Annotated in this window: 45 protein-coding genes and 2 pseudogenes; 29 read left to right on the forward strand and 18 right to left on the reverse strand. The window is 71.9% G+C overall.

What is annotated here, in order from left to right; all coding sequences use genetic code 11:
- Positions 1 to 441 precede the first annotated feature (441 nt).
- Positions 442 to 1086: pseudogene (locus tag ACFV9O_RS29335) on the reverse strand (nitroreductase); the annotation flags it as partial.
- Between the two features lie 445 nt (positions 1087 to 1531).
- On the opposite strand from ACFV9O_RS29335, the gene ACFV9O_RS29340 reads away from it, so the two are divergent.
- Positions 1532 to 2761 (forward strand): carboxypeptidase regulatory-like domain-containing protein, encoded by a 1230-nt coding sequence (locus ACFV9O_RS29340; RefSeq protein WP_385423030.1) that lies wholly within the window; start codon positions 1532 to 1534, stop codon positions 2759 to 2761.
- 209 nt (positions 2762 to 2970) lie between these two features.
- Here ACFV9O_RS29340 and ACFV9O_RS29345 read toward each other — a convergent pair whose 3' ends face one another.
- Positions 2971 to 3495, reverse strand: coding sequence for a hypothetical protein (locus ACFV9O_RS29345; RefSeq protein ID WP_385423032.1), 525 nt, complete (start codon positions 3493 to 3495; stop codon positions 2971 to 2973).
- An 837-nt stretch (positions 3496 to 4332) separates the two neighbouring features.
- Here ACFV9O_RS29345 and ACFV9O_RS29350 point away from each other — a divergent pair.
- The 6 genes from ACFV9O_RS29350 (at position 4333) to ACFV9O_RS29375 (ending at position 7165) form a co-directional block, all read left to right on the forward strand.
- Positions 4333 to 4674 carry a hypothetical protein gene (locus ACFV9O_RS29350; protein WP_385423034.1) on the forward strand — a complete coding sequence of 114 codons (342 nt, stop codon included), beginning with the start codon at positions 4333 to 4335 and terminating at the stop codon, positions 4672 to 4674.
- Positions 4675 to 4762: 88 nt separating this feature from the next.
- Positions 4763 to 5155 carry a DUF6233 domain-containing protein gene (locus tag ACFV9O_RS29355; RefSeq protein WP_385423113.1) on the forward strand — a complete coding sequence of 131 codons (393 nt, stop codon included), beginning with the start codon at positions 4763 to 4765 and terminating at the stop codon, positions 5153 to 5155.
- Between the two features lie 90 nt (positions 5156 to 5245).
- Positions 5246 to 5764, forward strand: a complete 519-nt coding sequence (locus ACFV9O_RS29360) for a hypothetical protein (protein WP_385423036.1) — start codon at positions 5246 to 5248, stop codon at positions 5762 to 5764.
- Between the two features lie 233 nt (positions 5765 to 5997).
- Positions 5998 to 6486 carry an aromatic amino acid lyase gene (locus ACFV9O_RS29365; protein ID WP_385423038.1) on the forward strand — a complete coding sequence of 163 codons (489 nt, stop codon included), beginning with the start codon at positions 5998 to 6000 and terminating at the stop codon, positions 6484 to 6486.
- A 5-nt stretch (positions 6487 to 6491) separates the two neighbouring features.
- Positions 6492 to 6755 carry a CopG family transcriptional regulator gene (locus ACFV9O_RS29370; protein WP_385423040.1) on the forward strand — a complete coding sequence of 88 codons (264 nt, stop codon included), beginning with the start codon at positions 6492 to 6494 and terminating at the stop codon, positions 6753 to 6755.
- A complete protein-coding gene (locus ACFV9O_RS29375) occupies positions 6752 to 7165 on the forward strand; it encodes a DNA-binding protein (protein WP_385423042.1) in 414 nt (137 codons plus the stop codon). The genes ACFV9O_RS29370 and ACFV9O_RS29375 overlap by 4 nt, the downstream gene beginning before the upstream one ends.
- 18 nt (positions 7166 to 7183) lie before the next feature.
- Here the strand turns inward: ACFV9O_RS29375 and ACFV9O_RS29380 are convergent, their stop codons facing one another.
- Positions 7184 to 7780: a hypothetical protein gene (locus tag ACFV9O_RS29380; protein ID WP_385423044.1), complete on the reverse strand. Its 597-nt coding sequence runs from the start codon at positions 7778 to 7780 to the stop codon at positions 7184 to 7186.
- An 876-nt stretch (positions 7781 to 8656) separates the two neighbouring features.
- On the opposite strand from ACFV9O_RS29380, the gene ACFV9O_RS29385 reads away from it, so the two are divergent.
- Positions 8657 to 9469 (forward strand): hypothetical protein, encoded by an 813-nt coding sequence (locus ACFV9O_RS29385; RefSeq protein WP_385423046.1) that lies wholly within the window; start codon positions 8657 to 8659, stop codon positions 9467 to 9469.
- Positions 9470 to 9505: 36 nt separating this feature from the next.
- On the opposite strand, the gene ACFV9O_RS29390 is transcribed toward ACFV9O_RS29385, so the two are convergent.
- From ACFV9O_RS29390 to ACFV9O_RS29400, 3 genes are all read right to left on the reverse strand, one after another.
- Entirely contained in the window at positions 9506 to 10315 is an 810-nt protein-coding gene (locus ACFV9O_RS29390; RefSeq protein ID WP_385423048.1) for an amidohydrolase family protein, read from the reverse strand.
- The gene (locus ACFV9O_RS29395; protein ID WP_385423050.1) at positions 10312 to 11127 is read right to left on the reverse strand and encodes an amidohydrolase family protein; all 816 of its coding nucleotides are present in this window, start codon (positions 11125 to 11127) and stop codon (positions 10312 to 10314) included. The genes ACFV9O_RS29390 and ACFV9O_RS29395 overlap by 4 nt, the downstream gene beginning before the upstream one ends.
- Before the next feature lie 84 nt (positions 11128 to 11211).
- On the reverse strand, positions 11212 to 12141 hold the full coding sequence (locus ACFV9O_RS29400) for a DUF2867 domain-containing protein (protein ID WP_385423053.1): 930 nt from the start codon (positions 12139 to 12141) through the stop codon (positions 11212 to 11214).
- Between the two features lie 57 nt (positions 12142 to 12198).
- Here ACFV9O_RS29400 and ACFV9O_RS29405 point away from each other — a divergent pair, with 57 nt between their 5' ends.
- On the forward strand, positions 12199 to 12756 hold the full coding sequence (locus tag ACFV9O_RS29405; protein ID WP_385423055.1) for a TetR/AcrR family transcriptional regulator: 558 nt from the start codon (positions 12199 to 12201) through the stop codon (positions 12754 to 12756).
- A 325-nt stretch (positions 12757 to 13081) separates the two neighbouring features.
- Here the strand turns inward: ACFV9O_RS29405 and ACFV9O_RS29410 are convergent, their stop codons facing one another.
- Positions 13082 to 14101, reverse strand: a complete 1020-nt coding sequence (locus ACFV9O_RS29410) for a Ku protein (RefSeq protein ID WP_385423057.1) — start codon at positions 14099 to 14101, stop codon at positions 13082 to 13084.
- Positions 14102 to 14151: 50 nt separating this feature from the next.
- On the opposite strand from ACFV9O_RS29410, the gene ligD reads away from it, so the two are divergent.
- From ligD to ACFV9O_RS29425, 3 genes are all read left to right on the forward strand, one after another.
- On the forward strand, positions 14152 to 15036 hold the full coding sequence (gene ligD / locus ACFV9O_RS29415) for a non-homologous end-joining DNA ligase (RefSeq protein WP_385423059.1): 885 nt from the start codon (positions 14152 to 14154) through the stop codon (positions 15034 to 15036).
- The gene (locus ACFV9O_RS29420) at positions 15033 to 15962 is read left to right on the forward strand and encodes an ATP-dependent DNA ligase (protein WP_385423060.1); all 930 of its coding nucleotides are present in this window, start codon (positions 15033 to 15035) and stop codon (positions 15960 to 15962) included. Before ligD ends, ACFV9O_RS29420 begins: the two co-directional genes overlap by 4 nt.
- Positions 15963 to 16036: 74 nt before the next feature.
- Positions 16037 to 16468: a nuclear transport factor 2 family protein gene (locus tag ACFV9O_RS29425; RefSeq protein ID WP_385423115.1), complete on the forward strand. Its 432-nt coding sequence runs from the start codon at positions 16037 to 16039 to the stop codon at positions 16466 to 16468.
- A 38-nt stretch (positions 16469 to 16506) separates the two neighbouring features.
- Here ACFV9O_RS29425 and ACFV9O_RS29430 read toward each other — a convergent pair whose 3' ends face one another.
- A complete protein-coding gene (locus ACFV9O_RS29430) occupies positions 16507 to 17307 on the reverse strand; it encodes a nuclease-related domain-containing protein (RefSeq protein ID WP_385423062.1) in 801 nt (266 codons plus the stop codon).
- 252 nt (positions 17308 to 17559) lie between these two features.
- On the opposite strand from ACFV9O_RS29430, the gene ACFV9O_RS29435 reads away from it, so the two are divergent.
- From ACFV9O_RS29435 to ACFV9O_RS29460, 6 genes are all read left to right on the forward strand, one after another.
- Positions 17560 to 19563, forward strand: coding sequence for a HEAT repeat domain-containing protein (locus ACFV9O_RS29435; protein ID WP_385423064.1), 2004 nt, complete (start codon positions 17560 to 17562; stop codon positions 19561 to 19563).
- Between the two features lie 296 nt (positions 19564 to 19859).
- The gene (locus ACFV9O_RS29440; RefSeq protein ID WP_385423066.1) at positions 19860 to 20567 is read left to right on the forward strand and encodes a hypothetical protein; all 708 of its coding nucleotides are present in this window, start codon (positions 19860 to 19862) and stop codon (positions 20565 to 20567) included.
- Positions 20564 to 21997, forward strand: coding sequence for an ATP-binding protein (locus tag ACFV9O_RS29445; RefSeq protein WP_385423068.1), 1434 nt, complete (start codon positions 20564 to 20566; stop codon positions 21995 to 21997). The genes ACFV9O_RS29440 and ACFV9O_RS29445 overlap by 4 nt, the downstream gene beginning before the upstream one ends.
- 26 nt (positions 21998 to 22023) lie before the next feature.
- Positions 22024 to 23424, forward strand: coding sequence for an FtsW/RodA/SpoVE family cell cycle protein (locus ACFV9O_RS29450; RefSeq protein ID WP_385423070.1), 1401 nt, complete (start codon positions 22024 to 22026; stop codon positions 23422 to 23424).
- A complete protein-coding gene (locus tag ACFV9O_RS29455; RefSeq protein WP_385423072.1) occupies positions 23421 to 24887 on the forward strand; it encodes a penicillin-binding transpeptidase domain-containing protein in 1467 nt (488 codons plus the stop codon). Before ACFV9O_RS29450 ends, ACFV9O_RS29455 begins: the two co-directional genes overlap by 4 nt.
- A 94-nt stretch (positions 24888 to 24981) precedes the next feature.
- On the forward strand, positions 24982 to 25458 hold the full coding sequence (locus tag ACFV9O_RS29460; protein ID WP_385423074.1) for a DUF3291 domain-containing protein: 477 nt from the start codon (positions 24982 to 24984) through the stop codon (positions 25456 to 25458).
- Here the strand turns inward: ACFV9O_RS29460 and ACFV9O_RS29465 are convergent.
- Positions 25409 to 26314 carry an ADP-ribosylglycohydrolase family protein gene (locus tag ACFV9O_RS29465; RefSeq protein ID WP_385423076.1) on the reverse strand — a complete coding sequence of 302 codons (906 nt, stop codon included), beginning with the start codon at positions 26312 to 26314 and terminating at the stop codon, positions 25409 to 25411. The genes ACFV9O_RS29460 and ACFV9O_RS29465 overlap by 50 nt on opposite strands.
- A gap of 46 nt (positions 26315 to 26360) precedes the next feature.
- Positions 26361 to 27467 (reverse strand): ferritin-like domain-containing protein, encoded by a 1107-nt coding sequence (locus ACFV9O_RS29470; RefSeq protein ID WP_385423078.1) that lies wholly within the window; start codon positions 27465 to 27467, stop codon positions 26361 to 26363.
- A gap of 146 nt (positions 27468 to 27613) precedes the next feature.
- On the opposite strand from ACFV9O_RS29470, the gene ACFV9O_RS29475 reads away from it, so the two are divergent.
- The 5 genes from ACFV9O_RS29475 (at position 27614) to ACFV9O_RS29495 (ending at position 34015) form a co-directional block, all read left to right on the forward strand.
- Positions 27614 to 28549 (forward strand): diiron oxygenase, encoded by a 936-nt coding sequence (locus tag ACFV9O_RS29475; protein WP_385423079.1) that lies wholly within the window; start codon positions 27614 to 27616, stop codon positions 28547 to 28549.
- Positions 28550 to 28664: 115 nt separating this feature from the next.
- Positions 28665 to 29396, forward strand: a complete 732-nt coding sequence (locus ACFV9O_RS29480; protein ID WP_385423081.1) for a TetR/AcrR family transcriptional regulator — start codon at positions 28665 to 28667, stop codon at positions 29394 to 29396.
- 70 nt (positions 29397 to 29466) lie between these two features.
- A complete protein-coding gene (locus ACFV9O_RS29485) occupies positions 29467 to 29745 on the forward strand; it encodes a hypothetical protein (protein ID WP_385423083.1) in 279 nt (92 codons plus the stop codon).
- Between the two features lie 46 nt (positions 29746 to 29791).
- Positions 29792 to 32203, forward strand: coding sequence for a PQQ-binding-like beta-propeller repeat protein (locus tag ACFV9O_RS29490; RefSeq protein ID WP_385423085.1), 2412 nt, complete (start codon positions 29792 to 29794; stop codon positions 32201 to 32203).
- Positions 32204 to 32824: 621 nt separating this feature from the next.
- The gene (locus ACFV9O_RS29495) at positions 32825 to 34015 is read left to right on the forward strand and encodes an NlpC/P60 family protein (protein ID WP_385423087.1); all 1191 of its coding nucleotides are present in this window, start codon (positions 32825 to 32827) and stop codon (positions 34013 to 34015) included.
- 286 nt (positions 34016 to 34301) lie between these two features.
- On the opposite strand, the gene ACFV9O_RS29500 is transcribed toward ACFV9O_RS29495, so the two are convergent.
- The 5 genes from ACFV9O_RS29500 to ACFV9O_RS29520 are packed head-to-tail and all read right to left on the reverse strand — an operon-like array spanning position 34302 to position 39952.
- Positions 34302 to 35555: a styrene monooxygenase/indole monooxygenase family protein gene (locus ACFV9O_RS29500; RefSeq protein WP_385423089.1), complete on the reverse strand. Its 1254-nt coding sequence runs from the start codon at positions 35553 to 35555 to the stop codon at positions 34302 to 34304.
- Between the two features lie 15 nt (positions 35556 to 35570).
- The gene (locus tag ACFV9O_RS29505) at positions 35571 to 36218 is read right to left on the reverse strand and encodes an ATP/GTP-binding protein (RefSeq protein ID WP_385423091.1); all 648 of its coding nucleotides are present in this window, start codon (positions 36216 to 36218) and stop codon (positions 35571 to 35573) included.
- Positions 36199 to 36615 (reverse strand): DUF742 domain-containing protein, encoded by a 417-nt coding sequence (locus ACFV9O_RS29510; RefSeq protein WP_385423093.1) that lies wholly within the window; start codon positions 36613 to 36615, stop codon positions 36199 to 36201. Before ACFV9O_RS29510 ends, ACFV9O_RS29505 begins: the two co-directional genes overlap by 20 nt.
- Positions 36612 to 37100, reverse strand: a complete 489-nt coding sequence (locus ACFV9O_RS29515; protein ID WP_385423095.1) for a roadblock/LC7 domain-containing protein — start codon at positions 37098 to 37100, stop codon at positions 36612 to 36614. The genes ACFV9O_RS29510 and ACFV9O_RS29515 overlap by 4 nt, the downstream gene beginning before the upstream one ends.
- Positions 37097 to 39952 carry a nitrate- and nitrite sensing domain-containing protein gene (locus ACFV9O_RS29520; protein WP_385423117.1) on the reverse strand — a complete coding sequence of 952 codons (2856 nt, stop codon included), beginning with the start codon at positions 39950 to 39952 and terminating at the stop codon, positions 37097 to 37099. Before ACFV9O_RS29520 ends, ACFV9O_RS29515 begins: the two co-directional genes overlap by 4 nt.
- 376 nt (positions 39953 to 40328) lie before the next feature.
- Between ACFV9O_RS29520 and ACFV9O_RS29525 the strand changes: the two genes are divergently transcribed.
- Entirely contained in the window at positions 40329 to 41120 is a 792-nt protein-coding gene (locus ACFV9O_RS29525) for a protein phosphatase 2C domain-containing protein (RefSeq protein WP_385423097.1), read from the forward strand.
- Between the two features lie 46 nt (positions 41121 to 41166).
- Here the strand turns inward: ACFV9O_RS29525 and ACFV9O_RS29530 are convergent, their stop codons facing one another.
- Both ACFV9O_RS29530 and lon read right to left on the reverse strand, forming a co-directional pair.
- On the reverse strand, positions 41167 to 41661 hold the full coding sequence (locus ACFV9O_RS29530; RefSeq protein WP_385423099.1) for a MarR family winged helix-turn-helix transcriptional regulator: 495 nt from the start codon (positions 41659 to 41661) through the stop codon (positions 41167 to 41169).
- A gap of 574 nt (positions 41662 to 42235) precedes the next feature.
- Positions 42236 to 44638: an endopeptidase La gene (gene lon, locus ACFV9O_RS29535; RefSeq protein WP_385423101.1), complete on the reverse strand. Its 2403-nt coding sequence runs from the start codon at positions 44636 to 44638 to the stop codon at positions 42236 to 42238.
- Positions 44639 to 44769: 131 nt separating this feature from the next.
- On the opposite strand from lon, the gene ACFV9O_RS29540 reads away from it, so the two are divergent.
- On the forward strand, positions 44770 to 45423 hold the full coding sequence (locus ACFV9O_RS29540) for a GNAT family N-acetyltransferase (RefSeq protein ID WP_385423103.1): 654 nt from the start codon (positions 44770 to 44772) through the stop codon (positions 45421 to 45423).
- A gap of 120 nt (positions 45424 to 45543) precedes the next feature.
- Here ACFV9O_RS29540 and ACFV9O_RS29545 read toward each other — a convergent pair whose 3' ends face one another.
- A complete protein-coding gene (locus tag ACFV9O_RS29545; protein WP_385423105.1) occupies positions 45544 to 46323 on the reverse strand; it encodes a rhomboid-like protein in 780 nt (259 codons plus the stop codon).
- A gap of 309 nt (positions 46324 to 46632) precedes the next feature.
- Here ACFV9O_RS29545 and ACFV9O_RS29550 point away from each other — a divergent pair, with 309 nt between their 5' ends.
- The 4 genes and pseudogenes from ACFV9O_RS29550 to kgd all read left to right on the forward strand — a co-directional run.
- The gene (locus tag ACFV9O_RS29550; protein WP_385423107.1) at positions 46633 to 47358 is read left to right on the forward strand and encodes a spermidine synthase; all 726 of its coding nucleotides are present in this window, start codon (positions 46633 to 46635) and stop codon (positions 47356 to 47358) included.
- Between the two features lie 84 nt (positions 47359 to 47442).
- Positions 47443 to 48186, forward strand: a complete 744-nt coding sequence (locus ACFV9O_RS29555) for a response regulator transcription factor (protein ID WP_385423109.1) — start codon at positions 47443 to 47445, stop codon at positions 48184 to 48186.
- A complete protein-coding gene (locus ACFV9O_RS29560; protein ID WP_385423111.1) occupies positions 48183 to 49274 on the forward strand; it encodes an ATP-binding protein in 1092 nt (363 codons plus the stop codon). The genes ACFV9O_RS29555 and ACFV9O_RS29560 overlap by 4 nt, the downstream gene beginning before the upstream one ends.
- 258 nt (positions 49275 to 49532) lie before the next feature.
- Positions 49533 to 49939, forward strand: a pseudogene (gene kgd, locus ACFV9O_RS29565) (multifunctional oxoglutarate decarboxylase/oxoglutarate dehydrogenase thiamine pyrophosphate-binding subunit/dihydrolipoyllysine-residue succinyltransferase subunit); the annotation flags it as partial.

A 49939-nucleotide genomic window follows, 5' to 3' on the forward strand; every position in this document is an offset into this window, starting at 1 on the left:
GCGGCCAGTACTTCATCGAACGCACCGGCCGGGCCAGGCAGACCCGACGCCTGGTGAGCCAGCTCAACCAACTCGGCTACCAAGTCACCCTCCAAGCAGAAGGAGCTGCCTGACCAGCGGCTACGGAAAACAGGACGGGGGATTTTCGAATCAGGCGTCAGCGCCTGTGCGCGACCAGTGCGGCCAGGTCGTCGTCGCGGGTGCCGGCGAGGTAGGCGCGGAGATCCTGCCGGAGGTGCTCAAGGAAATCGGGCAACGGGGCAGAACGCCATCGGCGGACATGCTGGGCCAGGACGAGGCGGTACGGCGGTTCTGGGCGCGGACGGTGACCCGGGCGCTGCTGCAGCGCCGGGACGAGCCTGCACTGAGCCAGGAGTCGGCGTGAAGCCCGGCCAGTTCCTGAAGGACGGGCCGGCGGCGGCTATCCCGCGACAACATGAAGGTCTCGTCGAGCGGCGCCCGGGCCGTACGGGCGTAGTCCACCGTGACGTCCTCGGACCCGACCGACATCCCGCAGAAAAGGACGAGTTCGTCCTGGGGCGACAGGAGCTCCGCGACGGTCTTGTGGTACTTCGCCCACGCCATTTGCGGGCAGCTGTGGAGCCCTTCGGCACGGAGCAGCAGCATGACCGTCTGCAGATACATGCCGACATCAGACCATTGGGCTGGGCCCATGTCACGGTCGATGTGGCAGAACAAGGCGGCGGATGCGCCGAAGCAGTCCCAGTTCGCAGACGCGGCCCTCTGGCGTGCGTCCAAGTCTTCGCGCGGAATGCCGAGTGCGCCGTAGCCCTGCTCACCGAAGGCGGATCGGCGTTCGCGGTAGGGGGACTTCAGCGCGGGCGAGTACTGCTCGCACTCCGGCTCGTCCCAGGGGTCGCCCGAGGCCAGGCTCTCGCCGGCGCGCTTCTTGAGCTCGGCCAGCGGCCCTTCCGTCAGCACATAGGCGTCCCACGGCTGAAGGTTCGATGCGGACGGCGCCCAGGCTGCGGCGGACAGTACGCGCTCCAGCGCCTCTCTCGGTACTGGGCAGTCGGTGAATCCGCGCACTGCCCGTCGGCTCGTGGCTGCTTCGTAGACGTTCAAGATCGCCTACCTCCCAGGCGCTTCGAGCCCAGCATGGCCAAAATCATATCATTCGATACCGTCTCGTGTGTAACGATACTGGTGCAGCGAAGACGTCGCTGATGTGCCGATCGGTACATCAGGAGCACTGCAGTGGCGACGACCAGATACGAGGAACGGAGACGGGCGCCATGGAACCGACTGGACCGCGAGTGACGATCGCAGAACGTGTGGAACGCAGGGTCGGGGGCATTGGCCCCAAAGCTCACCGTGGCGCCCGAGGGGTGGGGCTGTGACACACCGGCACCGGCGCCCTCATGGCATACCCCTGGCCCGAACTCTGGCCGAGACCGTGATGTTCCCGACGGTGCTCTTCCTCGGGCTCCTGTTCTGCCTGGGCCCGGCCCTGCATGCGCCCCAACCGCACCACGCAAAGGTCGTGGTCGCTCCCCGCGCAATGGGACGCATGGCCGACATCGCTCTGCAGGGGCAGCGTCCCGGCGGGTTCGATGTCACCGCCGCGGCAGACGCCGGAGAAGCCCGCCGGGCGGTGCTGGACCGGGACGCCGTGGCGGGCTACGTCGCCGATCGCCGGCACAGTGTGCTGTATGTGGCCCAGGCCAACGGGATGTCCCTCGAGCAGGCGCTGACCAAGGGCTTCACCGCGCTCGCGGCGCGCAACCACCAGAAGCTCACGGTCACCGAGGTAGCGCCCACCGTGAGCAAGGACCAGAACGGCACGATCCTGGTCTACTTCGGAGTCGCCTGGAGCATCCCGGGCTACATCCTCGCGACTACCCTCCTGCGGGCGGTGACCTTCAACCGCCGCAGGAAACTGTTGACGATCGTGGGCGTCGCCGCCTTCTTCAGCATCGTGGGCTTCTACGCCGGCGTGTGGCTGGACTACCTCCCCAACGACCCCTCGGCCCTGGCGATCGCCTTCTTGCTCACCACGGCGGTGGCCGCGTTCGCCTCCGGCGTGGCGCCCTTCACCAAGCAGTTCTTCCCCCTGGTGGGTATGGGCCTGTACATCGTGCTGAGCATCCCTAGCAGCGGTGTGTCTCCCGTCCCCTTGCTGCCAACCTTCTTCCAGTACCTGCACGCCGTCATGCCGCTGGGCAACGCGGTGGACGCCCTGAAGGGAATCCTCTACTTCGACGGTGCGGGCGTGCTCAGACCGGTCCTCGTGCTCAGCGCGTGGATCACGGCGGGTATGGCCCTGCTCGGCCTCGATGCGTGGCGGCACCACCGCAAAGCCGCACGACGCGGTGCGGAGGACGAGCAGGAGGACATTGAGGAGCCGCCGGTGGAGGACTCGTCCGTCGAGACACCCACGCCGACCGCGCTCCCGGTCCACCGCCACCACTTCGGCGAACCGTTGCCGATGCTGGAGGGCACCGTCCGCGACGGCGAGCAGCAGCCCGTCCGTCATGCCGCGGTGACCGTCATGGATACCAGTGGCCGACAGTTGGTGCGGACCAGGACGAACGCGCACGGCGAGTACGCCGTGACCGGTCTACCCGAGGGATACATCAGCGTCGTGGTCTCATGCCCCGGCCGAAATCCGGTGGTGCACCAGAAGCTGCTGCAGTCCGGTGTGGCCGTCCGGGCCGACTTGACCATGCGTGACCAGCCCAAGGGGGCGTCACCTCGGGTGCTGTCCAACGGGATTCACACGACAACGATGCGTGGGTGAGTCGGTCGGGCCAGGCTGAGGCATCGAATGTCGCGTCGGATCAGGCCGCAGCGTCTGATGCCGTGCATCGCAAGACGGAGGATCGTCCTCGTACTGGGCGTACATGGACGAATCCAACAACGCGGCGAGGTGCGGTGCCGGGCGTCTCGGGCCCGGCAGGACATTCGACCCCGGCATCCATTGTCGCGGCGTGACATCAGCGCCTGACATCAACCAGCTGTCGAATCACCGCCGTTCGTGTCCCCTTCCGACTGCTGGTCGTGTCCCCCTTCAGGAGGGCTCACAGGCTCTTCCGCGGGCTCCTCAGCAGGCTCTTCCTCAGGCTCTTCCTCCTGAGGCTCACTTTGCCGCCGCTCCTCCTCCTCTTCCGCTTGCCTGCCCAACTCCTCCGTCATTTTGAAGGGGTTGGTGACGACTCCCGCGTTGTACCCGGTGATAAAGCCGTTGTACCTACCGTGTTGGAGTCGGGTGGTGCCGAACGAATAGGGCGACAACTTGCGGGGGTCTTTCCGCCCCTCGTCGGCATCTTGTTGGCCTACCTTGTAGCCGAGGCGGAAGCCCTCACGAAACCCTTGCTCATAGGCCTGCTGGCTATCAGGGTCGATGGCCACTGCTGCCATTGGCGCCTGCGCCGCGGCCGCGGCGGCTGAGGTCTGCGTGGCCAGGGCCGGTGAGAGCGCGAGGGACGCGAAGAGCCCTGGGCCGAGCATCATGATGCATCGCCTGACATGCACGACGGTCTCCTTCCGAACGTGTGTCCGTCGGAGGTGGTGCGTCGAGCCAGGGCTCAAACGTCGCCGTGCGGCGCTAGATGATTCTCTGTGGCCTGTGTGGTGATGCGAGCAGCACACCGCCACACGGTGTTACGCACCGCCGAGCCGCTGCTCAGTACCACCAGCTGCCCGGTTAGTTCCACCAGCTCATGAGGAGACTGCCTTCCTGTCCAGCCTCGCGCGCGGCAAAGCCCGGCGCAAGAAAGGAGCAGTCCGACAAATACGCCTCTCCCGATTCCTTCCTGCAGGCAATAGCGGCCTCTTTGCTCCTACGTGAAGAAGAAGAAGTGACGCGCTGGGTTGGTGGCGGGGTGGGTACGCGCATCAGTGGGACGCAGCGTGACCCGGACGGGCCGGCATCGTCTGCGCGATAGGGAAGCGGTCTCGAACCGTGCTTGATCCACGACTGTCCGTCGGTGTCTGCCCCGATCCGATCCCCCTCTGACCAGCGGCGCGAGGCGCTTCCCGGCGGACATCCCCGGATCAAGATCGGACAGCTCGTAATGCGTAGGCCTTGGGTCGAATCTCGAGGTCGGCTCCGCTGAAGCCCAGCTCAGACTCGTCTGGGCTGGGCCTTTTCGTTCAGCAGATACGACGGGTCGGCAGGAACCGCCGCCTCGATCGGGCGAGAGGCTCAGCCTTTCCTGGCCGGTTGGCCCACATCGGCCAGAAGCGCCCGTTCGGGCCGACTGAAGCGCTCGGCTCAGGTGCTGTGGTCGGGCCAGCCGGATCACAGCGCGGGAGGTCGAGCGGCGCGTCTACGTCCCCCGAAATTCGAACAGACGTATCATTCTGACCATGGCCGATACCTTCCTTCCCGAGCTGATCGACGCCCAGCGGCGCCTCCACCAGGCCAATGCCGAGTACAAGGCCCTGCCCTGGTCGGTCGAGCCCTTGCAGGGCTGGTCCGGCGAAGAGCACCCCCACACCGGCGTCGTCACCGGCGGCCGGTCGGACAGCCCCGGCTACACCGACGAGCAGAAGGTGGAGGAGGCCCTTCTCTGGGCCCTGGTGCGGGAGCTGTCGATCGAGGTCTCGACCCACCCGTACTGGGCGACCCTCGATGGTGAGGCGCGGGTGAAGGCCCGGATGGCGCTCAAGCACCACCTCGTGCCGGCGGCGGTCGAGTCTGCGCCCTAGGGACAGGGGAGGACGTCGTGATGGATCACCTGAGCCCGAGGCAGGAGGCAGTGCTGGCCTGTATCCGGGAGTGGATCGCCGCGAACCGGTGAGGGGCCCACCCTCCGGGAGATCGGACGATGAGCGGCACGCAGACCGCACGAAGGCGATCACCCGGGAGCAGGCGGTGCGGGCGCCGGGCGCGGGGGTCGAGGCCTGTCGCTTCTGCCGCCCGGACTCGGCACTGGGACTACTGGGCTTGGCCGCCGTCGGCTCGCCGCGCCCTCGCGTCAGCGTCTCGCGCACATTCCAGCATCCAATCCCACGCATCTGTCAGCGACGACTGGGACTCCACCATGCCCCGAGTCTGGACGATCCCGTGGACCCGGGTAACCCCCGGCACCGCTCTCCCACAACCCATCAGCGAGCCCTGCCGACGGCCAGGCGGCAGCTGGAGCAGCACTCTGCGACCGTGTTGTTACGTCCCAGGAGGCACAGCTGATCCTGCGGGGGTCCCACCCGTGATCCGCTCCTGCGGTAGGCACACGCCGAGTGAGGCCCGACCTGCCGCACCGGAATGACGGAGGCCCATATGACCATACGGAGGCAGAAGCCCACCCGTCTCGCGGCCGTCGCCGCGGCCACTCCCCTGCTGATCGTCCTGGCCGGTGGGCCGGCGCAGGCCGACACCGCACCCTGGCTGACCTGCGCCAAGGGGAACAGCCCTGTCTACGGGCACTCATACGCGACGGTCACCCTGACCAACGGCGAGCTCCGATTCCAGGCGTGCAGGACGCCGGGTGGCTCCCTGGAGAGGGTCAAGCTCTCCTACGTCAAGAGGCAGGGGCCGCCTGTCGACGTCGCCCTCGGCTGGGAATGGGTGACTCACGACCGGAAGCAGAGCTTCATCCCACCGGAGCCCAGCGGCGGGGACCATTTTTTCGTGACACTCTCCGCCGGGCAGACCCACACCAGCGACTTCTCGTTCGTCGCGGCGGGCGTCGACGGCAGCAGACCGGCTCCCCGCTTCGCCTGCATCGAGGGCATCCTCCAAGTCGGCCCTCCCGACACACCGGCGAAGACCTACCTGACAGCGAAGGGCTGCTTCTGAGGTTCGCGCCCGGGCGGCGGGGGCATCACGACCGCTGCGCACGCCCTGTAGACCGCGCCGCAGCCGACCGAGCCCGGTTCCCCTGCCCCGGCGAGAAGGTTGGTCCACGGGCTTCCCGGCCGCCGCAAGCACGTCGTCTACCCGATGTGGGCGAAGGACCGGAGCTGTGGGACCTGGAACCGGGACGAGCCCGACCCGAGCCACTGGCACGGCCCCGACCTCTACTGCAATTCATGTCTGCCTATCTGACACTGGCGTCCGCCGAGGCGCGCGAACTCGCCTGGTGCGCCGAACTGTGCACGGCGCTGGCTGCCGAGGTACGCAAGAGCAGCAGGGACCAGTTCACCGCGTTCCCGCACATCAACAAACCGCACCCGGGCCAGATCACCAGCGCGCAGAACATCCGGCAGATCCTTGAAGGATCCACTCTGATCGGCGCCGACGCCGACCTCCGGGGAGACGGCATGGGTGAGGGCATGAGCTACCTGGAACTCGAACGCGGCATCCAGGACCCCTACTCCATCCGCTGCGCCCCCCACGTGATCGGCGTACTGCGCGACACCCTGCAGTGGACCGAGCAGTGGATCATCAACGAGATCAACTCTTCCAACGACAACCCACTCTTCGACGCGGAGTCGTCCGTCGTACACAACAGCGGCGCCGGATTCCACGAGGATGCGCTCCTTGACGCCGAGGCGACAGGGGCATCAGAGGTAGGATAGGTAGCATGAGTGAGCCTACCGGCAAGTACTCGATCACCATGCCGCGCGACATCGCGGAAGCCGCTCGTGCACGAAGCGGTCCCTCCGGGCTGTCCGCCTATGTCGCCGCCGCGGTCGCTCGCCAGATCGAGCGCGACAACCTCAATGAGCTCATCTCAGTCGCCGAAGCCGAGCACGGGCCCATCACCGATGAGGAGATCCAAGCCCTGCGCGATCAGCTCATGCAAGCGCGCCGTCAGCAGACGCACGGTGGAGCGGACGCCGCATGACCCGCTCCCCCGCCATCCCTGGCGGCACCCTCGTCCTCGACAGTGAAGGGCTGGCCAAGGCCGTGCTGCGCGACCGGGCGGTCACCGGATGGCTTGCCCTGGCTCGCGCCGACGACATGCGAGTGATCACCAGCGCGGCCGCCCTCGTGGAAGTGGTCCACCCTCGGATCAAGCGTCCGGCCCTGGAATGGACCTTGTCACGCATCGTCGTCGAGCCGGTCGGCGAGCAGATCGCCCGCCACGCCGCGGCCCTGCTGGCCGACGCCGGCCTGCACGGGCACAAGTACGCCATCGACGCCATGGTCAGCGCCACCGCCCTCGCGGCCCCCGGGCCCGTCACCGTGCTCACCTCGGACCCCGAGGACCTCATCGCCTTGTGCGGCGGCCGCGTCACCGTCATCAAGGTCTGAGCCGCGGCGTCGGCAGAGCTACCGGGCCGGGCAGGCCTCCGGGCCGTCCCTCGCGAATTTGGCCTTCGTGCAGTAGGTCACGGTCGGGTAGTACGAGCCCATGACCTGCGCCGGGTCCTCGCCCGGCTGGACGTTCTGGATCGCGTTCGGGAAGTCGGACGCCGGGAGCATGTTGCGGAAGATCAGGACGCCGGGGACGCCGGTGCGGCCCCAGGGGAGCCAGGTCACGCCGTTGTCCGCGGTCGCGTTGGCGGGGCGGTCCTCGGGGGTGGAGACGACGTAGGTGTAGCGGTCGTTCTCGTCGACGGTCGTCTGGAAGTCCGCGTGGCAGGACCTCACCGGGTAGGGGAGGCGCCACTGGTTCTGGCAGAGGGACCAGTACCTCAGCTGGGTCTTGGTGAGGACCGACTGGCCTTCAGTGGTGTTCGGGAAGGTGGGGGCCTGGCCGCGGATGACAGCGATACGACCCGGTTCGTAGGTGATCGGGGTGCACAGGTACTTGTTGTACGGGTTGGGGAACAGCCCGCCGACCTTGTTGGGCAGGGCGAGCTTCGGGGCGTCCGGCGTGGAGGTGCCGCAGCCCTCGAATCCGCCGGGCACGGACTGGGTGGCCACCAGGTGCTCGAGGTCATCCGCCAGCGGGGCGTCGGGGCCACGGCGGGATCCGGCGTCGGGCAGGTCGGCAGGGGGCGAGCCTGGCCGTCCGACTTCTGGACGGACAGGGAGGGAAGGGGCACACCGCCGGTGAAGGACGCCTTGTCGATCGGTACGTAGATGCGCAGTGCCAGGTAGCCCGAACCGGACGTGGCGCTGCCCGCGGTCGCGGCCAGGGCGTTGGTCCCGGAGCCGACCGCCACCCCCGTCTGTACGGTGACGCGATAGCGGCGCTGAGTGGGGTTCGTGCTCGCGTCCGGGTCCGTAGCGGGGTTCGTACTGCCGGAGTCCGGGGCGATCTGCTTGTCCGAGAGGGAGTCGACGTCCGTTCCCGTCGCGTTGTACGTCGTCAGCGACGAGAAGCGGGCGAAGGGATAGGTGCCCTCCACCACGAGCCGGTCCCCCTCGTCCAGTTCATATGGCATGACCCAGTAGGTGGCGTTCGTCTCGGGAAACGCGAAGTTCAGACGGGTGGGACTGACCACGGCCGGCCAGGCGCACGAGACGGGCGGGGCCTGGTCCACTCCCCCGGCCGCGACGGCCGGGGACGGTGTTGCGGACATCGTCAGGACGGCGAGCAGGGCCGTCGCGGAAGCTTGGAGAGTTCGCCACAAGGAGTGGCATGAGGCCCCCGCCGGCTGGTGAGTTCGGGATTGGCACGAGGAGGACGGCACCCACGCCGGCCGTCGGTGCGGCCCGTGAGCGTCTCGGCGTCCCGTGCTCCTGTGCGGGAAGACCCGGTCAAAAGTCTCGCCCCAATCCCGGGGTGCCGCAACAGAGACGCATGTGACCTGCGAAGATGCCGTCCGTACACCTCCGTGGGCGAAAGGGTGGGACATGGGGCGCGTGCTGTACGTGACGGACCTGGCGTACCAGGCGCGCGGGCGGCGCTACTGCGACGAGGACATCCGGCTGACGGCACGGCTGCGCGAGGAGTTTCCGCTCGCGCTGTGCCATCCGCGGGACGCCGAGGCGCTCATGGGCGCGTTCGACCTGGTCGTCGTGCGCAACAGCGGACCGGTGATGAATTACCAGGAGGCGTACGACGCGTTCCGCGCGCGGGCGCGCGCCGAGGGCGTACGGGTCTACAACCCTCTGACCGGCAAGGGGGACATGGCCGGCAAGGGCTATCTGACCGAGTTGTTCGGCGCCGGGTACCCCGTGATCCCTACCGCCGACCGGGCCGCTGACCTCGGGCGGCTGCCGGAGGCGGACGAGTACGTCGTGAAGCCCGTGCTCGGAGCGGACTCGGCAGGGCTGGAGTTCGTGCTGCGGGACGGTCTGGCGGGTGTGGAGTTCGGGCAGGTGCTCGTCCAGCCGCGGGTGCGGTTCCGGTACGAGGTGTCGTTCTACTTCGTCGACCGTACGTTCCAGTACGCGCTGTACGCGCCGCGGCCGGAGCGGCGCTGGGAGCTGGAGCGGTACGAGGCGAGCGAGGCGGATCTGGAGTTCGCGCGGGCGTTCGTGGAGTGGAACGGGCTCGAGTACGGCATCCAGCGGGTGGACGCGTGCCGGGACGAGGACGGACGGCTGCTACTGGTCGAGCTGGAGGACCTGAATCCGTACCTCTCGCTCGATCTGGTCGACGCGGAGAGCCGCGAGAGGTTCGAGCGGGCTTTCGTGGAGTCGGTGCGCTCGGCGATGGGGTGAGGAGAGGGTGCGGGACGCCGGATGGTCCGTGCTCTCTCAGTCCGCCCCGGTGGCTCCCTTCAGCAGGCGGTCCATCGTGCCGTGCAGGATCTGCTCCTTGTCCTTGTCGGTGAGGTCGGCGAGCAGCACGCGGCCGAGACCGATCCGCAGGTCGAGGAAGACGGCGTCGGAGCCGAAGGCGATGCGGTCCGCGCCGACCTCCGCCACGAACCACGCCACATGACGTGCCGTCATCCGGGAGCTGCAGGTCTCCAGAATCAGATTGGGGCAGAGGCCGGCGGCGTCGGCGGCCGGGCCGTAGCCGTGGGGCGTGAATCCCGAGTGGCCCATGAGCAGCGGAACGGTGGGATGGCGCGGGGCGACGGCGACGAAGTGGCGGGCGTCGTTCCAGGCGCTGCGGTGCTGGCTGTGGGCGAGCATGATACGGCCGCGTTCGGCGGCCGCTTCGAAGGCCGGGGTGTAGGCGGGGTCGTCCAGGGCGATTTCGTGGACGTCGGGGTGGATCTTGACGCCGATGACGCCGGGGGCATCGAGCAGGTCGCGCAGGCGAGGGGCGGCTTCGGGGTCGTGCGGGTTGTAGACGGCGTAGCCGTGGAGGCGGCCGGGGTGGGCGTCGAGCGCCTCCAGGAGGAGGGCGTTCCCGGCCCGGGCGTCGGGGCCCACGGCCAGCAGGTGCGAGACGCACGAGGTGGCCACGCCGCACCGGTCCATCATCGCGACGAGGCTGTCGGTGGAGCCGTCGGGGATGGCGAAGGCGTGCCAGCGGCCCAGGTGGCCGTGTGCGTCGATGATTCCCTCGAGAGCGTTGTCTGTCGGGGCCGCGTGGGCCCTCGGGACCGTGTTCATGCCTCACCGCCCAGCAGTCGCAGCGCGTTGCCCCCGGCGATCAGGGCCACGTCGCCGTCCGGCAGGTCCAGGGTGTCGAGCAGATGGCGCGGGCCCGCGTCGTCCGTGATCGGGGCTCCGGTGCCGAAGAGGACGCGGTGGGCGCCGTGGCGTTCGGCGAACCACTCCACCTGGCGGTGGCCGCAGAGCGTGGAGGTGTCGACGTACAACAGCGGGTGGGTATCGAGCAGTTCGGTGAGGTCGCGCAGGCTGCGGTAGCCGGTGCCGGTGAGGACGATCCGCAGTCCGGGACCGGCGGCGGCGAGCCGGTGCACCTCGGCGGGGGTGACGGCTTCCCAGGCGAGCAGCACGGCGCTGCCTGCCCGGGCGAGGGCGGCGGTCAGGGCAAGAGCGTGCGGTCCGGTGATGCCCCAGCCGTGCCGGTCGGGGCAGAGGCGTACGAGCGCGGCGGCACCGTCCACGGACCGGTCGGGGTCGGCCACGGACCGGTCGGCGTCGGCGTCGGCGTACCGGTCGTCGGTGCCGGCGTACCGGTCGTCGGTGCCGAGCGGGCCCGGGACGAGTACCGGTACGGGTCGCAGCCGCCGGTCGTCGATGAGGTCCAGCTGTCCGTTGCCGTCGCGCGGGTCGCCGTACAGGGCGTGCGAGTGGACGACGCACGCCGTGTCGATCCCCAGCCGGTCGAGCTCCCGGGTCAGGCCGGTCTCGTCCCGGCTGGGGACGTCGTCATGGGGCAGGGGGCCGAGGATCCGGTTGATGTCGACGACGGGGGCGGCCGTCTCGTGCGGCCGTCTGTCCTGATCGGTCGTCACGTTCCGCCCTCCGCCGTCCAGTACCGCAGCGCCGACCCCGACCGCGCTGAGTTCGCCGAGCGTGCCGGGCCTCCCGGCGGCACGTTACGGCACGGGCGGGTTCACGTCGCGCGTACGCTCCAGCGCGCCGCTCCCCCGCCACCGCTCGGCGGCGGACGGTGCGGCGAGGGCGAGCGCGTGGTGCGTACTGCGCAGCCGCATCCGCGCCATGACCGGGTGTACGTGCCGGATCAGCGCGAAGGCGAGCCTGCCGCGGCGGTTGTGGATACGGACGACGGTCGTGAGCGTCACGTCCTCATCGCCGACGAGGAGCGAGGCACGGAAGTCGAGGTGGGACGCGTCCTCGCCGAGCAGCAGCTCATCGCCCTCGACCGCCTTGACGGCGAAGGGCAGTACGCCGCGCCAGGCGCGCGGGTCGCGGTCCATGCCGGGCGCCAGCGGAAGCTGCCAGGCGTCCCGGAAGTCGACGCGGCCGGACGGGAACGCGGTGCGGGCGAGCCGGGCGCCCTCGGGAACGCTCACCGCCTTCGGCCGGTCCTGGACGAGCCTCCGCATCAGCCGGACCCAGGGGGACCAGCGGACCGGGGTGTCGAGGGAGCCGGTGGCGGCGCGCTCGACGTTGTCGAAGAGCTCTTCGATGACGACGTCGTGCATGGGCCGTATGACGAGCGACCAGAGCAGCGCCTCCTTGAGGTTCTGCCGCTCATCCAGGACGTGGACCACGCGGCAGCGGGCCGGGCCGAGGGGCTCGATGTCCATGCGGTGGTGGCCGTTGCCCGGCGGGGCGAAGTCGAAGCGGACGCTGCGGCCCGGCTCGTACGCGCCGACCGTGTACCTGACGAAGCCGTGGCCGCCGTCCGCGCCGACGCCGAGGGGGCGGTCGAAGCGCATCGGGGGCCAGGCGGGGGTGGGGAAGAGGGGGTCGTCGTCGGCCGACAGCCGGTCCATCAGGGCACCGACGGTGTCGGCCGGGGCCTCGACGACACGCTCGTGGACGTTCCGTACCGTGCGCATGACGCACCTCCATACGGGAGCGTATGTTTTTCCATACGGTACCGTATGGTGGATTTCATGGCGCGACTCACCGCACAGGACTGGGCCGACGCGGCACTGGCGGCGATCGGCGAACGCGGCCTCGCCGCGGTCGCGGTGGAGCCTCTGGCGGCGCGGCTGGGGACCACCAAGGGCAGCTTCTACTGGCACTTCGCCAACCGTGAGGCGCTGATCGAAGCGGCGCTGGCGCGGTGGGAGGCGCTCTGCACGGAGGAGATCATCACGGCGGTCGAGCGGGAGCCGGATCCGGAGGAGCGGCTGCGGCTGCTGTTCGCGGAGGTGACGGCCTTGGCGGCGGAGGATCCGCTGGAGCTCTCCCTCCTGGCCACCGCGGACCATCCGCACGTTGCCGCGGTGCTGGGGCGGGTGACCGAGCGGCGCATCTCGTACGTGGCGGCGCTGTTCGAGGAGCTCGGCTTCGCTCCGGCGGAGGCGCGCCGGCGGGGCCTCCTCGCCTACACCAGCTACCTGGGGCACACGCAGCTCGCGCATGCGGTGCCGGATGCGCTGCCGCGGGGGGAGGAGCGGGGGGCGTACTTGGCTTCGGCGCTGGATGCGTTGCTGCGGCGGGAGTAGGGGGTTCGGTGGCGGGCAGCGGGCGCGGGTGAGCGCCTGCGGCGGGCCTCCTCCCCGCCCCCCGCCCCGCCCCTTCCCGAACCGGGGCTCCGCCCCGGACCCCGTTCCCGGACCGGACCGGACCGTGCCCGGTAGCGCGCGGCCGACCCTTGTGTCCGTCCTCAAACGCCGGACGGGCTTCAAAAGCGCCCGCCGCAGGCGCGCCGCCCGTGCCCGACACGTCCCAACCCGGTCCGGCGGCCAACTCCCCTGCCCAGCGGGGGCACCTGCACGGCGCCCGCAGCGCATGCCGCCCGCGCAGGTGCACGGGGGCGGCGAGCCCGGTTCAGGCCGAGGCGCGTTTGCGCGGGGGTGTCTTCTTGGCCGCTGCCTTCTTCGTCGTGGACTTGGCCGTGGACTTGGCAGCCGCCGCCGTCTTCTTCGCCGCCGAGGTGGACTTCTTCCCGCCCGTCTCCTTGGGAGCCGCCTTGGCCGCCGTCTTCTTGGCCGCCGCCTTCGTCGCCCGCTTGCGGGGCTTGAGCTCCGTGACCTGCGCCGCCTCCGCCGCCTCCGCGCCGGCCTCGTCGCCGCGGGCCTCCTTCGCCGCCTTCACGCTGCTCTCCAGCGCGGCCATGAGGTCGATGACCTTGCCGCCGGCCGCGGCCGGAGCGCGCTCCGGCTCCAGTTCGACGCCCTGGGCCTTCGCGGCGATCAGTTCCTCGACCGCCGCCCTGTAGTCGTCGTGCAGCGACTCGATGTCGACCTCGCCGAGCGTGTCCATCAGGGCGTCCGCGAGGTCGAGTTCGGCGTCGCGGATCGTGACCTCGGTCTCCGGGGCGACGCCCTCCGGCCGCCGGATCTCGTCCGGCCAGAGCAGCCCGTGCATGGCGATGACGTCGTCGACGACCCGCAGCATCCCGAGCCGCTCGCGCCCGCGGAGCGCGAATTTCGCGATGGCGACCTTCTTGCTCCGTTTGAGCGCCTCGCGCAGCAGCGTGTACGGCTTGGCGGCCGGCACTCCGTTCGCGGAGAGGTAGTACGCCGCGTCCATCTGGAGCGGATCGATCTCCGCGGCCGGTACGAACGCCACGATCTCGATCGTCTTCGCCGTCGGCAACGGCAGCGAGGAGAGGTCCTCGTCCGTGATCGGGATCATCGTCCCGTCCGCGTCCTCGTACGCCTTGCCGATCTCCGCCGTCGCGACCTCCTTGTCGTCCAGCTCGCAGACCTTGCGGTAGCGGATCCGCCCGCCGTCCTCCGTGTGGATCTGGCGGAAGGAGATCGACCGGCTCTCCGTGGCGTTCACGAGCTTGATCGGGATACTGACCAGCCCGAAGGAGATCGCGCCGTTCCAGATGGATCGCACGTTTCATCCCTTTCATCCGAGTTCATAGGGATTCATGGGATTCTCATCGTATGACGCCCATCACAGAGGTGGAGGGGCGGCGCCTGGCGCTCAGCAACCTGGAAAAGGTCCTCTACCCCGCGACCGGCACCACCAAGGGCGAGGTGCTGCACTACTACGCCCTCACCGCCGCTCCCCTCCTCGCGCACCTCCACGACCGGCCCCTGTCCTTCCTCCGCTATCCGGACGGCCCCGACGGCCAGCTGTTCTTCACCAAGAACCCGCCCCCCGGCACCCCCTCCTGGGTGCGTGTCGCCGAGGTGCCGCGATCGTCGCGCGAGACCGGCGAACAGGTCGTCGTGCAGGATCTGCCGTCCCTGATGTGGGCGGCGAACCTGGTCGTGGAGTTCCACACCCCGCAGTGGCAGGTGGACCGGCCGGCCAGGGCCGACCGGATGGTCTTCGACCTCGATCCCGGGCCGCCCGCCACCGTCGTGGAGTGCTGCGCGGTGGCCGTGTGGCTGCGCGAGCGGCTCGCCGCCGACGGTCTGGAGGCGTACGCCAAGACGTCCGGCTCCAAGGGGCTGCATCTGCTGGTGCCGCTGGAGCCGACGCCGTCGGCGGACGTCTCGGCGTACGCGAAGTCCCTGGCCGTCGAGGCCGAGGCCGAGCTCGCGGGGCTCGTGGTGCACCGGATGGCCCGGGCGCTGCGCCCCGGCAAGGTCTTCGTCGACCACAGCCAGAACGCGGCCGCCAAGACCACCGCGACGCCCTACACATTGCGCGCCCGCGAGGAGCCGACCGTGTCCGCTCCCGTGACCTGGGAGGAGGTCGAGGACTGCGACTCCCCTGCGGACCTGGTGTTCCGGCTCGGGGACATCGCCGGACGGCTCGGGCGGTACGGGGATCTCCTCGCACCGCTCTTCGACCCGGCCCACGCGGGCAGCCTGCCGTGAGCGCGTCGCGGACGGGGCGGGCGCTGCGGCCGCCGCTGAAGGTGGCGCTCGCCGAGTCCGTGGCCAGGCTGCCGCGCGGGGAGGGGCTGGCGTACGAGCCGAAGTTCGACGGCCACCGGATCCTGATCTTCACGGTGGACGGAAAGGCCGTGCTGCAGGCCCGCTCGGGGCGGATCGTGACCCCGGCCTTCCCCGACCTGGCCGAGGCCGCGCTGGCGCTGCCGGACGGCACGGTCCTCGACGGCGAGGCGGTGATCTGGACCGGTGGCCGGATCGACTTCGCCGCCGTCCAGCGCCGGGCGGCCGCCACCGCGGCGCGGGCCGCGATCCTCGCGCGCCGGATGCCCGCCTCGTACGCCGCCTTCGATCTGCTCGCCGAGGGGGGCGAGGATCTGCGCTCCGCGCCGTACGCGCGCCGCCGCGAGCGGCTGGTCGGTCTGCTCGGCCCGCTGGGGCCGCCGCTTCAGCCGGTGCCGATGACGACGGACCCCGAGCTCGCGGCCACCTGGTACGAGACCCTCACCGCGACCGGCGTCGAGGGCCTGGTGATCAAGCGGCTCGGCGGGCCGTACCGGGCGGGCGCCCGGGACTGGCGCAAGTTGCGGCACACGGACGTCCGGGACGCGGCGGTGGTCGGCTTCACCGGGCCCCCGGACCGGCCCGCCGCCCTGGTGCTGGTGCTGCCCGACGACGACACGCCGGTCGTGTCCAGCCCGCTGCCGCCGGCCCTGCGCACAAATGCGGCGACCACCCTCGCCGGGCGCGGGACGGGGGCGGCCGACGGCCTGGCGATGGCGATCGGGGTGGGCGAGGTGCCGTACCGCGGCGTGACGCCGGGGCTCGTGGCCGAGGTCGAGCGGGGGACGACACGACACACGGTGGCGACCGTGCTGAGGATCCGGGACGATTTGATTAATCAAGTTTGACTAGTTGCGGGAGCGGGGATTACTGTCGGAGCAACCAGTAGTCAAGTTTGATGAGATGAGGAGAGCGCGTGACCGTGCCCCACCTGCCCGACACCGGCTACACCCCGACCCCCGGCGAGCTCGCGAGCATCGAGGAGTGGTTCGCCGAGTACGACGCGGCGAGCGGCCGGCGTGACATCGAGCGGATGGCCGACATGGCGGTCTTCCCGCTCAATCTGGTGAGCGACGACTCGGCGGGCGACGGAGCGTCCGCGCAGTGGGACCGCGAGCAGTTCGTCGCCACCATGACCCACGTGATGGGCGACGGCGCGGACGACATCACCTTCGAGTCGACGCGCACGCCCGTGTTCCTCACCTCGGCCATGGTCGTGGTCTTCACCGACTCGGTCATGACCATGGGGGACACCGAGCAGCGGCTGCGGTACGCGGACGTCCTGATCAAGCGGGACGGGAAGTGGGCGTTCCAGACGATGCTGCAGGGCGGCTGGGGGGACAACCTGCGATAAGCCCCTGGGGCAACCCGCGGGTGCCCTCGCCGCCGGGGTCAGGCGCGCAGCCAGGTCCTGCGGTCGCGGGCGCGCCCGTACAGCGCCTCGACGTCCGCCGGTTTCAGGACGCCGCCGAGCCGGGAGAGCGCCGCCACCTCGGTGTCGGCGAGGATCCGTACGTCCCTCGGCACGGGCGGCACGTCGAGCCGCGCAGCCCCGACCACCGCGAGCACGGGACGGACGGCCACGGCCAGCGCGAGCGAGGCCCGCTGGGCTCCCCTGCGAGCCCAGCGCAGCTCGGGCCGGGGCTCGGCGCGGCCCGTCGCGACCAGAGGGTCGAAGACCCTGACGCGGCGGCCACGGGCCGCGAGGGTACGTACCGCGAACACGCCCGCGGGGCCGATCGCCAGATGGTCGATACGGTCGGTGCCGGGCAGCGGCACGGAGTGCAGCACCCGCCAGCCGGTGCCTTCCAGCCGGTCGAGCTCGGCGCCGAGCCGCTGCTGGGCGTCGAGCTCGGCGAGCCGCGGATCGGCCCGCAGATGCCGCCTGCCCAGCGCGGCGTCCAGTGCGAGGTGCAGGGCCTCGCCGGGGCGGTTGGGGGCGAGGTCGTCGTCGGGGTGGAGCGCGAGCCGGACGAGCTCGTCGGCGGTCGGGACGGGCGGGGGCCCGACCGTGAAGTCGCCGGTCAGGTACGGCGCGAGGGCGGCGAGTACCTCGTCGCGGAGCTCGCCGAGAACGAGGCTGACACGGTTGGTGTCGCGGTCGTACCAGGCGGCGTTGCGTCCGCCCGGGAGGCTGACGTACAGCCGTGAACGGCCGTACCTCACCGTTGGTGTGACACGCAGTCCGGTCATTCCCATCGCTTCCTCACCCCCACCGCCCATGGGAGCAGGCGGCGTGCCGGAGGGGCAATATCCCGGACGGGGGACCGGGGCCGTACGGCGTGGCGGTTTTCGAAGTCCTCGATGTCGCGGTCCTGGTGCACACTCTCCTCTAGGCCTTGTCCGGTCGATCAGCCCGGCACGATCGGCCGGACAGGGCCCGGGCGCTGATCCGGCCCGGTCGGCCGGACGCGGCCCGGCACCTGGCTCGCGGGAGGGAACGGCGTGTTCACGGGGATCGACGAGGTCGACTGGGCTTCGCTGGGCCATGCGTACGGTCCGGCGGACGATGTCCCGGGCCTGCTGCGCGGACTCGCGTCGCCCGATCCGGTCGAGCGGGAGGCCGCGCTGGACGCGATGTACGCCGCAGTGCACCACCAGGGCGATGTGTACGACTCGACGCTGGCCTGCATCCCGTTCCTGCTGGAGCTCGTCGCCAGCCCCGAGGTCCAGGACCGGGGCGCGGTCCTGGAGTTGCTGACCAGCATCGGGGGCATCGAGCTCGACGGGGACGACGAACCCGACCCGGACGAGGAGGAGTTCGAGGAGGCCGCCAACTACGCGATGGCGGCGGCGGCCGTCGCCGCCGGAGCGGACGTGTTCGTCGGGCTGCTCTCGGACGACGACCCCGGGGTGCGGCTCGCCGCGCCGTGCGCACTGGCGATGCTGCACGGGGAGCCCGCGCGGGTGCTGGCGCTGCTGCGGGACCGGCTGGAGGCCGAACCGGACACGGAGGTGCGGCTCGCGCTCGTCGAGGCGGTGGGGCGGATCGCCCTGCGGCATGCCGGCCTGCGCGCGGAGGCGGTGCACTGGCTGACCGGACTGCTGGCCCCGGTGCACCCGCCCTGCCTGCGTCTGTCCGCCCTGACCCAGCTGGCCCGGTGCGGGCCGGAGAGCCTCCCGGCCGATGTCGCGGCGACCGCGACGGCACTGCTGCGCGAGGCGGACGAGCCGGGGAGCGCCGGCGAGGGCTGCGGCACGGACGATCTGCTGCGGACGCTGCACTCGGCGCTGGGCGACCGGGTCGACGAGCGGATCGCGCTGCTCGTCGGACGGCTGAGCAGCGGGGACCCTGCGCAGCGGACGGACGCCGTGTGGATGTGCCACGCCCTGATGCGGACCTGGCGGGGACCGTACGAGGAGCTGGTGCGGTGCGTGGGGGCGCAGCTCGGCGATCCGGAGCCACGGCTGCGGGCGGCGGCGGCGAGCCTGCTGGAGAGCCTCTTCGGGCTGGCGCTGCCCGCGGCGGACGCGCTCGCGGCGCGGATCGCGGGGGTGAACGGGAGCCGGGGCGGTCGCCGGGGCGGGGGCCTGGACGTCGGCCGGAACGGGGATGCGGACGTCGCCGCACGGGACGAGCGCGTACTGATCGCGCTGGCCAGGCTCGGCGATCCGCGAGCGGTGCCTGCGCTGGCCGTGGCGCTGGAGGAGCCGGAGCTGCCGCGCAAGGTCGCGTTCGCGGTGCCGTATCTGGGGGCCGCCGCCGCGCCGCTCGCGCCGGTCCTGCGGCGCCGCCTCGGCGAGGCCGAACTCGACGACGGGGCGGTCCCGCTGATGATCGCGCTGGGGGTGCTCCGGGCGGCCGAGGCGCTGCCCGAGGTGCTGCGGATGCTGCGGAGCGCCCGGGAGCGGGGCGGCGAGTGGGTGACGGAGTCCGCGCTGCGGGCCCTCACGGCGTTCGGGCCCGCGGCGCTGCCCGCCGCGCCGGAGCTGCGCGAGCTGCTGGGGAGCCCGAGTCCGTCCGTCGCCGCGGCCGCGGCGAGGGCGCTCTGGGCGGTCTCCGGCGACGCCGGTGCCGTACTGCCGCCGCTGCGGGAACTCGTCGCGGCGGACGGCCCCGACGCGCGCCGCTCGGCGGCTGCGGCGCTCGGCTTCCTCGGCCCCCGCGCATCGGCCGCGGCGCCCGCCCTCCGCGACCTCCTCGCCTCGCGCGAACGCTGGCTCCGCATGGACGCCGCGATCGCCCTCTGGCGCGTCACCGGGGACACCCGGGACGCGCTGCCGGTTCTGCTCTCGGCCTGGGAGGAGAACCGCTACGGCCGCGTCGAGGTCGCCGAATGCCTCGCCGAGATGGGTCCCGCGGCATCCCCCGCCGCGCCGCTGCTGCGTGCCGAGCTGTCCCGGCCGCGCCGTCACAACGTCCTTGACGGGGGCTCCGGCTCCCACGACATCGAGCAGGACGAGCGCCTGCTGACGCTGTGCAGACGGGCGCTGGCGGCGGGGGTGTGACGCGGGCGGGGGTACCTGCGGCGGGCCTTCCCGCTGAGTGCGCCCCGCACCGGCCAGTGGGCCCGCGTGTCCGTTCTCAAAACGCCGGATGGGCGAATGGCGCCCCGGAGCGGCCGGGTGGGCGCCTGTTGCACAACCGACAAAGCACCGCCGAATCGTTGCAATAGCGGACAGATAGCCTCGATCTCCTCGGCGAGTACGTCGTTCCGCTTAAGGTTGAGCGAAAGACCGACCGGCCCGAGCCCCGTCTGACGCGCAAGACGGCGTCGCCGCAGCATCAGCAGGGAGCCAGCCCCGTGAAACCGTTCCGCACCGTCATGGGCGCAGCGCTCGCGGCGATGGCCGGTGTGCTGCTGCTGTCCGGGTGCGGTGGCGCAGGCGGGCTGGAGAGCGCGGGGCCGACGCCGACGGCCGTAGGGCCCGTGGAGCTGTGGCCGGAACTGCCGCCGATCTCGGCGCCGCCCGTCGACTACGGGGAGAGCGACACCACCCGTATCCAGGGGATCAAGGTGCGAAACGGTGACGTCCGCTCCGTGGACCCGGTCGCCGTCGTCCAGGCCGAGGTGGCCGCCCACCCCGAGGAGGTCACCGGAGCGGAGGGGCTTTACCCGCAGACGGCCCGGCAGATCCGCGACTGCAGTGCGAAGCCCGGCACCTGCCCGGTGCTCAGGCCGTACTACCGCGACCTCACCGGCGACGGGAAGGACGAGCTGATCCTCGCCATCACGATGCCCGAGCAGCGCACCGCGATCCGGGTCTACACGCCGCAGGACGGCGGGCTGATACGGATCATGTCCGACTCGGACGCGATCGTCCGGGTGGAGGTGGCCGGCAAGGACCTGATCGTCCGTGCCGTGTCGGCCGGAATCCCCGGATACGAGTACCGGACCGCCTGGTCCTGGGACGATCAGCAGCGCGCGATGCTCCCCGCCCGCGACGAGATCATCCGCGTCAAGCCGTCGGCGTCCCCGGCACCCGTCCCGTCGGCGGAGGCCACCCGATGAGATCGCGCCGCACCCGCCTCCACCGCCCCCACGACGGCACCCGGACCGCCCGTGCCGCCCGCGCCCGCCGCCCCCGTCGCCATCCGCTCCTCCCCCGCCTCCCCGCCTGGACCGCGACGCTGACCTGGAAGGCCGCGCTCTTCATCACCGTCATGTGCTGCGCCCTCGCCGCGCTGCTCGGCGCGCTGGTCCATGTGTCCGTGACGCGCCAGACCGTGGACCAGGCCCGCGAGAAGGCCCTCGCCCGCCTGGAGGACGTGACGGAGGCGTACGAGGCGGGCGAGCCGCTGGCCCGGTTCGGCGAGATCGATCCGCCGGGGCTTCCGGCCGAGCTGCGGAACCTCGCCCTGCGCGGCAAGCGCGGGACGGTCGTCTCCGACTTCCAGGACCGGCCCACCATGTGGGCCGCGGGCCCTGCCGACGGCCGGGCCATAGCCGTACGCGTCGACTACACCCTCAGCGCGGACACGATCAGCAACCTGGACCGGGCGATCCTCGGCTCCTCCGTCCTCGCGATCGGCGCCACGCTGCTGGTGGGCGCGTTCGCGGTGAGCCGTGTGACCCGCCGGCTGCATCTGACCGCGCAGGTGGCCCGCCGTATCAGCGCGGGCGATCTGGACGCCCGCGTCAACGATCCCCGCACCAAGGACCCTTCGCGGCGCGAGGACGAGGTAGCCACGGTGTCCGGCGCGCTGGACACCATGGCCTCCACGCTCCAGGAGAAGCTGCTGAACGAGCAGCGCTTCACCGCGGACGTGGCGCACGAGCTGCGCACCCCGCTGACCGGGCTCTCCGCCGCGGCCGAACTGCTGCCGCCGGGCCGCCCGTCGGAGCTCGTCCAGGACCGGGTCCGGACGATGCGCGCCCTGACCGAGGACCTGCTGGAGATCTCCCGGCTGGACGCGGGCGGCGAGACCGTGGACCTCGACATCCATGAACTCGCGCCGCTCGCCGAGCGGGTGGTCCGGGCGGTGCGGGCGGCCGGTTCGGAGACGGAGCTGCGGATCGTGCGGCCTGCGAGCGTCGAGACCGACAAGCGCCGGCTGGAGCGCGTGCTGGGCAATCTGATCACCAATGCCCACACGCACGGGGACCGGCCGGTCGTCGTGTCGGTCGACGGGCCTGTGGTGTCGGTACGGGACCACGGCACCGGATATCCGTCGTACCTGCTGGAGCACGGCCCCCAGCGGTTCCGTACCGAGTCGGGCAGCAAGGGCCACGGCCTCGGGCTGACGATCGCCGTCGGGCAGGCGGCGGCGATCGGCGCGAAGCTGGAGTTCTCCAACGCACCGGACGGCGGGGCGGTCGCCCGGCTGAGGCTGCCCGAGTACGTCCACCTCGGCGGACACGAGGACGTGGACGAGGACAGAGGCGGCAACGGGCCTGCGCCCGCCGACGGCACGCCTGAGTCCACAGATAAGCGGACATAAGATTCCTGCTTGCTACGTTGCGTGCCATGACCGCAACGGAAGCGGACGCTCCCCCGCCCGCACTTCGCCTGTCGAAACGGCGCGGGGTCGAGCTCTCGCTCCTCGTCTGCGCCGTCCTGATCTCCGTCTACGGCTACGTCGACGTCGGGCTCACCCGCGACGGCGCCGTCCCGCCCGACGCCGTCGCGTACGGCGCGGGACTCGGACTGCTCGCGCTGCTCGCCCATCTCGCCGTGCGCTTCCGCGCTCCGTACGCGGACCCCCTCCTGCTGCCGATCGCGGTCCTGCTCAACGGCATCGGCCTGGTCCTGATCTACCGGCTCGACCTCGAGACCCCCGGCTTCCGCGCCGCGCCCACCCAGCTCGTCTGGTCGACCCTCGGCGTCGGACTCTTCATCGCGGCCGTCGTACTGCTCCGCGACCACCGGCTGCTCCAGCGGTACGCCTATGTCTCCGTCGCCGCCGCCCTGGTCCTGATGATCGTGCCGATCTTCTTCCCCGCCGTGAACGGGGCCCGGATCTGGATCCGGATCGGCGGACTCTCCTTCCAGCCCGGCGAGTTCGCCAAGATCCTGCTCGCGGTGTTCTTCGCCGCCTACCTCGCCGCCAATCAGAGCGCCCTCGCCTACACCGGCCGCCGGATCTGGAAGCTCCAGTTCCCCACCGGCCGTGTGCTCGGTCCGATCGTCACGATCTGGCTCATCAGCGTCGCCGTCCTGGTCCTCGAACGGGACCTCGGCACCTCGCTGCTCTTCTTCGGGCTCTTCGTGATCATGCTGTACGTGGCGACGGGCCGGACCGGCTGGATCGCGGTGGGGCTGCTGCTCGCCGCGGTCGGCGCGGTCGCGGTCGGCGCCCTCGAGCCGCACGTCCACAGCCGGATCGAGGACTGGCGCGATCCCTTCGCCTCCATCGACGCCGGCCAAGGACCCGGACAACTCGCCCAGTCGCTGTTCGCGTTCGCCGCCGGCGGCATCCAGGGCACCGGGCTCGGTGCCGGGCACTCGATCCTGATCGGCTTCGCCGCCAAGTCCGACTTCATCCTGGCGACCGCGGGCGAGGAGCTGGGGCTCGCCGGGCTGGCGGCGATCATCCTGCTCTACGGGCTGCTCGTGGCCCGGGGCTTCCGCGCGGGGCTCGCCCTGCGCGACCCCTTCGGCCGCCTCGTCGCGGTCGGCCTCGCCGCCATCCTCGCCGTGCAGGTCTTCGTCATCGCGGGCGGAGTGACCGGGCTGATCCCGCTCACCGGCATGGCCATGCCCTTCCTCGCGCAGGGCGGTTCGTCCGTCGTCACCAACTGGATCATCGTGGCGCTGCTGATCCGCGTCAGCGACTCGGCCCGCGTGCCGCTCCCCGAGGCGGCCGGATCCGGGGCCGTCGTGGAGCCGCCGCCCACCATGGCCGCGCCCTCGGGGGAGGGACGATGACGCGATACATCCGGCGCGCCGCCGTGCTCTGCCTGGTCCTGCTGGTCGCGCTGCTGGTCAACGCCGTACGCGTGCAGGTGATCGAAGCGGACGCGCTCAATGCGAACCAGGCCAACCGCCGCCCGGTCATCGCCCGTTACGAGGCGCCGCGCGGCGACATCGTCGTCGGTTCGCAGCGGGTCACCGGCTCCAAGGACACCCGGCAGCAGCTGCGCCACGAGCGGACGTACCGCAACGGCCCGCTGTACGCGCCCGTCACCGGCTACGCGTCCCAGCTCTACGGCACGACCCTGCTGGAGCACGCCGAGGACGCGGTCCTGTCCGGCACCGACCCGCTCCTCGCCCCGCTCCCCCTCTGGAACGACCTCACCCGCTCCCAGCGGCCCGGCGGCCGCGTCGTCACCACCGTCAAGGCCTCGCTGCAGGAGACCGCGTACCGCGGTCTCGCCGGGCGGCGGGGCGCGGTCGCCGCGATCGAGCCGTCGACCGGCAGGATCCTGGCGCTGGTCAGCAGCCCGTCGTACGACCCTGGCCTGCTCTCCGGGAACAGTGCGGACGTCACCGCCGCCTGGAAGCGGCTCAACGCGTCGGACACCCATCCGATGCTCAACCGGGCCATCCGGCAGACCTACCCGCCCGGCTCCACCTTCAAGATCGTGACGGCGGCCGCCGCACTGGACGCCCGGGTCGTCACCGACCCCGATGCCCCGACCGACACGCCCGATCCCTATGTGATCCCGGGGACGAGGACGAAGCTGCCCAACCCGGTGGGTGACTGCGAGGACGCGTCGCTCTCGTACGCGATCCAGTGGTCCTGCAACACCGTGATGGCGGACCTCGGGGTGAAGGTCGGGCTGCCCGGGATGCTGGACGCGGTGGGCAGGTTCGGTTTCAACGACAAGGAGCTGAGGATCCCGTCCGGGGTCGCCGTGTCCAATTTCGACCGGCACATGAGCGTGGACCAGCTGGCGCTGTCGTCCATCGGCCAGTTCGACACGACGGCGACGCCGCTGCAGATGGCGATGGTGGCCGCGGCGGTCGCCAACGACGGGGAGCTGGCGTACCCGTACCTGGTCGAGCGGACCACGACGTGGGACGGAGACACGCTGCGGGAGACGCCCCGCCGCTCCTACCAGCGGGCGATGAACCCGGCGACGGCGCTGGTGATGCGGCGGATGATGATCGAGGCGGTCGAGAAGGGCACGGGGACGCGGGCGGCGATGAAAGGCGTCGTTGTGGGCGGCAAGACGGGCACCGCGCAGCACGGCGTGGGCAACAGGGGCGTCCCCTACGCCTGGTTCATCGCCTGGGCCCAGGCCCAGGACGCGCCCCGCCCCGCGGTGGCGGTCGCGGTGGTCGTCGAGGACGCGGAGGCCAACCGCGCGGAGATCAGCGGCGGCGGCGACGCCGCCCCGATCGCGCGCGCGGTGATGGCCGCGGCCCTGAGGGAGGCCGGGCCCTGAGGGAGGCCGGGCTCCGTCCGGGGGCGCGGCACGTGCGGTCCCGGTCCGCGGTACGGGGCGGACAGACGGGCGGCGTGCGACCTATCGTGCGGCCATGAGCAATGAGCAGCCCGCCTACGAACTGGCCCAGGTGAACATCGCGCGACTCAGATTCCCCCTCGATTCCCCCGAGTTGAAGGACTTCGTCGAAGCCCTCGACCCCGTCAACGCCGTCGCCGACGAGGCCGACGGTTTCGTCTGGCGGCTCCGCAGCGACAGCGGCAATGCGACGGACGTGCCGGTCTTCGGCGACGACTGGCTGATCGTCAACATGTCGGTGTGGCGCGACACCAATTCCCTGACCGCCTTCATGTACCAGGGGCAGCACCGTGAGCTCCTGGCCCGGCGCCACGAGTGGTTCGAGCGGGTGAAGGAGGCGATGACCACGATGTGGTGGGTGGAGGCGGGCCACCGCCCGACGGTCGAGGAGGCCGAGAAGCGCCTGCTGCACCTCCGCGAACACGGCCCGACCCCGCACGCGTTCACGCTGCGGACGTCGTTCCCCCACCCGGGACCGGTTCGCGTCGGCTGAGCCACTCCTCGGGAACGGCCCCGACGCCGGTCGCCGCGCCCACGATCCCGCCGGTGATCGCGCAGGTGGTGTCCACGTCGCCGAAGCCCTCGGCCGTGGCCCACAGCGCGGCCACCAGGTCGTCGGAGTGCCGGGCAGCGGTCCAGACGGCGAAGGGCACGGTGTCGTCGGCCCGGATGCGCTGCCCGTTCCCGAGGACGTCCGCGGCGCGCCACGGCTCCGTGGTGAACGGCAGCCCGGCGGCCCGCTCCAGCCCCTCCCGTACGGCACTGGCCGGCGTGCGCTCGGCGACGGCGGCGATGTCGAGCTCGCCGCGTACGGACAGGGCCGCGGCGACGGCCACGGCCACCGCGCCCGCGACGCCCTCCGGATGGGCGTGCGTCACCCGGGCGGACAGCTCCGCCTGGCGCACGGCGAGTTCCAGGTCCCGTGAGAACCACGCACCCAGCGGGGCCACCCGCATCGCCGCCCCGTTGCCGAGGCTGCCGCCCTCGAAGAGCTGCGGGGCCAGCGTGCGCCAGTCCTTTGGTGCGCCGAGCAGGGCGGGCAGCAGCATGTGCATCCCGTGCCCGTACCCGCGAGCCGGATCCGCGTCGTACGTCAGCGCGAAGCACGTGGCCAGCCGGTCCTGGTCGACCGCCCCGTGCTCCTCGAGGACGCGGAGCAGGGCGAGCGCCATGGCGGTGTCGTCGGTCCAGTGCCACTCGGGCTCCTGCGGCGTGCGCCGGGCCCTGATCTCGTCGTACGCCTGCCGCGGTTCCCGGAAGAGGGGGAACCAGCGTTCCCCGAAGGCGTCGCCGAGGGCGAGCCCTTCGATGCTGCGGCGGGCGGCGGGACGGTCGGCGGCATGGTTCATGACCGCCATGCTGCCGCGCCGGACCGGTGGCGCGCACCGGAAATGTTCAGGCCCCGCCGCCCTCCGCGATCGCCTCCTCCACCTCCGCCACCCGCTCCGCCTCCTCCGTCGCGAAGCGCTCGCGGTCCAGCTGTTCCGCGAGCTCCTCGTCCTGGCTCATCAGCAGGTCGAGGTTGGAGTCGCCGAGCTCGAAGACGCCCATGTCGACGTACGCCTTCTGGAGCCGCTCGCCCCACAGGCCGATGTCCTTCACGCACGGCACGATCCGGCTGAAGAGCAGCTTCCTGAAGAGGTGCAGGAATTCGGACTGCTCCGTGTACTCCTCCGCCTCCTTGCGCGGGATACCGAAGTCCTCCAGCACCTCCAGGCCCCGGATGCGGTCGCGCATGAGGTAGCAGCCCTCGATGACGAATTCCTCGCGCTCGCGCAGCTCCGCGTCCGTGAGCTGCTTGTAGTAGTCACGCAGCGCCATCCGCCCGAAGGCGACGTGCCGGGCCTCGTCCTGCATGACGTACGCCAGGATCTGCTTGGGCAGCGGCTTGTCGGTCGTGTCGCGGATCATTCCGAACGCGGCGAGGGCGAGCCCCTCGATGAGGACCTGCATCCCGAGGTACGGCATGTCCCAGCGGGAGTCGCGCAGGGTGTCGCCGAGCAGACCCTGGAGGTTGTCGTTGATCGGGTAGAGCATCCCGATCTTCTCGTGCAGGAAGCGCCCGTAGATCTCGGCGTGCCGGGCCTCGTCCATGGTCTGGGTCGCGGAGTAGAACTTCGCGTCGAGGTCGGGCACGGACTCGACGATCCGCGCCGCGCACACCATCGCCCCCTGCTCGCCGTGCAGGAACTGGCTGAACTGCCAGGAGGAGTAGTGCCGGCGCAGCTCGCCCTTGTCCTTCTCGGTCATCCTCGACCAGTGGCGGGTGCCGTAGAGGCTGAGGGCTTCGTCGGGGGTGCCGAGCGGGTCGTACGGATCGACCTCGATGTCCCAGTCGATCCGCTTTGCGCCGTCCCACTGCTTGTCCTTGCCCTTCTGGTAGAGGGCGAGGAGGCGGTCGCGGCCGTCGTCGTACTCCCAGCTGAAGCGGGCGGCACCGGAGGCCGGGACGGACCAGACGGGTTCCTGGGGCGGGTTGGTGTAGTGATCAAACGTCGACACGAAAGGCTCCCTCGCCTCGCACTGACGAACTGCTCTCACTGACGAACTGACGGTCTGTTGGCAGGCTCACACGTTGGTAGACGCTCAGTCAACAAGTACCGCACAGGGGATTGACGGTCTTACTGACGCGCAGTCTCATAAGAGGCATGACGACTGTGACCCCACGCGATCTCACGCTCCTCCGCGACGCCCTCGGCCCGCTGCGGGACCGCGAACAGGTCGCCGCGCGCCTGCTCGAATCCTCGGCCAAGCACTCCTTCGACCCCGAGACGGAGCTCGACTGGGAGGCCCCGATCGAGGAGGGCAAGTGGTTCTGGCCGCCCGAGCTGGTGTCCCTGTACGACACACCGCTGTGGAAGAGGATGTCCGAGGAACAGCGGATGGACCTGGCACGGCACGAGGCGGCGTCGCTCGCGTCGCTCGGCATCTGGTTCGAGATCATCCTGATGCAGCTGCTCGTGCGGCACATCTACGACAAGTCCGTGACCAGCAATCATGTACGGTACGCGCTCACGGAGATCGCGGACGAGTGCCGGCACTCGATGATGTTCGCGAAGATGATCCAGAAGGGCGGCACCCCGGCGTATCCGGTACCGCGGGTCTACCACAACCTGGCGCGCGTCCTGAAGACCGTGTCGACCACGCCCGGTTCGTTCGCCGCGACGCTGCTCGGCGAGGAGATCCTCGACTGGATGCAGCGCCTCACCTTCCCGGACGAGCGCATCCAGACGCTGGTCCGCGGCGTGACCCGCATCCATGTGGTGGAGGAGGCCCGCCATGTGCGCTACGCCCGCGAGGAGCTGCGCCGCCAGATGGTGACCGCGCCGCGGTGGGAGCAGGAGTTCACCCGCCTCAGCTGCGGCGAGGCCGCGCGCGTCTTCTCCGTCTGCTTCATCAACCCCAAGGTGTACGAGAACGTCGGCCTGGACCGGCGGGAGGCGGTCGCCCAGGTGAAGGCGAGCGGCCACCGCCGCGAGGTGATGCAGACCGGCGCGAAGCGCCTCACGGACTTCCTCGACGACATCGGCGTGCTGCGGGGCGCCGGGCGCAGGCTGTGGAAGAGCTCGGGACTGCTGGCCTGAGCCTCCGGGGCGCGGGGCGCAGGCCGTGGAAGAGCTCGGGGCCGGCGGCCTGGAGACCGTCCTGCGAGGGGGCAGCGCCGGGGGGCCCGTGGACACGGCGGTTACGCTGCCCCGTATGACCCCGAGTGCTCCCGCGGCGAATCGCGCGTACCGGCGCCTCAGTGTGGAGGAGCGGCGCAGCCAGCTGCTCATCGCCGCCCTCACCCTGTTCGGGCACCGGGCGCCCGAGGACGTGTCGCTCGACGACGTCGCCGAGGCTGCCGGAGTGTCCCGGCCGCTGGTCTACCGCTACTTCCCCGGCGGGAAGCAGCAGTTGTACGAGGCCGCCCTGCGCAGCTCCGCCGACGCGCTCGTGCTGTGCTTCGCGGAGCCGCCCACCGCGCCGCCCACCGAGCGGCTCGGCCGGGTCCTCGACCGCTACCTCGTCTTCGTCGACGAGCACGACGCCGCGTTCAGCGCGCTCCTCCGCGGCGGCAGCGTCGCCGAGACGTCCCGTACCAGCGCGATCGTCGACGAGGTGCGGCGCGCCGCCGCCGAGCAGATCCTGGTCCACCTCTCGGTCCCGGACCCGGGCCCGCGGCTGCGCATGATGGTGCGCACCTGGATCGCCGCGGTCGAGGCGGCCTCGCTGATCTGGCTGGACGAGGACAAGCAGCCGCCCGCCGGCGAACTGCGGGATTGGCTCGTCGACCACCTCGTCGCCCTGCTGGCCGCGACCGCGGCCTCCGACGAGGAGACCGCGGGCGTCGTCAGGGACCTGCTCGCCCTGGAGACCCCGTCGGGCCCGGTCGGGGCGCTCGCCCGCCGGGTCCTTCCCGTCGTGGGCGACGCGGGCCACCTGCTGTAGCCCGTTTCCCGGGGGACACCCCCACCCCCTCCGGAACGACGTGACCGGGCACCTGCGCGAGACTGGGCGGGTGAAGAGCGAGAACACCCCCTTCGTCGGCGGCCCCCTGGACGGCCGGGTCCTGCCCGTTCTCGTCGGCCCCACCGGCAACCCCCCGCTGTGGTACGAGGTTCCGGTGCCGGACGACGCCGGCGGGCCGCCCACCGTGTACGCGTACCGGCGCGTACCGGCCGGCCACACCAAGCGGCTCGGGCTGCCGCGCGGCTGGCGGTACGAGTACGCCCCCGGCGGCCGCGAGCGCCGCACCCTCAACTGGCCCTGGTCGAAGCCGAAGCGCGGCGCACGGTGACCGAATAGGATCACCGCGGACCGCACCACCAGGGGGGAGCTCGCCGATGGAGCCGCTTCAGCACCACGATCCGCGCCGCATCGGTCCGTACACGACGCTGTCGCGCTTCCGCGAGTCCGCGAGCGCCGTCCAGTACGTCGCACACGGCGGTGCCGGCGACGCCACCGTCGTCGTCTCCCTCGCCCGGCCCGAGCTCGCGGCCCTGCCCGCGTTCCGGCGCCGCTTCGAGGCGGAGGCGCGCACGGCGGACCGGCTCGCGGGCGGCTGGGTGCCCGCCCCGGCCGGCGCGGCCACGGACGGGCCGGGGCTGTGGACCGCCTACGCGTACGTCCCCGCCCTCACGCTCGCCGAGGCCATCGCCCTCGCCGGGCCCCTGCCGGAGCGTGCGGTACGGATACTGGGCGCGGGCCTCGCCGAGACCCTCTCCCGGGTCCACGCGACCGGCACGGTGCTGCACGGCCTCACCCCGGAAACCGTCCTGCTGGCGGCCGACGGACCCCGGCTCACGGCGTTCGGCGCCCTCGGCGCCGCCGCCCACGCCCAGCCCGGCCAGGGCGGCGGACTCTCCGTGCGCCTGGCCTACCTCACCCCGGAACAGGTCGCGGGCGAACAGCCCGGCACCGCGTCCGACATCTTCGTCCTGGGCCTGCTCCTCGCCTACGCTGCCACGGGCACGACCCCGGCCCTCCCCGACGATGCGTCGCTCACGGCCGACGCCCCCGGACTGGGCGGTGTTCCCGAGGAGTTGCGCGACCTGGTGGCCTCCTGCCTCGCCAAGGACCCCTCCGCCCGCCCCACGGCCGGCACGGCCGCGGCGACCCTCGCCCTGGAGGGCGCGTCGGCCCTGGCCAAGGACGGCTGGCTCCCGGAGTCCGTGCTGACGGCCCTGTCGGCCCAGGCCGCCGCGGTGTCGGCGGCCCGGGCGCCCGCGGAGCCCGGCACAGGGCGGAAGACCCTCGCCCTCGGGGCCGTCGGCCTGCGCGTCGGCGACAAGGTCACCGCCGCACTGGGCATCCCGCGGGCGCGGGTGGGCGGGGCGGCGACCGGGCCGGCCGTGTCCGCGGCGCCCGCCTCCGCACCCGCGGTGGCCGCGGCGCCCGCAGTCGCACCCGCGGCCGCACCTGCTGTGGCGGCCCCCGCCGTGGCACCCGAAGTCGCACCCCCCGCCCCGCCCACCGGTCCCAAGTCCGACCTCACCGCCTCCGTGCTGGCCGCCAAGGCCGGGGCCGAGCGGCGGGTGGTGGTCGCCGGGGCCGTGGCCGGCGTGGCCGGACTGCTGCTCGGCGGGGGGATCGGCGTGGCCTTCGCCGGTGGGGAGGGCGAGCCCGCGGCCGCCCCCAAGACCCCGGAGAAGGCCCCCGAGCCCGTCCCCGGTGTGCCGCCCGCGCCCCTCTGGGCGTACCGGCACACGGGCAGCGGCCCCATCGAGGCCGCGGTGTGGCGCGACCGGGTCGTCGTCCTCGGTGACGCGCGCGGGACCACCGGCGTCGATCTGCGCACCGGCCGCCGCCTCTGGACCCAGTCGGACGCGCAGACCCCGCACCGGCCCCTCGTCGCGGGCGACAGCGTCTTCGTGATCGGTGCGGCGAACCTCCTGTGGCTCTCGCCGCAGGACGGCACCGTCCGGCACCGCGCCGCCGCCCCCGCGCACGTCACCTCCGTCGCCGCCGCCGACGGACCGGTCGTCTGGTTCACCGGGACGGCGGGCGCGGGCACGTACCTCTTCGCGTACGACGCCGTCGCCCGGAAGGAACTCTGGCGCGCCCAGGTCCCCAACGGCCGCGCCCGCGACGCGCTGCCGAAGTACCAGGGCGTCGCCGTGCGCCCCGACGGCATCCTCGTCCGGCAGGACGGCGGCTCGCTCACCCCGCAGCAGCGGAAGGCCGGCAAGGGCCTGGCGCTGTTCACGCTGTACGACCGGGTCGACGGCAAGCGTGTGTGGGGCAAGTACTTCACCGCCGTGCTGCCGGACACCACCGTCTCCGGCGACCCGGCGGGCCGGGTGTACGCGGCGGTCGGCGCCGGCCTCCACGCGTTCGACACGCGCAGCGCCAAGCGCGTGTGGCAGGCGGCCGGAGCCCCCGCCCCGGGCGCCACCGGCCGGAACGCCTTCGGTGAGGGCGTCGTCCACGACGGCACGCTCTACCTCGGCACCGCGCACCACCAGCTGTACGCCCTGGACGCGGCGACGGGCGTGGCGCGCTGGTCACGGCCTACGGAGGCGGGGGGCGGGGGGCGGCCGCGTGTGCTGCTCTCGTCGGGCGGCCGCACCGCGCTGGCGCTGGAGGCCACCCAGGTCACGGCGTTCCGTACGGCGGACGGCACCCGTCTGTGGAAGTTCCAGGACGCGGGCGGCAGCGCACCCGCGAGACCGGGCGGCTACCGGGGAGTCGTCGCGGGCCGCACGGCCGTCGTCTGGCGCGACAGCATCCTGTACGCGCTGCCTGTGGGCCACTAGGGGGTAGCCCCGCCGCCCCCTCGGGGGGTCCCCGCGCCTACGGCGGGCTTTCCCCCACCCCGCCCCTTCCCGAACTGGGGGCAAGCCCCCAGCCCCCCAATGGGGCTCCGCCCCAGACCCGTTTCGGGGCTCCGCCCCCGTGCCCCCTCCCCCTACCCTGGCGGGCGTGGGTGAGCCTTCGGGTGAGGCCGGATCACGGGGCTTCGCCCCAGCCATGCCCCTACGCCCTGGCGGGCGTGGGGCGACCCGGCGGGCTCGTCGGAGCCCGCGCGGCGATTGAGGGCGGACAGGCGGGCCGACCCGGCGGTACCGGCACACTTCGAGCCCGCCCGGCGCTTGAGGGCGGACACCCGGGCCCACCGCAGGGTGCCGGGCGCATTTCAAGGGCCGTTCCGGCGTTTGAGGACCGACACCCGGGGCCACCCCACGGTGCCGGGCACGTCCCGGGGGCTGAGGGCGGGGCCCCGAGCTCGCCGCGGACCACCGTGGCCAGTCGCCACGCCGCGGTGCCCGCCGATCGGCCCGTCGCGGGTGACGCTGCTGCGCCGAACCGGCCAGTCGGGCGTTCATCACACCATCACGGGCACATCATCGCTCCTGTGACCAACCGGAGGTGATGACGTGTCAGGCAGACTGCTGCGGACGATCTGCACGACCGCCCTGGCCGCCGCCACGGCCCTCGCGTCGACCACGGCCACCGCCCCCGCCCCCGCCGCCGAGCCGAAGCGCATCGCCGCACTGCTCACCGAGCTCCAGCAGCTGTACCGGCTGGCCGAGGAGGCCGGGGAGGCGTACAACGCGTCCGAGGAACGGCTCACGGCCCAGCGCGCCGAGACGAAGCGGCTGGGTGTCGAGCTCGCCGAGGCCCGCAACGCCCTGTACCGCGGCCGAAGCGACGCGGGCCGGCTGGCCCGGCAGCAGTACCGGGGCAGCTCCGCCCTCTCGGACTATCTGCAGCTCCTGCTCTCCCGCAGCCCGCAGCAGGCCCTGGACCAGGGGCATCTGATGGAGCGTGCGGCCCGCGACCGCCTCGCGACGATCGCTCGCCTGGAGCGGGGCGAGATCCGCGCCGACGAGCTGGCCACGCGCTCCCGCCAGGCCCTCGACGCCCAGCAGACGCTCGCCGAGGCGCGGCGTGAGCGGCGCGACGCCGCGCAGGCGCGGCTGAAGGAACTGGAGGAGCTGCTGACGTCCCTCACCGCGGACGAGCTCACCGAGCTGGCGGCGCTGGAGCGCACGGGCGCGCGGGAGGCGCAGACCGAGCTGCTGGACACGGGCGTGCTGGACGGCCCGCGGGCGCCGTCGGAGGAGGGCGGGGAGGCGCTGGAGTACGCCGTCGAGCAAGTCGGCAAGCCGTACGGGCCGGGTGCGGAGGGGCCGGAGTCGTTCGACTCCTCGGGCCTCGTCTCCCGGGCCTGGGCCGCGGCGGGCCGCGCCATCCCGCGGACCAGCCAGGAGCAGTGGGCACGCCTCCCGAAGGTGCCGTTGCGGTCACTGCGCCCCGGTGACCTGGTGGTCTACTTCCCAAAGGCCACACACGTGGCGATCTACCTCGGCGACGGCCAGGTCGTCCAGGCCCGCCCCGGCACCCGGGTCAAGGTCTCCCCCGTCGCCTCGAACCCGCTCCTGGGAGCCGTTCGCCCGGACCCCGGGGCAGCGTCCCTGAGCGGCTACACGCCGCCGGAACTCCCGGAGATCCCGGACGTCCCACCCGGAACGGCCGGGGAGGCCGGGGAGGCCGGGGAGGAGCGCCCCCTCCCTGGCCGCCCGACGGCCTCGCGACACGCGCCGCACGGGACCTCGCCCAGGTAGGCGTTCGCTCCTCGAGGTCGGAGAAGACCGACGGCCCCCGACCTGCCGAAACGCACATCAGGGGCCGTTGTCGGCACGTAGTCGCTTTCTGCCGACGCTCAAGGTGCTCCCACCGCGCACGGTGCGGCGGGAGCACCCGTCGGCCGCGACGGCGCTCCTGTCCCGGGAGTGCTACTCGCAACTGCCCGCGAAGGTCCACTCTTGCCGAGCCTCAGTCCATGACTCGCTCGGCGGTCGGGTACGTGGGCAGCTCTGCGCCCAACAACGACCGATGACGACTACCGGATCACTGGTCAGAAGCCTGAGCAGCCCCCGTCACGGAGCCCAGGTAGGCGTTCGTCCTCTCCGGGTCGTAGAAGAAGTTCTCGAAGTCCGCCGGGTCGTTGAACCCGTTCGCGAACCGGTCCGCCACCGGCTGGAGTTCGCCCGCTGCGCCGATCAGGTTGAGGACGTGCTCCGGCGGGACGCCGAGCATCGCGTTGGTCCACTTGGTGACGTGCTGGGCGGTGTCCCAGTAGCGGTCGAACGTGGACTGCATCCACTCCTCGTCGAACGGCTTGTCGCCGTGCTCCACGATCGACGCGAGGTACGCCGCGGCGCACTTCGACGCCGAGTTGGAGCCTTGGCCGGTGATCGGGTCGTTGGCGACGACGACGTCCGCGACGCCGAGGGCGAGCCCGCCGCCCGGCAGCCGGCCGATGGGGTTGCGCACGGTCGGGGCGTAACGGCCGGCCAGCGTGCCGTTGGCGTCCGTCAGCTCCACCTTCGTCGCACGCGCGTACTCCCAGGGCGTGAACTTCTCCATCAGCTCCAGCGTGAGGGAGAGGTGCTCGGCGGGGTCCTTCACGCCGTGGAAGACGTCGAGCGGGCCGCCGGGAACGCCCTCCCAGAAGAGGATGTCGGCGCGGCCGGACGTGGTGAGCGTCGGCATGACGAAGAGCTCGCCGACGCCGGGCACCAGGTTGCAGCGGACCGCGTCGTAGTCGGGGTGCTCGGGGCGCGGGCCGAGGCCGTGGACGTAGGAGACGGCGAGGGCGCGCTGCGGCTCGGCGTGAGGGGAGCGGGAGGCGTCGCGGCCGAACATGGACACCAGCTCGCCCTTGCCGGCGGAGACCAGCACCAGGTCGTACGTGCGGGAGAAGTAGTCCAGGTCGGAGACGGCGGCACCGTGGATGACGAGCTGCCCGCCGCGTTGGGCGAAGGTCTCCATCCAGCCGGCCATCTTGACGCGCTGGTCGACGGACTGGGCGTAGCCGTCGAGCTTGCCGACCCAGTCGATGACCCGCTGGGAGTCCGGGCCGGCGACGGAGACGCCGAGGCCCTCGATCCTCGGGGCCTGCGACTCCCAGAAGTTGATCTGGAGGTCGCGCTCGTGCTGGAGCGCCGTGTCGAACATGCACTGCGTGGACATGACCCGGCCGGACCGGATCTCGTCCGCCGTGCGGTTGGACATCAGGGTGACTTCGTAGCCCTGTGCCTGGAGGCCGAGGGCGAGCTGGAGTCCGGACTGACCGGCGCCGACTATGAGGATCTTCCGCATGGCGGGGCTCTTTCGTTACGGGGCGGGGACTGGACGGGGCTGTTCGGGGGTGACGTCGAGCGCGTGGCCCACGAGCGCGAGCAGCGACTCGATCACCGTGATCCGCTTGCGCGCGTCCATGATCACGATCGGCACGTGCGGGGGTACGGTCAGGGCCTCCCGTACGTCCTCGGCCTCGTAGGCCGGCGTCCCCTCGAAGTGGTTGACGGCGACGATGTAGGGCAGTCCGCAGCTCTCGAAGTAGTCGAGTGCCGGGAAGCAGTCCTTCAGCCGGCGCGTGTCGGCCAGCACGACGGCGCCGATCGCGCCGCGCACCAGGTCGTCCCACATGAACCAGAAGCGCGGCTGGCCCGGTGTGCCGAAGACGTACAGCACGAGGTCGTCGTCGAGCGTGATCCGCCCGAAGTCCATCGCGACGGTCGTGGTGACCTTGCCGGGCGTGGCGGTGAGATCGTCGGTCTCCTCGCTCGCCTGGGTCATCAGCGCCTCGGTCTGCAGCGGCGTGATCTCGGAGACCGACCCGACGAAGGTCGTCTTGCCCACGCCGAGGCCCCCCGCGACCACGATCTTGGTGGCGACCGGGGCGCGGCTGTGGTCGTTCTGCCAGGGCTGTACGTTCTCGTCCTCCACGACGGTGGGGAGGTCAGAGACGACGGAGTCCACTCAGCACCCTTTCGAGCAGCGCGCGGTCGGGCTGGCCGGTGCCGTACCCGTTCCCGTACACACGTATCTTTCCTTGGTCCGCCAGGTCGCTGAGCAGCACCCGGACGACGCCCAGCGGCATCTTCAGCAGCGCCGAGATCTCGGCGACCGTACGCATCCGACGGCAGAGCTCGACGATGGCCCGCATCTCCGGCATGACCCGGGAGGCCAGGTTTCCGTTCGTCAGCTCCTTGCGCTCGTCGGCCGCTTCGAGCGCGGCGACGAACGTCTCGACGAGGAGGACGTGGCCGAAGCGGGTGCGGCCGCCGGTGAGCGAGTACGGGCGGACACGAGCGGGGCGTTTGCCCTCGCCGCGTACGGGAAGCCGGGGGGCGGGTTCTGCGGCGGCGGACATCACTTGGCGCTCTCCAACGATTTGCGCAGCTCACTGCGGAGTTCGGGGGTGAGTACGTGTCCGGCGCGACCGACGAAGAGCGCCATGTGGTACGCGACGACGCCCATGTCGACGTCGGGGGCCGCGTTCACACCGAGCAGCGAGCCGTCGCTGATGGACATCACGAAGACGCTGCCTTCCTCCATCGTGACCATGGTCTGCTTGACGCCGCCGCCGTCCATCAGCTTGGCCGCCCCGATGGTGAGGCTGGCGATGCCGGAGACGATGGTGGCGAGGTCGGCGCTGGAGCCGCGCGGACCGTCCTGGCGTGCGCCGGTGGCAGCGGCGGAGGCGGAGTTGTGCGCCGGGTCGGACGACAGCAGCAGGAGTCCGTCGGACGACACGACGGCGACGGAGCGGACTCCTGGAACCTCCTCCACAAGGTTACCCAACAGCCAGTGAAGGTTGCGGGCCTCACTGCTCAGCCCGAATGTGCCGGTGGCGGTCAACTACGTGCCTCCTCGACGGTGTCCCCCGATTCCTCGCTGTGTTCCTGGTCTTCCTGGACGGTGATCCGGACGTTCTGCGTGGCTTCGGCGAGCTCCGCCTCGACGTCCCGGCGGCCGTCCTTCGCCCCCTGGTGGAAGCCGCCGAGGCGGCGGCGCAGCGCCTCCGCGTCGACGGACCTGGTGCGCTCCGTCGGCGCGGTGGCAGGCCCCACGATCCTGGGCGTGCGCTTGGGCAGGCCCTTGTCGGTGACCGGCTCGGTGACATCAGGGCCGGCTGCGCCCTCGATCCCGTCGAGCCCGTCGACGCCGTCGGCGATCCGCTCGTGGGTGTCGGGCTCGGGCGAGGGGTGCGGGAGGCGGACCTGGAGGGTGGCCTCGGGGGCGGTGGCCGGCTCCTGCACCTCGTTCGGCTCCTGCGCGGTGGCCTGCTCGGGCTCGCGCTCCGACGCCGACGGCTCCTCGGCGGTGGCCTCGACCTCGGCCCGGGCCTCCGCCTCCTCCGCCTCCTCCGCCTCGTTGACCGACTGCTCCGCCGCAGCGATCAGCGGATCGCGCCCGGCCATGCGGCCCGGCAGAGCGTTGGAGTTGGCCTCGGCGACCGAGCCCGGCAGGTTCAGCGCGGGTGCGGCGCCCGGGACGGGGGCCGTCTGCGGGGCGGCGGTGGGCGGAGCGGTCGGCAGCAGTGCCTGCGGGACGACGACGACCGCGGCGATCCCGCCGTGCTTCTGCTCGCGCAGCTGCACGCGTACGCCGTGCCGGCGCGCCAGCAGACCGGCCACCCTCAGCCCCAGGCCCTCCCCTTCCGTGTCTCGGGGGGCGGGCTCGGGGTCGGCGAGCCTGGCGTTGAACTCGTCGAGCCGGCCGGCGGTCATGCCGATGCCCTCGTCCTGGACGGAGAGCATCACCTCACCGCTCTCCAGCAGCCAGCCGGACAGCTCGACCTGGGCGTCGGGCGGCGAGAAGGAGGTGGCGTTCTCGAGCAGCTCGGCGACCAGGTGGCTGAGGTCGTCCGCGGCGAACCCGGCGACCTGTGCGTGCGGCGGCAACGACTGGATGGTGATGCGTTCGTACCGCTCGATCTCGCTGACCGCGGCGCGCATGACGTCGACCAGCGGCACCGGGTTCACATGGCCGTGCCCGTGCTCGGCCCCCGCCAGCACCAGCAGGTTCTCGCTGTGGCGGCGCATGACGGTGGCCATGTGGTCGAGCTTGAAGAGGGTGGCGAGGCGCTCCGGGTCCTGCTCGCGCTCCTCCAGCTTCTCGATGACACCGAGCTGGCGCTCGACGAGGCCGAGGGTGCGCAGCGAGAGGTTGACGAAGGTGTGGCTGACGGTCTCCCGGAGCTGCTCCAGCTGCTCGGTCACCTCGGCGACCCGGCCCTGGAGCTCGGCGCGCTGGGTGGCCAGTTCCTCGCGGGTGGCCGTGAGGTCGTCGTGCGAGGTGTCCAGCCGGTCGGCGCGCGCGGCGAGGTCGACGAGCTTTCCGTGCAGGGCGTTCAGGGACCGTACGACCTGGGCGAACTCGTCGTTGCGGCCGGTGAAGCGGACGGGCTCCTCGGCCACCGCCTCGGGCGAGGCGGCGAGCCGGGCGGCGCCGATGCGCAGGACCGCGAGCGGTCGGGTGAGGGTGCGGGCGACGGCCGCGGAGATGCCGATGGCGACGAGCAGGCAGCCGCCGAGGAGGGCGATGCGCAGCTCGAGGGCGGTGACGTCGTCGTCGCGCAGCTGCTCCAGCCGCTCGACCTGGGCGGAGGCGAGCGCGGACTCGACGCCCCGCATCTGCTCGATACGGTCGGAGAGGGACGACTCGAGCTTCTCGCGGTTGGACTTGAGGTCGCTCTCCGACAGCTCGGGCTGGTCGGTGAGGCGGGTGAGATAGCCCTCGGCGGTCTTGATGTCGGGGCCGGTGACCGTGGCACCGAGGCGGTCGCGGGCGTCGCTGCTCGCGGCCTGGTCGAAGTCGGCGAGCGCGGCGAGTTCACGGACGCGGGCCTGCTGGGCGGCGGCGCTCAGGACGCCCCGTGCGGCCTCGGTCTCCTTGTCGCCCTCGTCCTCGACGGGGAGCCCGGTGACGGGGTCGTAGGCCGGGCCGTCGTTCGACGGTCCGGGGACGGAGAGGGCGGCGAGCAGCAGTCCGCGGGTCGCCGACGCCTGCTCGACGGCGAGGCCGAGGGCGGCGGGCGCGCGGGTGGAGTCGGCGGCGCGGGCCGGGGTCTTCTCTGCGAGCTCGTCGGCGAGCGTGTGCAGCGCGGTGATGATGTCGCTGTACGCCTTGTACGCCTCGAGGGCGGTGCCCTTGCCGCCCATCGCGCTGCGCCGGACGGACGGCACGGTGGCGAGGCCGCGGGTCAGATCGGCGTGGTCGGACGGGATGTTGCCGCGGATCTCGTCGATCTGGCGGTCGACACGGGCGCTGCGGCTGCCGGAGACGGCCCGGCGGTCCTTCTTGGGTCCGGTCTGGTCGTCGCGGCCCGCCGCGATGTATGCGGTGACCTCGTCGCGCTCGTCGGCGATGGAGTGGGCGAGGGTGACGGCCTGCCGGTTGAGCTCGGCAAGGGTGACGAGTCCTTGGGACTCGGTCAGTTCGTCGGAGGTCGCGAGGACGCCCGGGGCACCGGCCGCGACGACGGTCAGGGAGACCGCCGCGACGCCGGCGACGAGCCGGCTGCGCACCCGGACGGATCGCCCGCCGGGGACCAGGCCCTCGCGTCCCGTTCCCGTGCCGGTGGGGGCCGGTCCGGCCTGGTAGGTCCCTGTGGGGTTCCCCGCGGTGGTCGCGGGGGTCGTCGCCTCCCGCCCCGAAGACGCCGTACCGGGCGTTACGCCCTTGCCCCGAGGCCGCTTCTTCTGCACCGGTGCTCGCATTCTCGACTCGTCCGCCCATGAAGCAGAGGTGACGGCCGGTCACAACACGAGAACGCCCCCACCCCTGGCACGGCTTACGACCATTCCAGCGCTTTTGGGAGGGGGACGCGCATCGGCCGCTCCGCCACCCGAACGAGTGAACAACACTCAGGAGTTGGTCAACAACTCGCCCAGGGGTGCGCTCCCCCCGCGTCCGGGGCACGGGCTGGAACTTCGGCCCGGGCTTTGGCAGGATGCGCGCCCGCAGCCCGTCGGAGTCGATCATTCCGGCCAAAAGCCGCTGGTCGCCCGGGTTGTCCAGGTCAATTGCGCGTTCTGGTGGGCTTCGTGAAGGAGTCGTGGCGGCTCGGGCAGACTGGGGATCATGCACTGTGCACTCGTCACCGAGCCCGGCGATCCCGAACGCCCCAACGAGGACTGGGCATCCGTCGCCGTCCCGGCCTCGGGCCAGGGCGGTTCCCTGGTGGTCCTGGACGGGGTGACTCCGCCGGCGGGAGATGTCGGTTGTGTGCACGGTGTGCCGTGGTTCACCGCCCGGCTCGGTGGCGCGCTGATCGAACTGTCCGGTTCGCGGCGGGATATTCCGCTGACAGAGGTTCTCGCGCTGTCCATCCGGCGCACCGCGGATGCCCACCGTGACACCTGTGACCTTTCTCACGTGCGAACGCCGCAGGCGACGGCCGTCGTCGCGCGCTGGGACGAGGAGTGGGTCGAGCACCTCGTCCTCTCCGACTCGACGCTGCTGCTGGAGTCGCCGGACGGGGCGGTCCGGGCCGTGCTGGACGACCGGCTGGACCGGATCCCGCGGGAGATCCTCCGCTCGCTGAGCGCGACCGACGCCCTGCGCAACCAGGAGGGCGGCTTCTTCACGGCGGCAGCGGACCCGGAGGTGGCGGGGCGCGCGGTCACGGGCCGTACGCCGCGCGCGGAGGTACGGGCGGTGGCGGCGCTCACCGACGGGGCGTCCCGCTGGACCGACCTCTTCGAGGAGGGCGACTGGGCGGACCTCATGGGGCTGCTCGGCAAGGAGGGCCCGCACGGGCTGATCGAGCGGGTGCGGGCGCTGGAGCGCGCGGACGCGGCCCGGGGCGGTGCACTGCGCTGGAAGACGCACGACGACGCGACGGCGGTGTACGCACGGCTGCGGGGGGCCTGACCCTGCGCCGCGGGGCTCAGCCGCGCGGACCTGTCCCTGTGCGGCCCTACGCGCCCTCCGCCCGCGTGTTGAGCTGGTGGAGCAGCCGGGCGAGTTCGCCGACCTCGCCGCGGTCCCAGTCGGCCAGCTTCCGTACGTAGCGCTCGCGCCGCGCGTTCCGTACCCGCCGGAAGCGGGCGAGCCCCTCGTCGGTGAGCCGGACGAGGGAGGCGCGACCGTCGGCCGGATCGGGCTCCCGGGCGACGAGGCCGAGTTCCTCCAGCGCGCGGAGCTGCCGGCTCATGGTCGCCTTGCCGACGCCGAAGAAGGCCGCGAGGTCGGTGGCGCGCTGCCGGCCCGACTCCTCGAGGCGCACGAGCAGCCCGTAGGCCGCGGGCTCCAGTTCGGGGTGGACCTCGCGGGCCATTTCGCCGGAGTTCGCGCGGGCGCGGCGCAGAAAGACGGCCAACTCGCGCTCCAGGGCGAGGAACTCCTGGAATTCGTGGTCCACACCACTCCCTCCCGTGGGCTCCTCTTCACTCCCCGTACCGCTTCCGTGCACGTCAGCACCCCTCGCACGCTTTCCCGACGATGAAAGTTTCTTTCGGTGGCGGCCGTTGCCGCAGCTCGGCCAGTATTTCGCAGGCGTAGACCAACGTCAGGGACCGGCCCCTCTTCCGCCGGAGGTTCTCGGCCCTTGGGAGCGGCCTCCGCCGCCTCTGCCGTTTCTGCCGCCTCCCCCGGGGACACGCCCGCCCGCGGCTCGGCCCACATGGGCATGGGCGTCGTCGCCCACGACGGCCAGGGTGGACTGCCGCGCGACAGCCGCGCCGTCCAGACGGAAGGCGTCGACGTCTCCAGCCCTCGGACGGGCCTGACGCTCGCCGTACCGGCCACACCCAGCCCGCCCGGCGCCTTGGGGGGCGGACACCCCGGGCACCACCCGGTACTGGTCACACCCAGCCCGTCCGCCGCTCGAGGACGGACACCCCGGCCCACCCGCAGTACGGGGCAACGTTCAAGCCCGTCCGGCGCTCGAGGACGGACACCCCGGGCGGCCACCCGGGTATCCGGCAGCCCCCCGGGCCCCGCCCTCGAGGGGCAGCGGGGCCCGGGGGGCGGCGCCCCGAGAGGGGTTACGCCGCCGCCGGGACGGGGAGCTCCGCCGGGGAGAGGGCGATCTCCAGGACCTGGCGGACGTCCGTCACCGGGTGGACCTCCAGCTTTTCCAGGACCTCCGCGGGGACGTCGTCCAGGTCCGCCTCGTTCCGCTTGGGGATCACGACGGTCGTGATCCCGGCCCGATGCGCGGCCAGGAGCTTCTGCTTCACGCCTCCGATCGGCAGCACCCGCCCGGTCAGCGACACCTCACCGGTCATCGCCACGTCCGTACGGACCAGCCGGCCCGACAGCAGCGACGCCAGCGCGGTCGTCATCGTGATGCCCGCGCTCGGGCCGTCCTTCGGGACGGCGCCCGCCGGGAAGTGGATGTGCACGCCCCGGTCCTTGAGGTCGGCCACGGGCAGTTCGAGCTCCGCACCGTGCGAGCGGAGGAAGCTCAGCGCGATCTGCGCGGACTCCTTCATGACGTCACCGAGCTGACCGGTCAGGGTCAGTCCCGCCGCGCCCGTCTCCGGGTCGGCCAGCGACGCCTCGACGTACAGGACGTCACCGCCCGCGCCCGTGACCGCGAGCCCGGTCGCCACGCCCGGCACGGCCGTGCGGCGCTCGGCCGGGTCCTGGGCGGACTCGGGGACGTGGTGCGGCCGGCCGATCAGACCGCGCAGATCACCCTCGCCGACCGCGAACGGCAGCTCCCGGTCGCCCAGTTCGTGCTGGGCGGCCACCTTCCGCAGCAGTCGCGCGATGGACCGCTCCAGGGTCCGGACGCCCGCCTCACGGGTGTACTCGCCCGCCAGCCTGCGCAGCGCGGACTCCTCGATGGTGACCTCGCCCTCGGCCAGTCCCGCCCGCTCCAGCTGGCGCGGGAGCAGGTGGTCGCGGGCGATGACGACCTTCTCGTCCTCGGTGTACCCGTCGAGCCTGACGAGCTCCATCCGGTCGAGCAGGGCCTCCGGAATGGCCTCCAGGACGTTCGCAGTGGCCAGGAAGACCACGTCGGACAGGTCGAGCTCGACCTCCAGGTAGTGGTCGCGGAAGGTGTGGTTCTGCGCCGGGTCCAGGACTTCGAGCAGCGCCGCCGCCGGGTCCCCGCGGAAGTCGGAGCCGACCTTGTCGATCTCGTCGAGCAGGACCACCGGGTTCATGGACCCGGCCTCCTTGACGGCGCGGACGATACGGCCGGGCAGCGCGCCGACGTACGTGCGCCGGTGGCCGCGGATCTCCGCCTCGTCCCGTACGCCGCCGAGCGCGACCCGGACGAACTTCCGGCCCATCGCGTGCGCGACGGACTCGCCGAGCGAGGTCTTGCCCACGCCCGGCGGGCCGACGAGAGCGAGAACCGCACCCCCGCGCCGCCCGCCGACCACGCCGAGCCCCCGGTCGGCGCGCCGCTTGCGCACCGCCAGGTATTCGGTGATCCGTTCCTTCACGTCGTCCAGGCCCGCGTGCTCGGCATCGAGGACCGTCTTGGCGCCCTGGATGTCGTACGCGTCCTCCGTGCGCTCGTTCCACGGCAGTTCGAGGACGGTGTCGAGCCAGGTGCGGATCCAGGAGCCCTCGGGGCTCTGGTCGCTGGACCGCTCGAGCTTCTCGACCTCCTTGAGGGCCGCCTCGCGGACCTTCTCGGGAAGGTCGGCGGCCTCGACCCGGGCGCGGTAGTCGTCGGACTCGTCGCCCTCGGACTCGCCGTTGAGCTCGCGCAGCTCCTTGCGTACGGCTTCGAGCTGGCGGCGCAGCAGGAACTCGCGCTGCTGCTTGTCGACGCCCTCCTGGACGTCCTTGGCGATGGACTCGGCCACGTCCTGCTCGGCGAGGTGCTCGCGGAGCTGTTCGGTGGCGAGCTTGAGCCGGGCGACGGGGTCGCCGGTCTCCAGCAGCTCCACCTTCTGTGCGGTCGTCAGGAACGGCGAGTACCCGGAGTTGTCGGCGAGGGCCGAGACGTCGTCGATCTGCTGGACGCGGTCGACGACCTGCCAGGCGCCGCGCTTCTTCAGCCAGCTGGTGGCGAGCGCCTTGTACTCCTTGACCAGCTCGGTGACGGAGCCCGGCAGCGGATCCGGGACGGTCCCGTCGACGCCGATGCCCTCCACCCAGAGGGCGGCGCCGGGACCGGTCGTGCCCGCACCGATGCGCACACGGCTGCGCCCGCGGATCAGGGCACCGGGGTCCCCGTCGGAGAGCCGGCCGACCTGCTCGACGGTGCCGAGCACGCCCGTCGCGGCGTACGTCCCGTCGATGCGCGGCACGAGCAGCACCCTGGGCTTGCCCGGCTGGGACCGAGCGGCGGCCTGGGCGGCCTCCACCGCGGCCCGTACGTCGGGGTCGGACAGGTCGAGCGGTACCACCATCCCGGGCAGCACGACCTCGTCGTCGAGCGGCAGCACAGGCAGGGTGAGCGGTGTGGACGTCGAAGCCATGATCTCCCCTTCGGCAGTCAAGTTGAGCTATGCCGACTCAATGCAGGAGGGACGCCGGATGTTCCCGGGCCGGTGTTCGCTGTGAGCGATCGCCGATGCCGGATCGCGTGAGCAGCCGATGTAATAAGCACATGACAGATTCATCCATTACCGATGCGATACGGGCCTGGGTGGACGGCTGGGTCGTCTCGCGGGGGGCCGCGGAGCCCGTCGCCGAGCCCTGGGGCTTCACGATCGATGTCGGACTGCCCCGGCACACCACCCGCCACGTGCTCACCGACGGCGGGGCCGGCGCCGTCCGCAAGGTCGCCGCGGCAGCCAGGACGCCGGGCCGCCGGCTGAAGGTGTTCGAGGACCCGGAGAGGGTTCTCGCCTGGCTGGGGCCCGACTGGACGCCCGACGAGCCCGGGTTCCTGATGAGGGCGCAGCTGCGGCGCGAGGAGGCCGTGCTGCCCGCCGGGCACCGCCTGCGCACCTGGACGTACGGGAACGTGACGAAGGTCCTGGTCACGACGGACGACGGGACTTTCGCGGCACGCGGACAGATCGCGCGGGGCGGCGCGGCGCGGCCCGCGGTCGTCGACCAGATCGAGACCGCCCCCGGGCACCGGCGCAAGGGCCTCGGCAGCCTGGTGATGCGCACGCTCCAGAACGCGGCCGTCGAGGAGGGCGCCACGGCCGGGGTGCTGGGCGGGACACCCGACGGACGGGCCCTGTACGAGGCGCTCGGGTGGCGGGTGCTCGCGCCGCTGGTCAGCGTGTGCTACGACCCGAAGACACCCTGAGACACCTTGAACGCGGCGGGTGACCCGGGCGCACGGCGGAGCCGTAAAGCAACCCGGAGCCGCGGCCAGGTGTTCATCAGCCGCCCGGCCCCGTGCCGCCGCTCGTGTCCGCGTCCGCGGCTACGCCCGCACCCGCGCCCACCGGCGTACGACCGGCAGGCTCAGGACTCCGGCCAGGAGAGCCAGCGGATGGCCCCAGTCGGTGAGCGGGTCCTCGTACGCCAGGAGGTCTCCGAGCAGCACGACCGACACCCACCCCAGAACCACCGTCCGCACCATTGGCGTGAGCAGCCCGGCCAGCGCGCCTACGCAGGCCAGGAGGCCGAAGCTGATCCCGTAGTCGAGGCGGTGCAGAGACGTTTCGGGCAAGCTGCCCGCCGCGACGGAGAGACCGACCGGGATCTCCGTCGCGAGGGTCGCCGCCACATGCCCGCCCAGGAACACGGCCGCCGTGCGCCACGCCCCGATCCGCCGCTCCAGCGCGGTGAGGACGAGCACGAATCCGAGTGCGTACGGGGAGGCCGGTCCGCCCGTGACCCACAGGGCGCTGGCGACGAGCACGAGCAGCGGCGTCGAGGTGAGATGGGCGACATCCGTGCTGGAGCCGCGCAGCAGGGCGGAGACGGTGGCCGGATCGCCGTACTCCGCGTGCACCGAGGTCGCGACGAGGACGAGCCCGTACCAGAAGGTGAACGGCGCCCCGGTCGGAGTGGGGAGGAAGCGGACGAGCCGCCGCCACACAGCCGGGCGCGCCGGAGCGGGCGTTCGGTCGCGTACGGGCAGCGGCGGTACCGGGGCGGACGACGGCGACGACGCGGATGAGGTTCTCCGACTCGGGATTCCGCCCAGCGGTTCGGGACCGGCCGTCCCGGCCGGCTGGGGTGACTCAAGCCGCTGCACCGCGGAAGGCTCCTTCGCATCGACTCCGTACCGACATCGACCTGGTTGTCGACAGCCCCCCGACCCTGCCCAGCCAACGCGATCATCACGCACCCCGTCCATGACCTGCGCCACACCGGGCAACCGGCCCACCGGAGCCGCGAAGACGACGCGCCCCGCGGCCGCGACCGGCCCCGGGCCGGTGGAGCGGACCCACTTGACCGAGCCCGACGCCAAGTCCTCCGCCGGGGAACGCACTTGTCTCGCGTCCGGGGGAATCCTGGGGAAACAACGCAGCGCCCGTCCGCACGCTCTCGTAATCTGCTGTGCATGGTGATGCCAAGCAATCTGTCGGCACCCCGCACGCTCGACCGGCGCGAAGGACCGTACGGCGAGGTCGTCCTGCGCGAGCGCGGCGGCCCGGACGGCCGGGTCGTCCACGAGATCATCGCCAACGGCTGCTTCCTGATGGACACCTCGGACGGCCGCTCGGAACGGCTGCTGGTCGAGGCGGCGCTGCGGGTCCTGGCCGGCCGGCCGGACCCGCCCACCGGACCGGCCCCCCAGCCGCCCGCCCTGCTCATCGGCGGGCTCGGTGCCGGATTCTCGCTGGCCCATGCCGCCGCCGACCCCGCCTGGGGCCGGATCGCCGTCGTCGAGCGCGAGCAGGCGATCATCGACTGGCACCGCAGGGGACCGCTCCGCGCGATCTCCGCCGGCGCGCTCGCCGATCCACGGACCGTGATTCTCCACACGGACCTCGTCGCGTACGTCCACAACACTTCCGACACGTACGACGCGCTCTGCCTCGACATCGACAACGGCCCCGACTGGACCGTCACCGAGGACAACGAAAACCTGTACTCACCTGCCGGACTGGCCGCCTGCGCAAGGCGGTTGAGGGCAGGCGGAGTGCTCGCCGTGTGGTCGGCCCAACCCTCAACCGATTTCGAGGAGTCATTGCGGAATGCCGGATTCAGCGGGGTAAGGACCGAAGAGGTCCGCGTTGCCCGAGGCGTACCTGACGTGGTCCACCTCGCTGTTCGCCCTGCGTAGCCGGGAACCGATCGATGCCTTTACGCTGACTGACCTGACACACCGATCTACACGCAGCTCGCAGTGCGCGACAGGGGCGGGGCGATGGAGCAGACACACACCAGCAGCAACGGCGCCGCGTCGTACTCGACGGCCAGTGCCCAGCGCCGGGTGCTGGTGGTCGAGGACGACACCACCATCGTCGAGGCGATCGGGGCGCGGCTGCGCGCCGAGGGCTTCCTGGTCCAGACGGCGACGGACGGCCCGGCGGCGGTCGACGCCGCCGAGGCCTGGCAGCCGGACCTGATGGTCCTCGACGTGATGCTGCCCGGCTTCGACGGCCTGGAGGTCTGCCGCCGGGTGCAGGCGCAGCGGCCGGTACCGGTCCTGATGCTCACGGCCCGCGACGACGAGACCGACATGCTGGTCGGGCTCGGTGTCGGCGCCGACGACTACATGACCAAGCCGTTCTCGATGCGTGAACTCGCCGCCCGGGTGCACGTCCTGCTGCGCCGGGTGGAGCGGGCCGCGCTGGCCGCCGTGACGCCGCGCAGCGGCATCCTGCGGCTCGGCGAGCTGGAGATCGACCACGCGCAGCGCCGGGTCCGCGTCAAAAGCGACGACGTGCATCTCACCCCGACCGAGTTCGACCTGCTGGTCTGCCTGGCGAACACCCCACGTGCGGTCCTCTCGCGCGAGCAGCTGCTCGCGGAGGTCTGGGACTGGGCGGACGCGTCGGGTACGCGTACGGTCGACAGCCACATCAAGGCGCTGCGCCGCAAGATCGGCGCGGAGCGGATCCGTACCGTCCACGGCGTCGGATACGCCCTGGAGACCCCGGCGCCATGAGCCGGCTGAGCCGGCTCAGATCCGAGCTGGGGTCGGTCGAGATATCGATCAAGACCAAGCTCGGCGCGCTGGTCGTGGTGTCGGTGCTGATCACCTCGGGGCTGGCGCTGGTCGCCTTCAGGACCGGGGCCGAGCTGCGGTACATCACCGTCTTCGCGATGATCACCACCCTGCTGATCACGCAGTTCGTGGCCCATGGCCTGACCGCGCCGCTGGACGAGATGAACACGGTCGCGAAGTCGATCTCCCACGGTGACTACACCCGGCGGGTGAGCGGCGCCGACCGGCGCGACGAGCTCGGCGACCTCGCGAGCACGATCAACCGCATGGCCGACGACCTGGAGGCCGTGGACCGGCACCGCAAGGAGCTCGTCGCCAATGTCTCCCATGAGCTGCGCACCCCCATCGCGGCGCTGCGCGCGGTGCTGGAGAACGTCGTGGACGGTGTCTCCGCCGCCGACCCCGAGATGATGCGTACGGCGCTGAAGCAGACCGAGCGGCTCAGCCGGCTCGTCGAGACCCTGCTGGATCTGTCACGGCTCGACAACGGTGTCGTACCGCTCAGGGCACGGCGCTTCGAGGTGTGGCCCTATCTGTCGGGCGTGCTGAAGGAGGCCAATCTGGCCGCCGGGCGGCGCGGGCTCTCCTCCGGTTCCGGCAGCCACACCCGCAAGGACGTGCATCTGCACCTCGACGTGTCCCCGCCGGAGCTGACGGCGCACGCGGACGCCGAGCGGCTGCACCAGGTGGTGGCCAATCTGATCGACAACGCCGTGAAGCACTCCCCGCCGCACGGCCGGGTCACGGTCCGGGCCCGGCGCGGCCCCCAGGCGGAGTCGCTGGACCTGGAGGTGCAGGACGAGGGTCCCGGCATCCCGGAGTCGGAGCGGCACAAGGTCTTCGAGCGCTTCAACCGCGGCAGCGTCCCGTCTCCGCACGGTCCCGGCAGCGACGGCGGTACGGGCCTTGGCCTGGCGATCGCGCGCTGGGCCGTGGAGCTGCACGGCGGGCGCATCGGAGTGGCCGAATCGGCACGTGGTTGCCGAATTCAGGTCACTCTTCCGGGAATCCCTCAGCGGCGCGGTTGACGTAGGGTTCGAACCGGAGGCCCACACGGCGAGTGTGGGCAGTCAAGGGTGCGGGCCACGGGGCCGCAGCCGCGGTCACGCGTACCCAGTTCGAAGGGAAGCCCCGCTTGTTTCCCGCCATTTCCTACGCCGAAACCGACTGGCTGGTGTGACTTAGGCGACGAAGGCCACGCCCGGCCTGCACCTCCCGGCCGGGGAGGCGTAGCCTTTATTTCCGCTGTCCATCACCTTGTGAAGCGGAAGAGGGCGGTTGCCGCCGTGTCGTCTCAGTCCCCCAGTAACTCGAGCACTTCGACCGACCCTGACGGGCAGGGGAAGAACCCCGCTGCCGCGTTCGGTCCCAATGAGTGGCTCGTCGACGAGATCTACCAGCAGTACCTCCAGGACCCGAATTCGGTCGACCGTGCCTGGTGGGACTTCTTCGCCGACTACAAGCCGGGCGGCGGTACGGCCGCGTCCGGCGCCGCTGCCGCGGGGGCAGCGGTGCCCACGACTCCCGCCCCCGAGGCCACGCCGACGCCGAGCTCCGCACAGGCTCCGGCGCCCGTGACCCCCGCGGCTCCGGCGGCCCCCGCTGCCCCGGCAGCCCCCGCTGCCCCGGCAGCCCCCGCGGCTCCGGCAGCCCCCGCGGCTCCCGCCGCCGCCCCGGCCCAGCCCGCGGCCTC

The organism is Streptomyces sp. NPDC059909 (assembly GCF_042730885.1).
Lineage (GTDB): Bacteria > Actinomycetota > Actinomycetes > Streptomycetales > Streptomycetaceae > Streptomyces.

Bases quoted from the DNA above. Each gene is read 5' to 3' on its own strand.
- ACFV9O_RS29455 (WP_385423072.1), top strand. From the start codon at position 23,421: ATGACGCGATACATCCGGCGCGCCGCCGTGCTCTGCCTGGTCCTGCTG.
- ACFV9O_RS29370 (WP_385423040.1), top strand. From the start codon at position 6,492: ATGAGTGAGCCTACCGGCAAGTACTCGATCACCATGCCGCGCGACATC.
- ACFV9O_RS29400 (WP_385423053.1), bottom strand. From the start codon at position 12,141: ATGCGCACGGTACGGAACGTCCACGAGCGTGTCGTCGAGGCCCCGGCC.
- ACFV9O_RS29365 (WP_385423038.1), top strand. From the start codon at position 5,998: ATGTCTGCCTATCTGACACTGGCGTCCGCCGAGGCGCGCGAACTCGCC.
- ACFV9O_RS29525 (WP_385423097.1), top strand. From the start codon at position 40,329: ATGCACTGTGCACTCGTCACCGAGCCCGGCGATCCCGAACGCCCCAAC.
- ACFV9O_RS29490 (WP_385423085.1), top strand. From the start codon at position 29,792: ATGGAGCCGCTTCAGCACCACGATCCGCGCCGCATCGGTCCGTACACG.
- ACFV9O_RS29385 (WP_385423046.1), top strand. From the start codon at position 8,657: ATGGGGCGCGTGCTGTACGTGACGGACCTGGCGTACCAGGCGCGCGGG.
- ACFV9O_RS29445 (WP_385423068.1), top strand. From the start codon at position 20,564: ATGAGATCGCGCCGCACCCGCCTCCACCGCCCCCACGACGGCACCCGG.
- ACFV9O_RS29475 (WP_385423079.1), top strand. From the start codon at position 27,614: ATGACGACTGTGACCCCACGCGATCTCACGCTCCTCCGCGACGCCCTC.
- ligD (WP_385423059.1), top strand. From the start codon at position 14,152: ATGACGCCCATCACAGAGGTGGAGGGGCGGCGCCTGGCGCTCAGCAAC.
- ACFV9O_RS29390 (WP_385423048.1), bottom strand. From the start codon at position 10,315: ATGAACACGGTCCCGAGGGCCCACGCGGCCCCGACAGACAACGCTCTC.
- ACFV9O_RS29430 (WP_385423062.1), bottom strand. From the start codon at position 17,307: ATGACCGGACTGCGTGTCACACCAACGGTGAGGTACGGCCGTTCACGG.
- ACFV9O_RS29555 (WP_385423109.1), top strand. From the start codon at position 47,443: ATGGAGCAGACACACACCAGCAGCAACGGCGCCGCGTCGTACTCGACG.
- ACFV9O_RS29465 (WP_385423076.1), bottom strand. From the start codon at position 26,314: ATGAACCATGCCGCCGACCGTCCCGCCGCCCGCCGCAGCATCGAAGGG.
- ACFV9O_RS29500 (WP_385423089.1), bottom strand. From the start codon at position 35,555: ATGCGGAAGATCCTCATAGTCGGCGCCGGTCAGTCCGGACTCCAGCTC.
- ACFV9O_RS29540 (WP_385423103.1), top strand. From the start codon at position 44,770: ATGACAGATTCATCCATTACCGATGCGATACGGGCCTGGGTGGACGGC.
- ACFV9O_RS29560 (WP_385423111.1), top strand. From the start codon at position 48,183: ATGAGCCGGCTGAGCCGGCTCAGATCCGAGCTGGGGTCGGTCGAGATA.
- ACFV9O_RS29375 (WP_385423042.1), top strand. From the start codon at position 6,752: ATGACCCGCTCCCCCGCCATCCCTGGCGGCACCCTCGTCCTCGACAGT.
- ACFV9O_RS29550 (WP_385423107.1), top strand. From the start codon at position 46,633: ATGGTGATGCCAAGCAATCTGTCGGCACCCCGCACGCTCGACCGGCGC.
- ACFV9O_RS29360 (WP_385423036.1), top strand. From the start codon at position 5,246: ATGACCATACGGAGGCAGAAGCCCACCCGTCTCGCGGCCGTCGCCGCG.
- ACFV9O_RS29450 (WP_385423070.1), top strand. From the start codon at position 22,024: ATGACCGCAACGGAAGCGGACGCTCCCCCGCCCGCACTTCGCCTGTCG.
- ACFV9O_RS29460 (WP_385423074.1), top strand. From the start codon at position 24,982: ATGAGCAATGAGCAGCCCGCCTACGAACTGGCCCAGGTGAACATCGCG.
- ACFV9O_RS29405 (WP_385423055.1), top strand. From the start codon at position 12,199: ATGGCGCGACTCACCGCACAGGACTGGGCCGACGCGGCACTGGCGGCG.
- ACFV9O_RS29480 (WP_385423081.1), top strand. From the start codon at position 28,665: ATGACCCCGAGTGCTCCCGCGGCGAATCGCGCGTACCGGCGCCTCAGT.
- ACFV9O_RS29350 (WP_385423034.1), top strand. From the start codon at position 4,333: ATGGCCGATACCTTCCTTCCCGAGCTGATCGACGCCCAGCGGCGCCTC.
- lon (WP_385423101.1), bottom strand. From the start codon at position 44,638: ATGGCTTCGACGTCCACACCGCTCACCCTGCCTGTGCTGCCGCTCGAC.
- ACFV9O_RS29340 (WP_385423030.1), top strand. From the start codon at position 1,532: ATGGCCGACATCGCTCTGCAGGGGCAGCGTCCCGGCGGGTTCGATGTC.